The organism is Pseudomonas sp. NPDC090203 (assembly GCF_044746765.1).
Lineage (GTDB): Bacteria > Pseudomonadota > Gammaproteobacteria > Pseudomonadales > Pseudomonadaceae > Aquipseudomonas > Aquipseudomonas putida_AD.
Genome location: NZ_JBIVCV010000011.1, coordinates 1 through 56,645, shown reverse-complemented (window position 1 = coordinate 56,645; position 56,645 = coordinate 1). Strand labels below are relative to the sequence as shown.

52 protein-coding genes and 1 riboswitch (1 of these 53 running past the window's edge) are annotated in these 56,645 nt (G+C 62.4%); of the genes, 36 read left to right on the top strand and 16 right to left on the bottom strand.

Annotated features, from left to right (window positions below; genetic code table 11):
• The 5 genes from ACIPO9_RS19285 to ACIPO9_RS19265 form a co-directional block, all read left to right on the top strand.
• On the top strand, positions 1 to 958 hold the 3' portion of the coding sequence (locus tag ACIPO9_RS19285; RefSeq protein WP_274135358.1) for an AI-2E family transporter. 116 nt of this gene lie to the left of the window's left edge; the window shows 958 of its 1,074 coding nt (coding positions 117–1,074); its start codon lies beyond the left edge, outside the window; it ends in the stop codon at positions 956 to 958.
• Positions 959 to 1,221: 263 nt separating this feature from the next.
• Entirely contained in the window at positions 1,222 to 1,926 is a 705-nt protein-coding gene (gene hda / locus ACIPO9_RS19280; protein WP_274135360.1) for a DnaA regulatory inactivator Hda, read from the top strand.
• The gene (locus tag ACIPO9_RS19275) at positions 1,923 to 2,708 is read left to right on the top strand and encodes an NAD-dependent deacylase (protein WP_400604224.1); all 786 of its coding nucleotides are present in this window, start codon (positions 1,923 to 1,925) and stop codon (positions 2,706 to 2,708) included. Before hda ends, ACIPO9_RS19275 begins: the two co-directional genes overlap by 4 nt.
• Positions 2,709 to 2,775: 67 nt before the next feature.
• Complete coding sequence (locus ACIPO9_RS19270; RefSeq protein WP_274135362.1) at positions 2,776 to 3,465, top strand: C40 family peptidase; 690 nt, start codon at positions 2,776 to 2,778, stop codon at positions 3,463 to 3,465.
• A 91-nt stretch (positions 3,466 to 3,556) separates the two neighbouring features.
• Positions 3,557 to 4,093: a C40 family peptidase gene (locus tag ACIPO9_RS19265; protein WP_274135364.1), complete on the top strand. Its 537-nt coding sequence runs from the start codon at positions 3,557 to 3,559 to the stop codon at positions 4,091 to 4,093.
• 177 nt (positions 4,094 to 4,270) lie between these two features.
• Here the strand turns inward: ACIPO9_RS19265 and ACIPO9_RS19260 are convergent, their stop codons facing one another.
• Positions 4,271 to 5,617: a PQQ-dependent sugar dehydrogenase gene (locus tag ACIPO9_RS19260; protein WP_400782838.1), complete on the bottom strand. Its 1,347-nt coding sequence runs from the start codon at positions 5,615 to 5,617 to the stop codon at positions 4,271 to 4,273.
• A 122-nt stretch (positions 5,618 to 5,739) separates the two neighbouring features.
• Positions 5,740 to 5,958: riboswitch (cobalamin riboswitch) on the top strand.
• Between the two features lie 108 nt (positions 5,959 to 6,066).
• Here ACIPO9_RS19260 and cobO point away from each other — a divergent pair.
• From cobO to ACIPO9_RS19210, 10 genes are all read left to right on the top strand, one after another.
• Complete coding sequence (cobO, locus tag ACIPO9_RS19255) at positions 6,067 to 6,678, top strand: cob(I)yrinic acid a,c-diamide adenosyltransferase (protein ID WP_400782836.1); 612 nt, start codon at positions 6,067 to 6,069, stop codon at positions 6,676 to 6,678.
• Positions 6,675 to 7,970: a cobyrinate a,c-diamide synthase gene (locus tag ACIPO9_RS19250; RefSeq protein ID WP_400782835.1), complete on the top strand. Its 1,296-nt coding sequence runs from the start codon at positions 6,675 to 6,677 to the stop codon at positions 7,968 to 7,970. Before cobO ends, ACIPO9_RS19250 begins: the two co-directional genes overlap by 4 nt.
• Positions 7,971 to 8,130: 160 nt before the next feature.
• Positions 8,131 to 8,781: a 5,6-dimethylbenzimidazole synthase gene (gene bluB, locus ACIPO9_RS19245; RefSeq protein ID WP_400604213.1), complete on the top strand. Its 651-nt coding sequence runs from the start codon at positions 8,131 to 8,133 to the stop codon at positions 8,779 to 8,781.
• 10 nt (positions 8,782 to 8,791) lie between these two features.
• Positions 8,792 to 9,700, top strand: a complete 909-nt coding sequence (gene cbiB, locus ACIPO9_RS19240) for an adenosylcobinamide-phosphate synthase CbiB (RefSeq protein WP_400782833.1) — start codon at positions 8,792 to 8,794, stop codon at positions 9,698 to 9,700.
• Positions 9,693 to 10,685 (top strand): threonine-phosphate decarboxylase CobD, encoded by a 993-nt coding sequence (gene cobD / locus ACIPO9_RS19235; protein WP_400782830.1) that lies wholly within the window; start codon positions 9,693 to 9,695, stop codon positions 10,683 to 10,685. Before cbiB ends, cobD begins: the two co-directional genes overlap by 8 nt.
• A gap of 41 nt (positions 10,686 to 10,726) precedes the next feature.
• On the top strand, positions 10,727 to 12,196 hold the full coding sequence (locus ACIPO9_RS19230; RefSeq protein WP_400783024.1) for a cobyric acid synthase: 1,470 nt from the start codon (positions 10,727 to 10,729) through the stop codon (positions 12,194 to 12,196).
• Positions 12,196 to 12,717, top strand: coding sequence for a bifunctional adenosylcobinamide kinase/adenosylcobinamide-phosphate guanylyltransferase (cobU, locus tag ACIPO9_RS19225; protein WP_400782828.1), 522 nt, complete (start codon positions 12,196 to 12,198; stop codon positions 12,715 to 12,717). The genes ACIPO9_RS19230 and cobU overlap by 1 nt, the downstream gene beginning before the upstream one ends.
• Positions 12,714 to 13,766 (top strand): nicotinate-nucleotide--dimethylbenzimidazole phosphoribosyltransferase, encoded by a 1,053-nt coding sequence (cobT, locus tag ACIPO9_RS19220; protein WP_400782826.1) that lies wholly within the window; start codon positions 12,714 to 12,716, stop codon positions 13,764 to 13,766. Before cobU ends, cobT begins: the two co-directional genes overlap by 4 nt.
• The gene (cobC, locus tag ACIPO9_RS19215) at positions 13,763 to 14,344 is read left to right on the top strand and encodes an alpha-ribazole phosphatase family protein (RefSeq protein WP_400782824.1); all 582 of its coding nucleotides are present in this window, start codon (positions 13,763 to 13,765) and stop codon (positions 14,342 to 14,344) included. The genes cobT and cobC overlap by 4 nt, the downstream gene beginning before the upstream one ends.
• Entirely contained in the window at positions 14,345 to 15,082 is a 738-nt protein-coding gene (locus ACIPO9_RS19210; protein WP_400782822.1) for an adenosylcobinamide-GDP ribazoletransferase, read from the top strand. It abuts the gene before it with no gap.
• 129 nt (positions 15,083 to 15,211) lie between these two features.
• Here ACIPO9_RS19210 and ACIPO9_RS19205 read toward each other — a convergent pair whose 3' ends face one another.
• Positions 15,212 to 15,889 carry a type 1 glutamine amidotransferase domain-containing protein gene (locus ACIPO9_RS19205; RefSeq protein WP_400782820.1) on the bottom strand — a complete coding sequence of 226 codons (678 nt, stop codon included), beginning with the start codon at positions 15,887 to 15,889 and terminating at the stop codon, positions 15,212 to 15,214.
• 159 nt (positions 15,890 to 16,048) lie between these two features.
• On the opposite strand from ACIPO9_RS19205, the gene ACIPO9_RS19200 reads away from it, so the two are divergent.
• Positions 16,049 to 16,600, top strand: coding sequence for a glutathione peroxidase (locus tag ACIPO9_RS19200; protein ID WP_400782818.1), 552 nt, complete (start codon positions 16,049 to 16,051; stop codon positions 16,598 to 16,600).
• Positions 16,601 to 16,849: 249 nt separating this feature from the next.
• On the opposite strand, the gene ACIPO9_RS19195 is transcribed toward ACIPO9_RS19200, so the two are convergent.
• The 3 genes from ACIPO9_RS19195 to ACIPO9_RS19185 form a co-directional block, all read right to left on the bottom strand.
• A complete protein-coding gene (locus ACIPO9_RS19195) occupies positions 16,850 to 18,148 on the bottom strand; it encodes an OmpP1/FadL family transporter (protein WP_274135383.1) in 1,299 nt (432 codons plus the stop codon).
• Between the two features lie 139 nt (positions 18,149 to 18,287).
• Entirely contained in the window at positions 18,288 to 18,779 is a 492-nt protein-coding gene (locus ACIPO9_RS19190; RefSeq protein ID WP_400782816.1) for a hypothetical protein, read from the bottom strand.
• A gap of 278 nt (positions 18,780 to 19,057) precedes the next feature.
• Positions 19,058 to 19,282 (bottom strand): hypothetical protein, encoded by a 225-nt coding sequence (locus tag ACIPO9_RS19185; RefSeq protein WP_274135385.1) that lies wholly within the window; start codon positions 19,280 to 19,282, stop codon positions 19,058 to 19,060.
• Between the two features lie 1,102 nt (positions 19,283 to 20,384).
• Between ACIPO9_RS19185 and rmuC the strand changes: the two genes are divergently transcribed.
• The 3 genes from rmuC to ACIPO9_RS19170 all read left to right on the top strand — a co-directional run bounded on the left by rmuC (position 20,385) and on the right by ACIPO9_RS19170 (position 23,876).
• Positions 20,385 to 21,749 (top strand): DNA recombination protein RmuC, encoded by a 1,365-nt coding sequence (rmuC, locus tag ACIPO9_RS19180; protein WP_400783022.1) that lies wholly within the window; start codon positions 20,385 to 20,387, stop codon positions 21,747 to 21,749.
• 355 nt (positions 21,750 to 22,104) lie between these two features.
• Positions 22,105 to 23,556, top strand: coding sequence for an NCS1 family nucleobase:cation symporter-1 (locus ACIPO9_RS19175; RefSeq protein WP_400782814.1), 1,452 nt, complete (start codon positions 22,105 to 22,107; stop codon positions 23,554 to 23,556).
• A 194-nt stretch (positions 23,557 to 23,750) separates the two neighbouring features.
• Positions 23,751 to 23,876, top strand: a complete 126-nt coding sequence (locus ACIPO9_RS19170) for a PA1414 family protein (RefSeq protein ID WP_256601618.1) — start codon at positions 23,751 to 23,753, stop codon at positions 23,874 to 23,876.
• Between the two features lie 159 nt (positions 23,877 to 24,035).
• Here the strand turns inward: ACIPO9_RS19170 and ACIPO9_RS19165 are convergent, their stop codons facing one another.
• The 3 genes from ACIPO9_RS19165 to speB form a co-directional block, all read right to left on the bottom strand.
• Positions 24,036 to 24,320, bottom strand: a complete 285-nt coding sequence (locus tag ACIPO9_RS19165; protein ID WP_400604192.1) for a hypothetical protein — start codon at positions 24,318 to 24,320, stop codon at positions 24,036 to 24,038.
• A 255-nt stretch (positions 24,321 to 24,575) separates the two neighbouring features.
• Entirely contained in the window at positions 24,576 to 25,955 is a 1,380-nt protein-coding gene (locus tag ACIPO9_RS19160) for a sodium:solute symporter (protein WP_400782812.1), read from the bottom strand.
• Between the two features lie 251 nt (positions 25,956 to 26,206).
• Positions 26,207 to 27,157 (bottom strand): agmatinase, encoded by a 951-nt coding sequence (gene speB, locus ACIPO9_RS19155; protein WP_274135393.1) that lies wholly within the window; start codon positions 27,155 to 27,157, stop codon positions 26,207 to 26,209.
• A 164-nt stretch (positions 27,158 to 27,321) separates the two neighbouring features.
• Here speB and ACIPO9_RS19150 point away from each other — a divergent pair, with 164 nt between their 5' ends.
• Both ACIPO9_RS19150 and ACIPO9_RS19145 read left to right on the top strand, forming a co-directional pair.
• Positions 27,322 to 28,215: a LysR family transcriptional regulator gene (locus ACIPO9_RS19150; protein ID WP_274135395.1), complete on the top strand. Its 894-nt coding sequence runs from the start codon at positions 27,322 to 27,324 to the stop codon at positions 28,213 to 28,215.
• A gap of 13 nt (positions 28,216 to 28,228) precedes the next feature.
• A complete protein-coding gene (locus tag ACIPO9_RS19145) occupies positions 28,229 to 28,819 on the top strand; it encodes a tRNA-uridine aminocarboxypropyltransferase (protein WP_400782809.1) in 591 nt (196 codons plus the stop codon).
• A gap of 3 nt (positions 28,820 to 28,822) precedes the next feature.
• Here ACIPO9_RS19145 and ACIPO9_RS19140 read toward each other — a convergent pair whose 3' ends face one another.
• The 3 genes from ACIPO9_RS19140 to ACIPO9_RS19130 all read right to left on the bottom strand — a co-directional run bounded on the left by ACIPO9_RS19140 (position 28,823) and on the right by ACIPO9_RS19130 (position 31,335).
• The gene (locus tag ACIPO9_RS19140; RefSeq protein WP_274135398.1) at positions 28,823 to 29,041 is read right to left on the bottom strand and encodes a DUF6316 family protein; all 219 of its coding nucleotides are present in this window, start codon (positions 29,039 to 29,041) and stop codon (positions 28,823 to 28,825) included.
• Positions 29,042 to 29,333: 292 nt separating this feature from the next.
• On the bottom strand, positions 29,334 to 29,948 hold the full coding sequence (locus ACIPO9_RS19135; RefSeq protein ID WP_274135400.1) for an NAD(P)H-dependent oxidoreductase: 615 nt from the start codon (positions 29,946 to 29,948) through the stop codon (positions 29,334 to 29,336).
• Positions 29,941 to 31,335, bottom strand: coding sequence for a class II fumarate hydratase (locus ACIPO9_RS19130; RefSeq protein WP_400604186.1), 1,395 nt, complete (start codon positions 31,333 to 31,335; stop codon positions 29,941 to 29,943). The genes ACIPO9_RS19135 and ACIPO9_RS19130 overlap by 8 nt, the downstream gene beginning before the upstream one ends.
• Positions 31,336 to 31,596: 261 nt before the next feature.
• On the opposite strand from ACIPO9_RS19130, the gene ACIPO9_RS19125 reads away from it, so the two are divergent.
• The 7 genes from ACIPO9_RS19125 (at position 31,597) to ACIPO9_RS19095 (ending at position 39,773) form a co-directional block, all read left to right on the top strand.
• A complete protein-coding gene (locus ACIPO9_RS19125; protein ID WP_274135404.1) occupies positions 31,597 to 32,130 on the top strand; it encodes a DUF2059 domain-containing protein in 534 nt (177 codons plus the stop codon).
• 12 nt (positions 32,131 to 32,142) lie between these two features.
• Positions 32,143 to 32,439, top strand: coding sequence for a BolA family transcriptional regulator (locus ACIPO9_RS19120; RefSeq protein ID WP_274135406.1), 297 nt, complete (start codon positions 32,143 to 32,145; stop codon positions 32,437 to 32,439).
• A 303-nt stretch (positions 32,440 to 32,742) separates the two neighbouring features.
• Positions 32,743 to 33,729, top strand: a complete 987-nt coding sequence (locus tag ACIPO9_RS19115) for a rhodanese-related sulfurtransferase (RefSeq protein WP_274135407.1) — start codon at positions 32,743 to 32,745, stop codon at positions 33,727 to 33,729.
• Between the two features lie 36 nt (positions 33,730 to 33,765).
• Positions 33,766 to 34,368 carry a DsbA family protein gene (locus ACIPO9_RS19110; protein WP_400783021.1) on the top strand — a complete coding sequence of 201 codons (603 nt, stop codon included), beginning with the start codon at positions 33,766 to 33,768 and terminating at the stop codon, positions 34,366 to 34,368.
• Between the two features lie 10 nt (positions 34,369 to 34,378).
• The gene (locus tag ACIPO9_RS19105) at positions 34,379 to 36,202 is read left to right on the top strand and encodes an ABC transporter ATP-binding protein (protein WP_400783019.1); all 1,824 of its coding nucleotides are present in this window, start codon (positions 34,379 to 34,381) and stop codon (positions 36,200 to 36,202) included.
• A gap of 271 nt (positions 36,203 to 36,473) precedes the next feature.
• The gene (locus tag ACIPO9_RS19100) at positions 36,474 to 38,939 is read left to right on the top strand and encodes an EAL domain-containing protein (protein ID WP_400782807.1); all 2,466 of its coding nucleotides are present in this window, start codon (positions 36,474 to 36,476) and stop codon (positions 38,937 to 38,939) included.
• A 36-nt stretch (positions 38,940 to 38,975) separates the two neighbouring features.
• Entirely contained in the window at positions 38,976 to 39,773 is a 798-nt protein-coding gene (locus tag ACIPO9_RS19095; RefSeq protein ID WP_400782805.1) for a TenA family transcriptional regulator, read from the top strand.
• Between the two features lie 6 nt (positions 39,774 to 39,779).
• On the opposite strand, the gene ACIPO9_RS19090 is transcribed toward ACIPO9_RS19095, so the two are convergent.
• The 5 genes from ACIPO9_RS19090 to ACIPO9_RS19070 form a co-directional block, all read right to left on the bottom strand.
• Entirely contained in the window at positions 39,780 to 40,706 is a 927-nt protein-coding gene (locus ACIPO9_RS19090; RefSeq protein WP_400782803.1) for a GGDEF domain-containing protein, read from the bottom strand.
• A gap of 867 nt (positions 40,707 to 41,573) precedes the next feature.
• Positions 41,574 to 42,320 (bottom strand): YciK family oxidoreductase, encoded by a 747-nt coding sequence (locus ACIPO9_RS19085; RefSeq protein WP_274132328.1) that lies wholly within the window; start codon positions 42,318 to 42,320, stop codon positions 41,574 to 41,576.
• 129 nt (positions 42,321 to 42,449) lie between these two features.
• Positions 42,450 to 43,121: an N-acetylmuramic acid 6-phosphate phosphatase MupP gene (gene mupP / locus ACIPO9_RS19080; RefSeq protein WP_400782796.1), complete on the bottom strand. Its 672-nt coding sequence runs from the start codon at positions 43,119 to 43,121 to the stop codon at positions 42,450 to 42,452.
• Between the two features lie 3 nt (positions 43,122 to 43,124).
• Positions 43,125 to 43,823: a bifunctional 2-polyprenyl-6-hydroxyphenol methylase/3-demethylubiquinol 3-O-methyltransferase UbiG gene (ubiG, locus tag ACIPO9_RS19075; protein ID WP_274132325.1), complete on the bottom strand. Its 699-nt coding sequence runs from the start codon at positions 43,821 to 43,823 to the stop codon at positions 43,125 to 43,127.
• Between the two features lie 83 nt (positions 43,824 to 43,906).
• Complete coding sequence (locus ACIPO9_RS19070) at positions 43,907 to 45,235, bottom strand: TRZ/ATZ family hydrolase (RefSeq protein WP_400782794.1); 1,329 nt, start codon at positions 45,233 to 45,235, stop codon at positions 43,907 to 43,909.
• Between the two features lie 135 nt (positions 45,236 to 45,370).
• Between ACIPO9_RS19070 and mtnA the strand changes: the two genes are divergently transcribed.
• The 8 genes from mtnA to ACIPO9_RS19030 all read left to right on the top strand — a co-directional run.
• Positions 45,371 to 46,447 (top strand): S-methyl-5-thioribose-1-phosphate isomerase, encoded by a 1,077-nt coding sequence (gene mtnA, locus ACIPO9_RS19065; RefSeq protein WP_400782792.1) that lies wholly within the window; start codon positions 45,371 to 45,373, stop codon positions 46,445 to 46,447.
• Positions 46,448 to 46,751: 304 nt separating this feature from the next.
• The gene (gene gyrA, locus ACIPO9_RS19060; RefSeq protein WP_274132322.1) at positions 46,752 to 49,547 is read left to right on the top strand and encodes a DNA gyrase subunit A; all 2,796 of its coding nucleotides are present in this window, start codon (positions 46,752 to 46,754) and stop codon (positions 49,545 to 49,547) included.
• Positions 49,548 to 49,665: 118 nt separating this feature from the next.
• On the top strand, positions 49,666 to 50,751 hold the full coding sequence (serC, locus tag ACIPO9_RS19055) for a 3-phosphoserine/phosphohydroxythreonine transaminase (protein ID WP_274132321.1): 1,086 nt from the start codon (positions 49,666 to 49,668) through the stop codon (positions 50,749 to 50,751).
• On the top strand, positions 50,751 to 51,845 hold the full coding sequence (gene pheA, locus ACIPO9_RS19050) for a prephenate dehydratase (RefSeq protein ID WP_400604167.1): 1,095 nt from the start codon (positions 50,751 to 50,753) through the stop codon (positions 51,843 to 51,845). Before serC ends, pheA begins: the two co-directional genes overlap by 1 nt.
• A 143-nt stretch (positions 51,846 to 51,988) precedes the next feature.
• Positions 51,989 to 53,101 (top strand): histidinol-phosphate transaminase, encoded by a 1,113-nt coding sequence (gene hisC / locus ACIPO9_RS19045; RefSeq protein WP_400782789.1) that lies wholly within the window; start codon positions 51,989 to 51,991, stop codon positions 53,099 to 53,101.
• A 28-nt stretch (positions 53,102 to 53,129) separates the two neighbouring features.
• On the top strand, positions 53,130 to 55,337 hold the full coding sequence (locus tag ACIPO9_RS19040; protein WP_400783017.1) for a bifunctional prephenate dehydrogenase/3-phosphoshikimate 1-carboxyvinyltransferase: 2,208 nt from the start codon (positions 53,130 to 53,132) through the stop codon (positions 55,335 to 55,337).
• Complete coding sequence (gene cmk / locus ACIPO9_RS19035; RefSeq protein WP_274132318.1) at positions 55,334 to 56,023, top strand: (d)CMP kinase; 690 nt, start codon at positions 55,334 to 55,336, stop codon at positions 56,021 to 56,023. Before ACIPO9_RS19040 ends, cmk begins: the two co-directional genes overlap by 4 nt.
• A 123-nt stretch (positions 56,024 to 56,146) precedes the next feature.
• Positions 56,147 to 56,645, top strand: a 499-nt coding sequence (locus ACIPO9_RS19030) for a S1 RNA-binding domain-containing protein (protein ID WP_400783015.1), incomplete at its 3' end; no start/stop codon positions are given.

Here is a 56,645-nt window from a genome sequence, read left to right as displayed (position 1 = left end):
GGGCGATCCGCTGGCCGACCGGCTGGAAAAACTCAAGATGTCGCGCACCTGGGCCGTGGTCACGGTATTCGTGTTCTTCACCCTGATCTTCATGGGCCTGCTGCTGGTGCTGGTGCCGATGCTCGCCAAGCAGCTGTATCGCCTGTATGAACTGGCGCCGCAGATCCTCGACTGGCTGCAGCACACTGCGCTGCCGTGGACCCAGGCCAAGCTTGGGCTGGCGGACGGCTTCTGGAAGTTCGACAAGGTCAAGGCGGCGATTTCCGAGCACATGGGGCAGACCGGCGACATCGTCGGCATCGTGCTGGCCCAGGCCACCACTTCAACGCTTGCGCTGATTGGCTGGCTGACCAACCTGGTGCTGATCCCGGTGGTGTGCTTTTACCTGCTGCGGGACTGGGACGTGATGATGGCCAAGGTGCGCAGCCTGCTGCCACGCCATCGCGAGAAGAAAATCGTCGCGCTGGCCGATGAGTGCCACGAAGTATTGGGCGCATTCATTCGCGGGCAGTTGCTGGTGATGGTGGCGCTGGGCGTGATCTACGCCGCAGGCCTGATGCTGGTGGGCCTGGAACTGGGGCTGTTGATCGGTGTGATCGCGGGGCTGGCGGCCATCGTGCCATATATGGGCTTCGTGATCGGTATCGGTTCGGCGATTCTGGCGGGGTTCTTCCAGTTCGGCGGCGATCTGTATCCGATGCTGGCCATTGTCGGGGTGTTCATGGTCGGTCAGGCGCTGGAAGGCATGGTCCTGACGCCGCTGCTGGTGGGCGACCGGATCGGCCTGCACCCGGTGGCGGTGATCTTCGCGATCCTGGCCGGCGGCGAGCTGTTCGGCTTCACCGGCATCCTGCTGGCGTTGCCGGTGGCGGCGGTGATCATGGTCCTGGTGCGTCATGTGCACGATTTGTACAAGGATTCGGACATCTACGGCGGGATGGAAGATCCTGATCTTTGAGATCCCCCCTGTAGGAGCGCGCTTGCCCGCGACGGGGCCGTATCAGGCGGTATTTATTAACCTGACACGGCCCTATCGCGGGCAAGCGCGCTCCTACAATGCACCTGCGTTAGCCCTATAATCCACGGCCTGGCCCGAGACAGACGCAACCCTTTGATTTTGCAGGTCGTCTGGCGCATTGTGCGGTCCGCTTTGCGGGTATAAACTTTGCACACTTTACACAGAGGCCCCTTGGCGGTTTGTTTTCGAACCGTTTAGCCAGCATGAAACCAGTTCAGCTGCCCCTGAGTGTGCGTCTGCGTGACGACGCCACCTTCATCAATTACTACCCAGGCGCCAACGCCGCTGCACTCGGCTATGTGGAGCGCCTGTGCGAGGCCGACGCCGGCTGGACTGAAAGCCTGATCTACCTCTGGGGCAAGAACGGGGTGGGGCGCACCCATCTTCTGCAGGCCGCCTGCCTGCGCCTGACGCAACTGGGCGAACCTGCCGTCTACCTGCCCATGGCCGAACTGCTCGAAGAAGGCGTCGAACTGTTCGACCATCTCGAACAATACGAGCTGGTGTGCCTGGATGACCTGCAAGCGGTCGTCGGCAAGCCCGAGTGGGAAGAAGCGCTGTTCCACCTGTTCAACCGCCTGCGTGACAGCGGCCGCCGCCTGCTGATCGCCGCCTCCTGCTCGCCTCGCGAACTGCCGGTCAAGCTGGCCGACCTCAAGTCGCGTCTGACCATGGCCCTGGTGTTCCAGATGCGCCTGTTGTCCGACGAAGAAAAACTCCGCGCCCTGCAATTGCGCGCCTCGCGTCGCGGCTTGCACCTGACCGATGAAGTCGGCCATTTCATCCTGACCCGTGGCAAGCGCAGCATGAGCGCCTTGTTCGACCTGCTTGAACAACTCGACCAGGCCTCCTTGCAGGCCCAGCGCAAACTGACCATTCCCTTCCTCAAAGAGACGCTGGGCTGGTGAACACGCCTGCGGTCGATCCAGCCCTGGTGCTGCAGACGGCCGCTGCGCTGCGTCACGCCAAACGCATCTTGATCATTACCGGTGCCGGGCTTTCAGCCGATTCGGGGTTGCCGACCTATCGCGGGGTGGGTGGCCTGTACAACGGCCACACCGACGACGGCCTGCCGATCGAGATGGCCCTGTCCGGACCGATGCTGCGCCGTGATCCGGCACTGTGCTGGAAGTACATTGCACAATTAGGCAGCGCTTGCCTGGGCGGACAGCCCAATGCGGCGCATTATGCGATCGCTCAATTGCAGCGCCACAAGCCTGAGTGCTGGGTGCTGACGCAGAATGTCGACGGCTACCATCGCGCTGCGGGCAGCCCGCCCGAGCGTCTGATTGAAATTCACGGCAACCTCGCGCCGCTCTATTGCCAGTCCTGCGGCGCCGAGGACCCTCAATTGAGTGAACACCTGCAACGGCCACTGCCGCCGTTGTGCAGGCAATGCCAGGGCGTGTTGCGCCCGCCGGTGGTGTTGTTCGAGGAAATGTTGCCAGAACTGGCATTGAACGTGCTGTACGAAGAGATGGCGAAAGGCTTCGATGCAGTATTGAGCATTGGAACCACCGCCAGCTTCCCGTATATTCACGAGCCGATGCTGCGCACGCGGGTCGCGGGAGGCTTTACCGCCGAGATAAATCCCTCGTCGACCGACCACTCCATGCAGATGGACGCTTTTCTGAGGTGTAAAGCCTTAGATGTCATGGAGTCACTGGTAAGTCACATTTGTGTCGATTGAATTTGCAAATGATGACGATAGAGGGCATAGTCTCGCCTTCTTTACAAAATACGCCACGGTCGTGCCCATGCTGAATCGCTTCGCACCCCTCGTGCCTCTCGCACTCGTTACGCTGCTGTTCGGCTGCGCGGCCCAGATGCCAGCGTCGCAACAGTCGCAGAATCCTCAGATGAAGGATTCGGTCACTGCTCAAACTGCTGCCAAGCGTGCCGATTATTCGGGCTCCGTACTGGACGACGAAATCGCCACCGAAGACGAACTGGCCCAGTTCTCGGACAACAAGCCGTATCAGTTGCCAGTGCTGGCTGACAGCATCCTGGAACGTGGCAAATCGCTGATCGGTACGCGCTACCGTTTCGGCGGCACCTCGACCACTTCCGGTTTCGATTGCAGCGGTTTCATCGGCTACCTGTTCCGCGAAGAGGCTGGCATGAGCCTGCCGCGTTCCTCGCGTGAAATGATCAACATCGACGCCCCTCTGGTCAAACGCAACGACCTCAAGCCTGGCGACCTGCTGTTCTTCAGCACCGCTGGCCGTGGTCGCGTCAGCCATGCCGGTATCTACCTGGGCGATGACCAGTTCATCCACTCCAGCAGCCGCCGCAGCGGTGGTGTGCGTGTCGACAGCCTCGACGACGCCTACTGGGCCCGGACTTTCATCGAAGCCAAGCGCGCGTTGGCCATGGCACCTTCCAAGGATGCGGAAACGACGACTGCGATGACTTCGACTACAATCAAGCGCCAACACCGCAAATAACCGTTCTACCGGGCGTGCAGTCAGGGAAACCCTGATTGCACGCAGTCCCGGCTCCCGGCACAGTAAGCATCCTATAAAGGTTGTTGTGTTTATGTCGTTTACGGTTCGCCTGGCTGTTGCTTCACTGGCTGTATTGTTGGCCGCTTGTTCCAGCAATCCACCGCCAGCCCCTCCCAAGGTCGTTTCCAGGCCTGTGGTATCCGCTCCCTCGCAGTTTTCTTCGCCGCTGGCTGATGACGTGCTTTTGCGTGCCATCGGGCTGGTCGGTACGCCCTATCGTTGGGGCGGGAACACGCCTGACTCGGGTTTCGATTGCAGTGGATTGATCGGTTATGTCTACCAGGGCGCTGCCGGCATCAGCCTGCCGCGTTCGACCCGTGAGATGATCAATCTGCGCGGCCCGGACATTGATCGTAGCCAGTTGCAGACGGGTGATCTGGTGTTCTTCGCTACCAGTGGTGGCTCGAACGTCAGCCATGCCGGGATCTACGTGGGAGAAGGGCGTTTCGTGCATGCGCCGGCTACGGGTGGGACCGTCAAGCTAGACAGCCTGGACAAGCCGTATTGGCAGAAAGCCTGGCTCAACGCCAAACGGGTGATCCAGCCTTCGAATCTGGCGCAGCAGTAGCGCCACAATCCCTGTAGGAGCGCGCTTGCCCGCGACGGCGGCGTGCCTGCTACGAATCAATCGTCTGGTACACCGATGTCGCGGGCAAGCGCGCTCCTACAGGGGCGTGGGCGTTTCAGCAGACTCGTAGGTGGCAGGCACATCGCAATCGCGGGCAAGCGCGCTCCTACAGAGGTGTCAGGGATTGGTGTTGGATGCCTGCACCGTCCGCGCCGCCGTCACCCGCCAGATCTTGTTGCCGACGTCATCGGCCACCAACACCCCGCCTTTATTATCGTTGACCACACCCACAGGCCGCCCCTGGGCTTTTTCGTCGGCATTGAGGAAACCTGTCAGCAGGTCCACCGGGGTGCCGGTTGGCTTGCCGTCCTTGAATGGCACGAACAGCACTTTATAGCCGCTGTGGGGCTTGCGGTTCCACGAGCCGTGCTGGCCGATGAACAAGCCCTCGTTGAACGGCGCCGGCAATGATTTGCCATCGGCGAACGCCAGGCCCAGTGAGGCGGTGTGCGGTCCGACGGCAAAATCAGGGGCGATTGCCTTCTGCACCAGTTCGGGATTTTGCGGCGACACGCGAACGTCCACGTGCTGGCCGTAGTAGCTGAACGGCCAGCCGTAGAAGGCGCCGTCCTGCACCGAGGTGACGTAGTCGGGCACCAGGTCGCTGCCGATCTCGTCACGCTCGTTGACCGCCGTCCACAGTTTGCCGGTTACCGGGTCCCAGTCCATGCCGTTGGGGTTGCGCAGCCCGGAGGCGAAGATGCGGTGATTGCCCGTCGCGGCGTCCACTTCCCAGATCGCCGCGCGGCCCTTTTCGGCCTCAAGCCCGTTTTCGCCGACATTGCTGTTGGAGCCCACGGTCACGTAGAGCTTTTTGCCGTCCTTGCTGGCGATGACGTTCTTGGTCCAGTGGTGGTTGAGGGTGCCGCCGGGCAGGTCGGTGACTTTCAGCGGTTCGCCCTTGATCGAGGTTTCGCCCGCTACATAGTTAAAGCGCAGCAGGCGGTCGGTGTCGGCAACGTAGAAGTCATTGCCCACCAGCACCATGCCGAAAGGCGAATTCAGGTGATCGATGAACACCGTGCGGGTTTCGGCGACGCCGTCATGATCCTTGTCCCGCAGCAGAGTGATGCGGTTCGCGCTGGGCACACCGGCGCCTGCGCGGCCCATGACTTTCTCCATGACCCAGCCGCGAATGCCCTTGCTGTCGTCAGGTTTGGGCGGCGCATTGGTTTCGGCCACCAGCACATCGCCGTTGGGCAGCACGTACAGCCAGCGTGGATGGTCGAGGTTTTCGGCGAAGGCCGCGACTTGTGTGCCCGGCGCGGCTACCGGTCTGGCACCGGCAGGCCAGCCGACGGCCGGGGCGATGTTCACGGTGGGAAACAGGGTTTTGTTCGGTGCCGGCAACTGGGGCGAGGGGCCCGTGCCGTCCGACACCTGCAAGGTGGACGTCTCGCCGCAGGCGCTGAGCCCTGCGACCACCACCAGCACCATCACAACCTGGGGTTTGAGCGTGAACATTGTCTGTCTCCATTTGCGAACAGTCATGCAAGGGCATGTAATGAATAGAGGCGCTGTGCGGCGCGGGGTTCAACTGCACAACAAATGCCTGTTCGATTGACGCTCCGGGGTCAACCCTCTAACCTTCGCCGATTGTTTCAGGTGCCCGCGATCTTGATCGGTCGACCGGGTGAAACAGGGAAGCCGGTGCGAACGTTCTGCGATCAATTCCGGCACTGCCTCCGCAACGGTAAATGAGTCAAGGCTGCGCACGATGCCACTGTGTCCACGGGCATGGGAAGGCGCGTAGCCCCGGTTGTCGCTCATGAGTCCGGAGACCGGCCTGATCCATCCAAACAGCATCACGGAGGGCGATGCTCTGCGCAGGCCCGGACCATTCCGGTGCCTGCTGTCAGTCCTTGCCTGCGTCCTTCGTCTGTCCTATCTGCCCCTCAAAGCGGAGAGCCGAGATGAGCGAATCCCCCGAACGTGACGAACGCCACCTGGCGCGCATGCTGCGCAAGAAAGCGATCATCGATGAGCGCATCGCCAGCGCACCCAATGAATGCGGCCTGCTGGTGGTCCTGACCGGCAACGGCAAAGGCAAGAGCAGTTCGGCCTTTGGCATGCTGGCCCGGGCCATGGGCCACGGCATGCAGTGCGGTGTGGTGCAGTTCATCAAGGGGCGCAACGCCACGGGCGAAGAACTGTTCTTCCGCCGTTTCCCGGAACAGGTGCGTTACCACGTCATGGGCGAAGGTTTCACCTGGGAGACCCAGGACCGACAGCGCGACATCGCCGCAGCGGAAGCTGCCTGGGTGGTGACTCGGGAGTTGCTGCGCGACCCGGACGTCGGTCTGGTGATCCTCGACGAGCTGAACATCGCTCTCAAGCACGGCTATCTGGATCTGGACAGGGTGCTCAGCGACCTGCAAGCCCGTCCGCCCATGCAGCATGTGGTGGTCACCGGGCGTGGCGCCAAGCAGGAACTCATCGACCTGTCGGACACCGTTTCCGAGATCGCCGTGGTCAAGCATGCGTTCCAGGCCGGAATCAAGGCACAGAAGGGCATCGAGTTGTGAGTGAGCCGCGTCGCTGTCCTGCGGTACTGATCGCCGCACCTGCCTCCGGGCAGGGCAAGACCACCGTCACCGCCGCACTGGCCCGGTTGCATCGCAACCAGGGGCGCAAGGTGCGGGTGTTCAAGTGCGGGCCGGATTTCCTCGACCCGATGATTCTGGAGCGCGCCAGCGGCCACCCGGTCTACCAGCTGGACATGTGGATGGTCGGCGAGGACGAGAGCCGGCGCCTGCTGTGGGAAGCGGCGGGCGAGGCCGATCTGATTCTGATCGAAGGCGTGATGGGGTTGTTCGATGGCACTCCGTCCAGCGCCGACCTGGCGCGCCACTTCGGCGTGCCGGTGCTGGGTGTGATCGACGGCACGGCCATGGCCCAGACCTTCGGTGCCCTGGCGCTGGGCCTGGCGCGCTATCAGCCGGACCTGCCGTTTGCCGGTGTACTGGCCAACCGCGTGGGCACCGTGCGTCATGCGCAACTGCTAGAAGGCAGCCTGACCGAAGGTTTGCGCTGGTACGGCGCGCTCTCCCGGGAAACCGGGATCGAGCTGCCGAGCCGCCACCTGGGCCTGGTCCAGGCCAGCGAGCTGAACGATCTGGACGTGCGCCTGGATGCGGCCGCAGCCGCCTTGGCCAGCACCTGCGACGCGACCCTGCCGCCTGCCGTGACCTTTGCCGCCCCTGACGTCAAACCCGTTGAGCGTCTGCTCGACGGCGTGCGCATCGCCATCGCCCATGACGAAGCCTTCGCCTTTACCTACGGCGCCAGCCTGGATCTGTTGCGGGCGATGGGCGCCGAACTGTCATTCTTCTCGCCGATCCGCGACCGGCAATTGCCCGAGGCGGACAGCCTGTACCTGCCCGGTGGCTACCCTGAATTGCATCACCTGGCGCTGGGGCAGAACGTTTCGATGCTCAATGCCATTCGCGCGCACCACCGCGCCGGAAAACCCTTGCTGGCCGAGTGTGGCGGGATGCTCTACCTGCTCGACGCCCTGACCGATGTGGACGGCAAGCGCGCCGAGCTGGTGGGCCTGCTGGCGGGTGAAGCGGTGATGCAGAAGCGCCTGGCGGCACTGGCGCTGCAGTCGGTGGAGCTGCCGGAAGGCACATTGCGCGGGCACACCTATCATCATTCGCTGACCAGCACCGAACTGGCCCCGATTGCCCGCGGCGTGAGCCCCAACGGCGGGCGCGGCGCGGAGGCGGTGTACCGGGACGGACGGATGACAGCCTCCTATGTGCACTTCTATTTCCCGTCCAACCCCCAGGCGATGGCGGCGCTTTTGTTGCCATGAATAGCCCGGAATGCCAATCCGCCTTATCGCGATCCTGTGGGAGCGAGCTTGCTCGCGAAAGCGGCGCGTCAGGCGAAGTAGAGGGTTGGGTGTGCGGGCCTCTTCGCGGGCAAGCCCGCTCCCACAGGTTTAGCGTATGCCTGGATATGGAGAGCGTCCCATGACTGACCACGCCTTCAGCCCCGATGAGCGCGCCGCGGTTTACCGGGCCATCGCCGAGCGGCGGGACATGCGCCACTTCAGCGGCGGTTCGGTCTCCCCCGAATTGCTCGCCCGGCTGCTGGAGGCTGCCCATCAAGCGCCCAGCGTCGGCCTGATGCAGCCCTGGCGCTTCATCCGCATCAGCGACCGGGCCCTGCGCGGGCAGATTCAGGAGCAGGTGGAAGCCGAGCGCGTTCGCACGGCCGAGGCACTGGGTGAGCGTTCCGATGACTTCATGAAGCTCAAGGTCGAGGGCATCGGCGACTGCGCCGAGGTGCTGGTCGCCGCCTTGATGGACGATCGCGAGAAACACATCTTCGGGCGCAGGACCCTGCCGGAAATGGACATGGCGTCTTTGTCCTGCGCCATCCAGAATCTATGGCTGGCCGCCCGCGCCGAAGGGCTGGGCATGGGCTGGGTGTCGCTGTTCGAGCCGCAGGCACTGGCGGATCTGTTGAAAATGCCCGAAGGCTCCAAGCCGCTGGCGATTCTTTGCCTGGGCCCGGTGGAAGGATTTTACCCGGCACCGATGCTGGTGCTGGAGGGCTGGGCCCAGGCCCGCCCGCTGCAAGAGCTGGTATTCGAGAACACATGGGGAGTGGCTACATGAGTGTGGCGGTATGAGCGTGGCGTTGTTGAGCGTCGCCGGGGTTGCGCTGGATGCGCTGCTGGGCGAGCCAAAACGAAACCACCCGCTGGTGGCGTTCGGCCGGTTTGCCGAGCGCATCGAGCAACGTTTCAACGGCGCCGGTCGTGGCTGGCGCAGCCATGGCGTCACGGCCTGGTTCATCGCGGTGATTCCGCTGACGCTGTTGGCGACGCTTCTCAGTTGGCTGCCCTACATCGGCTGGCTGATCGAAGTGCTGGCGCTTTACTGCGCGCTGGGCCTGCGCAGCCTGGGCGAACACGTCGAGCCAGTGGCCCAGGCGCTGCGCGGCGACAATCTGGATGAGGCGCGCCGGCGCGTGGGTTATCTGGTCAGCCGCCAGACCTCTGAGCTGGACGCCACCGAAGTCGCCCGGGCGGCCACCGAGTCGGTGCTGGAAAACGGCAGCGATGCGGTGTTTGCCGCGATCTTCTGGTTTGCCGTGCTCGGCGCGCCGGGCGTGGTGCTGTATCGCCTGAGCAATACGCTGGACGCCATGTGGGGCTATCGCAACGAGCGCTTCGAGCGTTTTGGCTGGGCGGCGGCGAAGATCGACGATCTGCTGAATTACATTCCTGCACGCTTAGTGGCATTGACCTACGCGCTGCTGGGCAAAACCCGACTGGCCCTGCGCTGCTGGCGCACGCAGGCGCCGAAGTGGGACAGCCCCAATGCCGGTCCCGTGATGGCGGCCGGGGCCGGTGCGCTGGGCGTTGAGCTGGGTGGCGCGGCGATTTATCACGGTGAACTGCATCAGCGTCCGCAACTGGGCGAAGGCCAGCCTGCGGACGCCAATTCCATCGATCGCGGCTGGCAACTGGTGCAGCGCGGCGTGTGGCTGTGGCTGCTGATTCTGTGTCTGGGGGTTGAGTTCTATGCTTGAGCACGGCGGACGTTTGCGGGGTGCAATCGCGAAGTACGGAATCGACGAGGCCGACTGGCTGGACCTTTCCAGCGGCATCTCGCCGTGGCCGTGGCCGATTCCGCCGATCCCTGAATCGGCCTGGGCGCGGCTGCCGGAAACCGATGACGGCCTTGAGCAGTCCGCGCGCCTGTACTACGGCGCGCCCGACGTGCTGCCCGTGGCCGGCTCCCAGGCGGCGATTCAGGCGCTGCCGCGCTTGCGTCAGGCGGGCAAGGTCGGGGTGCTGTCACCTTGTTACGCCGAGCACGCCGAGGCCTGGCGCAGCAACGGGTTCTTGGTGCGTGAAGTGCTTGAGCATGAAGTCGAGCGGTTTATCGACGTGCTCGACGTGCTGGTCGTCGTCAACCCCAACAACCCCACCGGCTTGAGCCTGAAACCGACGCTGTTGCTGGAATGGCATGCCCGGCTGGCCGAGCGCGGCGGCTGGCTGGTGGTGGATGAGGCGTTCATGGACAACACTCCGGCGCTGAGCCTGGCGGCTGAAACCCAGCGGCCTGGGCTGATCGTGCTGCGCTCGTTCGGCAAGTTCTTCGGCCTTGCGGGTGTGCGCCTGGGGTTCGTGCTGGCCGAATCGCGGTTTTTGAAGGTGCTGGCGCGACAGATCGGCCCCTGGTCGGTCAGCGGCCCGACGCGCATCCTCGGCCAGGTGTGCCTTGACGATGCAGAGGGCCATCGCCTGCAACGCCAGCGCACTGGGCAGGCCAGCCAGCGACTGGTCGAACTGCTGACCCGCCATGGCCTGGCGCCCCAGGGTGGTTGCGCGTTGTTCCAGTGGCTGATCACGCCACGGGCGGCCGAGCTGCACGAGTTCTGCGCCCAGCGCGGTATTCTGCTGCGCATCTTCACCAGCAACAGCAGCCTGCGTTTCGGCCTGCCTCGCGACGAAGTCCATTGGCAACGCCTTGAGCAGGTGCTCGGCGAATTTCCACGGGAGGACGCATGACCGTGCAGGGCGAGACTCCCATGGCGCAGGGCGCGACGCTTATGGTGCAAGGCGCGACTCTTATGGTGCAAGGCACCACCTCCGACGCTGGCAAGAGCACGCTGGTGACGGCACTGTGCCGCTGGCTGACCCGCCAGGGCGTGCGCACGGTGCCGTTCAAGCCGCAGAACATGGCGCTCAACAGCGCCGTCACCGCCGACGGTGGCGAGATTGGCCGGGCCCAGGCGGTGCAGGCCCAGGCCTGCGGGCTGGAACCCCACACCGACATGAACCCGGTGCTGCTCAAACCCAACAGCGACACCGGCGCTCAAGTCATCATTCATGGCCGCGCGGTCACCACCATGAACGCAGTGGCCTATCACGACTACAAGGCCATCGCCATGCAGGCCGTGCTCGCCTCCCACAAGCGGCTCAGCGAAGCCTGGCCGGTGGTGATGGTCGAGGGTGCGGGATCGCCTGCGGAAATCAACCTGCGCGCTGGCGACATCGCCAACATGGGCTTTGCCGAAGCCGTGGACTGCCCGGTGCTGCTGGTGGCCGACATCAATCGCGGCGGTGTGTTTGCGCATCTGGTGGGTACGCTGGAGTTGTTGTCGCCCAGCGAACAGGCGCGGGTGAAGGGCTTCATCATCAACCGTTTCCGCGGCGACGTCGCCTTGCTGCAACCGGGCCTGGACTGGCTCGAGGCGCGCACCGGCAAACCGGTGGTGGGCGTGCTGCCCTACGTGATGGACCTGCATCTGGAGGCCGAAGACGGTCTCGATCAGCGCCAGACCGACAAGGCCGAGCAGGTGCTCAACGTGGTGGTGCCGGTGCTGCCGCGCATCAGCAACCACACCGATTTCGACCCGCTGCGCCTGCACCCGCAGGTGAACCTGCAATTCATCGGGCCGGGCCAGCCGATTCCGCCTGCTGATCTGATCATCCTGCCGGGCTCCAAGAGCGTGCGCAGCGACCTCGCCTATCTGCGCGCCAATGGCTGGGACAGCGCCATCCAGCGCCACCTGCGCTACGGCGGCAAGCTGCTGGGGATTTGCGGTGGCCTGCAGATGCTCGGCGAAAACCTGCACGACCCGCTGGGCCTCGAAGGCGCGGCAGGCTCGAGTGCCGGTTTGGGGCTGCTGGCCATGAGCACGGTGCTGGAGAAGGAAAAGCAGCTGCGCAATGTCAGCGGGTGCCTGACCCTGGAAGACGCTGACGTGGTTGGCTATGAAATTCACGCGGGCGTGACCACAGGTGCTGCGCTGGAAAATCCGCTGGTGCAGCTCAGCGATGGCCGATGCGACGGCGCGCGCAGTGCCGACGGCCAGGTGCTGGGCACCTATCTGCACGGGCTGTTCGAGAACCCGGCGTCGAGCAGCGCATTGCTGCGTTGGGCGGGCCTGGAAAACGTGCAGCAGGTGGATTACCACGCCCTGCGCGAACGGGATATCGAACGTTTGGCGGACCTGGTGGAGAAGCACCTGGACGGCAAACTGCTGCGTGAACTCTGCGGGCTGGAGAGCGCCTGATGCTGCAATTGATTCTGGGGGGCGCGCGCTCCGGCAAAAGCCGGCTGGCTGAAAAGCTGGCGAGCGAAAGCGCCCTTGATGTCATCTACATCGCCACCAGCCAGCCGCTGGATGGCGAAATGAACGAGCGGGTGGCGCTGCACCGAGAGCGTCGCCCGGACAGTTGGGGCCTGGTTGAGGAACCCCTGGAACTTGCTCGCGTATTGCAACAAAACGCTGCACAGGGCCGCTGCCTGTTGGTGGACTGCCTGACCCTGTGGCTGACCAATCTGCTGATGCTGGACGATCAGCCGCGACTTGCGCAGGAGCGCGACGCCTTACTCCAATGCCTGGCGACACTGCCGGGTGAAATCATTTTCGTCAGCAACGAAACCGGGCTGGGCGTGGTGCCCCTCGGCGAGCTGACCCGTCGGTATGTCGATGAAGCCGGCTGGCTGCATCAGGCGCTGGCCGAACGCTGCCAGCGCGTGGTGTTCACGGTCGCCGGACTGCCCATGACCCTCAAAGGATCCGCACTATGAGCAATGCCTGGTGGCTCGCGCCTGCCCGTGAAATCAACCCTGAGATCAGCGAGCAAGCGCTGGCCCGACAGCAGCAACTGACCAAGCCCGCCGGTTCTTTGGGCCAACTGGAAGCCGTTGCCGTGCAACTGGCGGCGCTGCAAGGGCGGGTCAAGCCTAAGGTAGATAAGGTCTGGATCGCGATCTTCGCCGGTGACCATGGCGTGGTCGCCGAAGGGGTTTCGGCCTATCCGCAGGCGGTCACCGGGCAGATGCTGCACAACTTCATCATGGGCGGCGCGGCGATCAGCGTGCTGGCGCGGCAACTGTCGGCGCAACTGGATGTGGTGGATCTGGGTACTGTGTCGCCGCTCAATCTGGCAGGGGTGCGCCACCTGAACCTGGGCGCAGGCACCGCCAACTTCGCCAAAGGCGAGGCGATGACCCCTGAGCAACTGGAAGGAGCGCTGGCCGGTGGGCGCGACAGCGTGCTGCGGGCCAAGGCTGCGGGCACCGAGCTGTTCATCGGTGGCGAGATGGGTATCGGCAATACCACGGCCGCCAGTGCGGTGGCCTGCTCGCTGCTGAACTGCCCGGCGCCGTTGCTGGTCGGGCCCGGTACCGGGCTGGATGCACAAGGGATCAATCACAAGGCTCAGGTCATCGAGCAGGCGCTGGCGCTGCACGCGCAGGTGTCCGGTGATGCGCTGGGCAGCCTGCGCGCCTTGGGCGGCTTCGAAATTGCGGCGCTGGCGGGGGCTTATCTGGCCTGTGCCCAGGAAGGCATCCCGGCGCTGGTCGACGGTTTCATCTGCACCGTCGCCGCGCTGGTGGCGGTGCGACTCAATCCATCGTGCCGCCCGTGGTTGTTCTTCGGTCATCGCGGTGCTGAACCGGGTCATCGCCACGTGCTGGAAACCCTGCAGGCCGAGCCGCTGCTGGAACTGGGCCTGCGCCTGGGCGAGGGCAGCGGGGCGGCGCTGGCGGTGCCACTGCTGCGCCTGGCGTGCGAGCTGCACAACGGCATGGCGACCTTTGCCGAAGCAGCCGTGGCGGATCGCCCGGCATGACCTTGCGTCTGGACTTGCTGCGCCATGGCGAAACCGAACTTGGCGGCGGCCTGCGCGGCAGTCTCGATGACGCACTGACCGACCTGGGCTGGCAGCAGATGCGCTCGTCGGTGGCCGAGCTTGCCCTTGAAGCACCCTGGGATCGCATCGTCAGCTCGCCTTTGCAGCGCTGTGCGCGGTTTGCCGAGGAGCTGGCCTTGAAACTTTCCCTGCCGTTGCAACTGGAGGCCGGGATTCAGGAACTGCACTTTGGTGACTGGGAAGGAATTGGCACCGCGCAATTGATGGAAACCGACGCCGAAGGCTTGGGGCGGTTCTGGGAAGACCCGTACAGCTTCACCCCGCCCAAGGGTGAGCCGGTGCTGGCGTTTGCCTCCCGCGTGCTTGGCGTGATTGAACGTTTGCAGCAGACGTGCGACGGCGAGCGAATCCTGCTGATCAGCCATGGCGGGGTGATGCGGCTGTTATCGGCCCAGGCCCGTGGGCTGCCCCGCGAGCAACTGCTGCAGGTGGTGGTCGGCCATGGCGGGCTGTTCGGTCTGGCGGTCGAAGCCGATGGCCGACTGACGGAGGTGTAGATGCTGCCGTTCTGGATCGCCTTGCAATTTCTCGGCAGCCTGCCGGTTCGTCTGCCCGGCATGCCGTCGCCTCAGGAGCTGGGGCGTTCGCTGCTGTTTTATCCGCTGGTGGGGGTGCTGTTCGGCTCGGTGCTGATGGCGTTGAACCTGCTGCTCGAAGGTACGCCGCAGTTCCTGCATGCCGCGCTGTTGCTGGCGGCCTGGGTGCTGCTCAGCGGCGGCTTGCACCTGGATGGCCTGGCTGACAGTGCCGACGCCTGGCTGGGCGGCTTTGGCGATCGCGAGCGCACGCTGACCATCATGAAAGACCCACGCAGCGGACCGATTGCGGTGGTGACCCTGGTCATCGTGCTGTTGCTCAAGTTCACGGCCTTGCTGGCGTTGGTCGAAACCCGGCACGGCATTGGGCTGCTGTTAGCGCCGGTGATTGGCCGCGCGGCGATGCTGGGGCTGTTCATCAACACGCCTTACGTACGCGCAGGCGGGCTGGGGCAGGCGCTGGCGGACCATTTGCCACGTACCCTGGGTGTTCAGGTGCTGGGCGTGACCGCACTGGGTTGCGTGCTGGTGTCGGGCTGGGCCGGGCTGTGGGCCGTACTGATGGCGACGGTAGGCTTTTTCTGGCTGCGGCAGGTGATGATCCGCCGCCTGGGCGGCTGCACCGGCGATACGGCCGGGGCGATGCTGGAGTTGCTCGAAGTGCTGGTGTTGGTGGGGTTGGCGCTGATCCAGCGTTGAATCCATATAGATGATTCGGTCTCGGTACGAACTGTGGGAGCGAGCTTGCTCGCGAAAGCGGACCATCAGTTATTGATGCTGTGTCTGACACGACGCTTTCGCGAGCAAGCTCGCTCCACAGAAGCTCCGTCACTTCAATCGGGCGATCAGTGCCTTGGCTGCTGCTTCCGACGAGGCCGGGTTCTGGCCGGTGATCAGCAGGCCGTCTTCGCGGACGTAGGAGGCCCAGTCAGGGCCTTTTGAATAGTTGGCGCCTTTTTCCTTGAGCATGTCTTCCACCAGAAACGGCACGACGTCTGTCAGGCCGACGGCATCTTCCTCGCCATTGGTAAAACCCGTGACGTCCTTGCCCGCCACCAGCGGCTTGCCATCGGCGCCCTTGACGTCACGCAGCACCCCCGGCGCGTGGCACACCAGGGTCACCGGTTTGCCAGCCGCATAGGTGGTTTCGATCAGGCGTATCGAGTGGGCATCGCTGGCCAGGTCCCACATCGGACCATGGCCGCCAGGATAGAAGATCGCGTCGAAGCCTTCGTGCGTCACCTCGCTCAGCTTGCGAGTCGCGGCCAGTTGCGAGGTAGCAGCGCTGTCCTTCTGGAAGCGGCGAGTGGCCTCGGTCTGGAAGTCAGGCTCGTTGCTCTTGGGGTCCAGCGGCGGCTGTCCGCCCTTGGGGGAAGCCAGTACCAGTTCGGCACCGGCGTCCTTGAACACGTAATAGGGCGCGGCCAGTTCTTCGAGCCAGAAACCGGTTTTCTTGCCGGTGTTGCCCAGTTGATCGTGAGATGTCAGCACTATCAGGATTTTCATCGCGTGGCCTCCTGTCGGTGGGGCGTTGCTTTGGGACGTTTGACTATAGTTGCCCCGCGTGGCCGCGACGGACTATCTGCTGTGCGGCTAGGCATCCGTCGTGGCAGGGAGTAGCGTGTGTGGCTATCAACCGATTTCCTGCATTGAATGGATGCCGCCATGAGAACTCGCTGGATCTGTCTTCCTCTGCTTCTGCTCGCCGCCAGTGGCGCGGCCATGGCGGCCGATTGCCCACCGTTGCTTGAGGGGCAACTGCCCAAGCTTCGCGCCAAACAGGATATCGACCTGTGCAAGCAGTTCGCGGGCAAGCCGATGCTGGTGGTCAACACGGCCAGCTTCTGTGGTTTCGCGCCGCAGTTCAAAGGGCTGGAAGCGCTAAACCAGCGGTTCAAGGGGCAGGGCCTGGAGGTGTTGGGCGTGCCTTCCGATGACTTCAAGCAGGAATCCAACGATGCGGCCGAGACGGCCAAGGTCTGTTATGTGAATTACGGCGTGACCTTCACCATGACCGAACCGCAGCCGGTGCGGGGATCGGATGCGATTCATCTGTTCCGGGTGCTGGCCGAGCAGAGCAATGCACCGCGCTGGAATTTCTATAAATATGTGGTGGATCGCAAGGGCAATGTGATCGCCAGTTTCAACAGCAGGACCACGCCGGACGATCCCGAGCTGATTTCGGCGGTAGAGAAGGCGATTGCGTCGAAGCCTTGATCACAAGTACACCAATCACCCGTAGCAGCACGGCTTGCCGGCGGGAGCGATCTCAAGGCCGCCGTCGCGGGCAAGCGCGCTCCTACAGAGCAGGCGCCACATTCCCGTAGCAGTCCGGCTTGCCGGCGTCGGCGATCTTGAGGCCGTGGCGATGCTGTATGCGATGCATAAACGAAAAACCCCGCATCCATCGCTGGCTGCGGGGTTTTCTGTCTGGCGAACCGGTGTTGGCCGGCTCCGCCAACTGCATCAGAAGCGGTAGGTCAGGCCCAGGCCGAAGCCGTTGGCGCTGTTTTCGTACTTGGCGTTGTACGTTTGACCCAGTGCACTTGCGTTGCGAACCTTGACGTCTTCTTCTTTCAGGTACGAGTACGCCACGTCGATGGTGATGTCTTCGGTCGGGCTGTAGCCGGCACCCAGGGAGAAGATGGTGCGGTCGCCAGTCGGGATGCGTGGCGAGCGGTTTTCGTTGTTGGTTGGCGACTGGTCGAAGGTCAGGCCGGTACGCAGTACCCACTGCTTGTTCAACTGGTACGAAGTACCCAGGGCGTAGGCCCAGGTGTCGTGCCAGTTCTGCTCTTCAGTGATGGTGCCGAACAGGCGAGGGGCCAGGGCACCGCCGCTGACGCCGGAGTTCTTCACGGTGATGTCTTCCAGACGGCTCCAGCGGGTCCAGGTAGCGCCTGCGTAGACTTTCCACGCATCGTTCATCGCCTGGGTGACCGAGAAGTCCACCGACTCAGGGGTGTCCAGGTTCAGCTTGGCGTCGTAGCGGCCGGCGCTCAGGAGGGCAGGTGGAACGCCCGAGCCTGGGTTGATCTCGGTGTGGCCCTCGAGCTTGTAGGTCACTTTGGAGTGGTAGGTCAGGCCGACGGAGGTGCTGTCGGTGGCCTGGACGAGGATACCGGCGTTGAAGCCGTAGCCTACGTCGTCGCCCTTGACCTGAACGCGGCCGTCACCGGCGCCACGGCCTGTGATCGGGGCGGTCACGCCGCTGAGGTTCAGGGTCGATTCCAGCGCACCGGAAATACGGTTGATGGTCGGACCGAAACCGATCGATACCTTGTCGTTGAAGGCATAGCTGACGGTCGGCTGGAAGGTCACGACCTTGACGATGCTCTTGCTGCCGAAGTTGCGGCCCTGGAAGCCGTTCTCGTAGTCGGTGACCAGGCCGTACGGCGCATAGACGCCCAGGCCGAATGCCCAGTGCTCATCGACCGGGTTGACGTAGAAACCCATAGGCACGGCGGTGAAAGGCACCATGTCGCCTTTGTTGGAACCGCTGCTCCGGCCGCTGGTGTCGGAGATGTCAGTCTTGGCGTCAATCGCAGCCACGCCCACAGTCACTTGCTGGCGTTTGAGGCGCGACATGCCCGCCGGGTTGCCATAGACCGTGCTTGCGTCGTCGGCGGCAGAAGAACGACCCGCATAACCGGTACCCATGCCGCTGATGCTTTGCTCGTTAAGGGCAAAACCGGAAGCGAAGATTTGGGTGGAGGCGAGAGTGATGGCGAGACTGAGGCTGGATTTGATCATTGTTTTTTTCATTGTTAGAACTCCTTGTTGATCACCGCGCGAAAATTACCAACATTTTTCATAACGCGCTATAGGCTGGATCACCCGAGATAGAGCAGTTTTTGTAGGACAATCCGGGAAAAGTGTTGCGATCTCCAGCGAAACCGCCGGGTCACAAAATGGCTGGTTCGGCCTGATACAAAGGGCGAACCGAGGTTTGCCAGGCGGTGGTGAATTGCTGCAAGTTGCCACCGGGTTGAAATATCCTGCGCCAAATGCGGGCCATGCCCAGCAGGTCGTCTTCAGCCGGCAGGGTGAGGTGGCTGGCTTCGACCATCAGCCAGGCGATTGCAGTGGAGTAACGCAGGTTCACGGTCAGTTCCAGATCAGGCCCGCTGAGGAACGCATGCTGGCTGGCGAGCCCGCGGACCAGGCTGGCCAGGTCGGGGTCTCGCGCCAGGTAGCTGTCCCAGAGTTTGTAATGGAGCGTGTCGGAGATGCTGTAGAGTCCGTGGCCGCGCTGGCTGTCGAGTTCGGCGCCCAGGGCAGACTGGCTGGCGGCCACGGCGAGCAGGAAGAGCTCCGCGCCTGGCGTATGGCGGCCGAGATAGACCAGCGTGGGGCGGATCACATATCGGCACAGTTCACTGGCAGCAATTCCCATGACACCCTCGGGAAGTAAATGAGCCGGCGGACCCTGGTGCTTGGCAGCGGTGATGGAATCGGGCCCACCGGAAGCGGCTCAGACCGCTTGACTTGAAGTGTAGTGTCATATTTGCGGTGTAAAGGGCTGTTTTTACAATATTTCCCGATTTCGACCTGTGCCCATATAGCGGACAGCGATTAGCCGTGACAGATTTTCATAAGGAAAACAGACACAAAAAAGCCCCACCGTTTGAGGGTGAGGCTGGGGGGCGTCTGGATTTTCGCCGACGAACGGTATCAGGCGGTCAGTGCCTGGCGCGTACGGTCAATCACGGCCTGCAGCGGTTCTGCGCTGGAGTACTGGTCCGGGTACAGGCGTTCGCTGTGCCGGGCGATGCCGTGTTCATTGACGATGGTGAAGCTGAAGCAGCCTTTGCGCGCGGCCATGATCAGGCAGTTCATTGGAGCAAAAGCGTTGGTGAGGGTGCGGATGGCATCCTGAGTCTGGATATGAGTAGTCATGTAAGTGTTCCTGAATCGACACGCAATAGAGGCGTGCAAAATGAAAACGTTCCAGTAAACGCGGGCCGATGCTCGAATGCGAGTCAGGGCAGGGCGCAGAACCTGTCTGGAACAAAAACAGCGAGTTCAGGCGCGCTTCTCATATGGCGCCGGGCTAGCTGGTAGGTACTTCGGAGGGCAGGCGACACAACAGGAGCAAAGGTTCGATGCTCGGGGTGAGGATCCTGATCAATTTGCAGGCTGGTTTGAGCAGGCCACGTTGAACTCGACGCCTGCAATCAGAAGGCAGTGCGTGAGTGAGTGTCTGGAAACCATCGAGGTGGTCGATCCCTTTTTTTGACCCGTTTGCTCAACCGGCAAAGCGTGATCGGGGATTTGTTCGACCAGAATTGACTTTCAGCTTGGTACTAACGGGGCGCACTTTATCCACCCACTGACACAATTGCAAGCTTTAATTGGAACCGTTTGTCAACCCGGGCATGGCAATTGTGTCGTTCAGTTGTGATTCAGCGCTCAGGTCGTACCTTCATTTTGAAGCGCCAGCGGCAGCTTGGGATGGCGTTTTGCCGGTTTTTCGCTGCACAAGAGCTGAAACGCACTTTTTTCCACAGGCTTTATAGCGATTGGAAATTGACTTGTGCACATTAACGCGATTAGCTGCCATCTCACTGTCACATTCCGTCCTAACAGCTTGATTTCAAGCGGCGAAATATTAAGTCAATGAAAATCATCGCTTTTTTTCGTTGGTGAAAAAATCGTCAGTTTGAACGCAGGCCCCATTCTGCCTGCGTTTGCGGGGGTTAAAGGGGCGTTGTCCACTGAGTTATCCACAGCTTCTGTGGATTGTCCCAAGCGCTTGCTCTAGTACGCACCTTTGCGCAGTTGTACTAAGCTTTTTTCCTTCCTCCCAAGATCATCAATCAGAATCTGACGCCAACGCAGCTTCTGCGCATAATGCCGCCAGCGTAATCGTGAGTTGGGGAATTTTATGGCTTTGGACCTCACCAGCCTGTTGCTGGGATTGGGGGCGGCGGCGTTGCCGTTGCTGGGGTTGGCGTGGCAACTGCAGCGCAGGGTAGCGCAACGCGAGGCAGAGGCTGCGCTGCTAGACGAGCGCTTGAGCAATGCGCAGATGGCCCAGGATGGGCTCAACGCCCAGCTGGACGCCTGCCGTGACGAGATCAGCGACCTGGGCCAGGCCAATGCGGTGAAGCAGGCCGATCTTGCGGCGCTGCGCCGGGAGGCCGAATTGCTGCGCCAGCAGCACGAACACGCGCGCCAGGCCCAGGAAGACTGGGGGCAGGAGCGCAGCCACAAGGAAGCGGAACTGCGGCGGCTGGACGCCCAATGCGCCTCTCTGGGTGCCGAGTTGCGCGAGCAGCAGGAAAGTCACCAACAGCGCCTCAATGACCTGCAGGGCTCTCGCGACGAGTTGCGCGCCCAGTTCGCGGAGCTTGCGGGAAAAATCTTTGACGAGCGCGAGCAGCGCTTCGCCGAAACCAGCCAGCAGCAATTGGGTCAGTTGCTCAATCCGTTGAAAGAACGCATCCAGTCTTTCGAAAAGCGCGTCGAGGAAAGCTATCAGCAGGAAGCCCGTGAACGCTTCTCGCTGGGCAAGGAGCTTGAGCGTCTGCAACAGCTCAACCAGCGCTTGAGCGATGAGGCGACCAACCTCACCCGCGCGCTGAAAGGCCAGAAGACACAAGGCAACTGGGGCGAGCTGATCCTTGAGCGTGTGCTCGAGCATGCAGGGCTGGAAAAAGGCCGCGAGTATCAAACTCAGGTCAGCCTCAAGGGGCCGGACGGCGAGCGTTTCCAGCCTGATGTGCTGATCATGCTGCCCGGCGACAAACAGGTGGTGGTGGACGCCAAGGTCAGCCTGACTGCCTACCAGCAGTACGTTTCGAGCGATGACACGCTGATCGCCCAGAATGCGCTCAAGCAGCATGTGCAGTCGTTGCGCAGCCATGTCAAAGGCTTGTCCGGGAAGGATTACAAACGCCTGGAAGGGCTGCACAGCCTGGATTTCGTGTTGTTGTTCGTGCCTATCGAGGCGGCGTTTTCGGCGGCGTTGCAGGCTGAGCCGACGCTGTTTCAGGAGGCCTTCGACCGCAACATCGTGATCGTCAGCCCGACTACCCTGCTGGCGACCCTGCGGGTGATCGACAGCCTGTGGAAGCAGGAGCGCCAGAGCCAGAACGCCCGGGAGATTGCCGAGCGGGCAGGGTGGCTGTACGACAAGTTCGTGCTGTTCATCCAGGACCTCGATGAGGTGGGCAACCGATTGCAGCAACTGGACAAGGCCTATGGCGCGGCGCGCAACAAGCTGGTCGAAGGGCGTGGCAATCTGGTGAGCCGCAGCGAACAGCTCAAGTTGCTGGGTGCGCGAGCGAGCAAGAACCTGCCCGCGGATCTGCTGGAGCGGGCGCTGACGGATGAGGAAGGGCTGGTTCAGTTGCCTGAGTGAACCCCCACCCCTGTAGCAGCACGGCTTGCCGGCGGGAGCGGTATGTCAGTCACTGATGAGGTGCCTGACACGACGCTCCCGCCGGCAAGCCGTGCTGCTACGGCTCACGGGTTTGTATACATTTCTGTAATGCACCTTGATCAGGCATTCATGCACTGTCAGTGAGCATTTGCCCTGTTATTCGCCGTGTTCTGATCCTCTTAAGTCCTTATCCGAGGCCGGTTTGCGGCTGATGAAATAACGATGGCACGCATTCTGCCTATTGGTTCGTATACAACCCATACCTGCTCCCGTACGCAGTGTGGTCAGCCAGTACGCTTCGGGAGCCGGTTTCGTCCGATCAGGGAGAAATGCGATGACCGAGCCATTGCCCAAGGGATACAGCCCGCGCCTCTATAACCGGGATCTGGGGCCGCTGCCGCAGAAGTGGAGCTGGTACAACATCTTTGCCTTCTGGATGAGCGACGTGCACAGCGTCGGCGGCTATGTGTTCGCCGCCAGCCTGTTCGCCCTGGGACTGGCGAGCTGGCAGGTGTTGATCGCCTTGCTGGTGGGCATCTGCATCATCCAGGTGATCGCCAACCTGCTGGCAAAACCGAGCCAGCAGGCCGCCGTTCCGTATCCGGTGATCTGCCGTCTGGCGTTCGGTGTGTTCGGAGCAAACATCCCTGCCGTCATTCGTGGGCTGATTGCTGTCGCCTGGTACGGGGTGCAGACCTACCTTGCCTCCAGTGCGTTGATTATCGTGGTACTGCGATTCTTCCCACAGATGTCGGTGTATGCCGAGCCGCATTTCGCGGGCTTATCCTACCTTGGCTGGTTCGGTTTCCTCGCATTGTGGCTGGTACAGGCGGCGGTGTTCTGGACCGGCATGGACTCGATCCGCCGTTTCATCGATTGGGCAGGGCCGGTTGTGTATGCGGTGATGTTCCTGCTGGCAGGCTGGATTGTCTGGAAAGCCGGTTGGGCCAATATCAGCTTCACCCTGTCGGAAAAGTCGCTGACAGGCTGGGAAGCGGTGTCCCAGGTCATCATGGCGACGGCTCTCGTGGTGTCGTATTTTTCCGGCCCTACGCTCAATTTCGGCGATTTCAGCCGTTATTGCCGCAGCATGTCCGAAGTGCGTCGCGGCAATTTCTGGGGGTTGCCGGTCAACTTTCTGGCCTTCTCCCTGGTCACGGTGGTCATCGTCTCGGGCACCTTGCCGGTGTTCGGCGAAATGCTGCACGACCCGATCGCCACCGTGGCCCGCATCGACAATGACGTCGCGGTGCTGCTGGGGGCATTCGCCTTCGTCACGGCCACCATTGGTATCAACATCGTCGCCAACTTCGTTTCCCCTGCCTTCGACTTCGCCAACGTGGCGCCGAGCAAGATCAGTTGGCGGGTGGGCGGAATGATCGCCGCCGTGGCCTCGATCTTCATCACGCCGTGGAACCTGTTCAACAACCCGGCCGTGATCCATTACACCCTCGATGTGCTGGCGGCTTTCATCGGCCCGCTGTTCGGGATTCTGCTGGTGGATTACTACCTCATCAAAAAGCAGCAGATCGACGTCGATGCGCTGTTCAACGACGGCCCCACCGGACGCTACTGGTACAGCGGCGGGATCAATTACACCGCCGTCAAGGCGCTGGTGCTGGCAACCCTGGCCGGAATCGCGATCACCTTCGTTCCGGCGTTGCAGTCCATGGCCAATTTTGCCTGGTTTACCGGGTGTTTCCTGGGTGGTGCGTTGTTCTATCTGTTTGCCCGTCGCAGCCAGGCCCATGAAGGCAGCGTGCTGACGCCTGCGGTTTCGGGATAAACAAAGCGTTACAAATGCACCGCCGTTGGTCGGGTAAAACCACGGTTAACGGCGGTTTGAAATGTCTGTTCATAAAGAAGGAGAAATTTTCTGCCGCGACACTCGGTAGCAGGCGTAAAGTGCGACTTAGCACTATGATCTGCCTTAAGCGGACCAGAAGTTGGCTGCCGGCATTTCCCTGAAGGGGGCGTTATATGAACAGCAAACTGCAAGAATGGCTTCACGATGTGGGCGTTGCATTGGGTCTGATCGAGCGGCCGAAGCTGCAACCCATTCCCGTGCGAACCGATGATGACGAGCGTCGTCGCCCTCGCCGCTAACGCTGGACGGCTTTCGCCCTGAACCGGATGAAAGTCCAGTCGTAAAAATAGCGGTGCTATCGCCCGATAGCCCGCTTTGTCGTTTACCGCCTCGATGCCCGACCGGCAACGAGACATCCGCGCAACCACGTCCCGGACAGTAATCGAACGCATCTGCGTTCAATGTTGCTTGCGTCCTTTCATCTGCACCAGAATCAGGTCGACCAGGCCTTGCAAGGTCAGTTGCTGATAGGGCGATGGGCCCGGCAGGTGGGAAATCTGACTTTTGATCTTGCCCGGCACCACGATGCCGAATTCCGATTGCAGGTGGCTGAAGAACTCGCTGAAGTCTTCTTCGTCCAGTTCAAGATCGGTGAGCAGGGCATCATCCTGGATCGGATCCTTGTCTACCAGAATGATCCCGAGTGTATCGAAAACGTGCTGCTGGATTTCATGACGGTCCATGACAAGCCTCGGCTGTGACGTGTTCGAAAATCACCCCGACGGCATGAAACCAGAGGATTGTCGTAAGACAGCCGGCTGCAACTCACTCCCTGAAATACATCGCCATTGCGGCCTCTTGGCGCGGTGCTGTCCTGATTAAGGCTAGCCCAACTTTGTCCTGGGCGATTGCTTCCCCGCTGGCGATTATTTGTAACCGGACACAAAAAAGAGCGCCCGAAGGCGCCCTTGATCTGTTGCGACAGCGTTACAGCCGGATCAGGCGGCGCTGGTGGCGACCGCGCGCTGTGGCGACACCAGGCTGACCACCACGAAGCTGACGAGGCCAACGGCCAGGCTGTAGTAGATCGGCGTGTTGGCGTCCAGGCCGTCCTTGAACATGAACACCAGGGCAGTGATGAAACCCACTGCCATGCTGCTGATGGCGCCAGCGGTGGTCGCGCGTTTCCAGTAGATCGCACCGATCAGCGGAATCAGCATGCCGCCGACCAACAGGTTGTACGCCAGGGTCAGGGCGCTGATCACGTCGTTGACCACCAGGGCGATGGCCAGCACCACGATGCCGGTCAGGGCAGTGAACAGGCGGTTGATGCCCAGGCTCGACTGCTTGCCGCCGCGCAGCTTGGGCAGCAGGTCTTCGGTCAGGGTGGTGGAGGCGGCCAGCAGACCGGCGCTGGCGGTGGACATCATGGCGGCCAGGGCGGCGGCGATGACCAGCCCACGAATGCCGTCTGGCAGCGACGCTTTGACGATTGCGGCGAAGGCGGTGTTGGGGTTCGCCAGGTCAGGCAGCAACACGTGAGCGGCCATGCCGATCAGCGCACAGGCCAGGCCATAGATGATGCAGTAGATGCCGGCGACGGAGCCTGCCACCTGGGCAACTTTCTCGGTGCGGGCGGTGAAGACGCGCTGCCAGATGTCCTGACCGATCAGGATGCCGAAGAAGTAGATCAGGAAGTAGGTGATGATGGTGTCCCAGCCGATGGTGGTCCAGCTGAAGCTCGTCGCTGGCAGCTTGGCGACCAGTTCGTCCCAGCCACCGACGCGGTACAGGCAGATCGGCAACAGGATGAACATCAGGCCGACAGTCTTGATGATGAACTGCACGATGTCGGTCAGGGTCAGCGACCACATGCCGCCGATGGCCGAATACACCACCACGACACCACCGCCCAGCAGCACCGACACCCAGAACGGCAGGTCGAACAGTACTTGCATGACGGTGCCAATGGCCAGGATCGAGGTCACGCCGATCATCAGCGCATAGGCGAGCATGATCACTGCGCTGGCCTGGCGGGCCATCGGGTTGTAACGGCGTTCGAGGATCTGGGTGACGGTGAAGATGCGCAGCTTGAGCAGCGGTTTGGCGAGGAACAGGTTCAGGGCAATGATGCCCAGGCCCAGCGCGGCGCAGAGCCAGAAGCCCGAGATGCCGTGCACATAGCCCAGGCGCACGGTGCCTACGGTCGAGGCGCCGCCCAGTACGGTGGCAGCCATGGTGCCCATGTACAGGCTCGGGCCCAGGTTGCGGCCGGCGACCAGGTAGTCTTCGTGGGTCTTGGCCTTGCGCATGCCGTACCAGCCCAGCACCAGCATGCCGGCTGCGTAGATCAGCACGACGAAAATATCTAAAGCCATGGAGTGTCTCCAATCATTGTTTTTATAGTGAGTCGCGAATCATCCGGCTGAAATCACGCAGGCGGTCAGCGGTGATGGCTGTTTCTTGTGTTGTGTGCAGATCTGTAGGAGCGCGCTTGCCCGCGACGGCCATCTACCTGTGACATCTCTGGTAGCTGACACATCGCGATCGCGGGCAAGCGCGCTCCTACAGGGTCGGGGGTTGCCAGCGAGCCCCGGTTGATCCCGGAGCGGGCGGCGGGTTTCTGTGTTTAGCGGTGGGTAACCCCCGGCAGTACGCAGAGCATCTCGTACAGAAGGTTGGCGCCCAGCAGCGAGGTGTTGCCGGTGGTGTCGTAAGGCGGGGAGACTTCCACCAGGTCGCAGCCGATCAGGTCCAGGCCCTGGCAGCCACGGATGATTTCGATCGCCTGAATGGTGGTCAGGCCGCCGATTTCCGGGGTGCCGGTGCCAGGTGCCCATGCCGGGTCAATGCCGTCGATGTCGAAGCTCAGGTACACCGGGCCGCCACCAACTTTCTCGCGCACTTCAGCCATCAGCGGCGCCAGCGACTGGTGCCAGCACTCTTCGGCCTGGACCACACGGAAGCCCTGCTTGCGGCTCCAGTTGAAGTCTTCGGCGGTGTAGCCCTGGGCGCGCAGGCCGATCTGCACCACGCGGTCGCAGTCCAGCAGGCCTTCTTCGACGGCGCGGCGGAAGGTGGTGCCGTGGGCGATTTTCTCGCCGAACATGTGATCGTTGACGTCAGCGTGGGCGTCGATGTGGATCAGCCCGACCTTGCCGTGCTTCTTCTTGATCGCCCGCAGGATCGGCAGGGTGATGGTGTGATCGCCCCCCAGGGTCAGTGGGATGATGCCGTGCTCGAGAAAGCCGTCGTAGGCCTCTTCGATGATGCGCACGGCGTCCAGCAGGTTGAAGGTGTTGATGGCGACGTCGCCGATGTCGGCAACCGACAGCGAGTCGAAGGGCGCGGCGCCCGTGGCCATGTTGTAAGGACGGATCATCACCGACTCGGCGCGGATTTCACGTGGGCCGAAACGGGTGCCAGCCCGCAGCGAAGTGCCGATGTCCAGTGGCACGCCAATGAAGGCGGCATCAAGGCCCGCGGCCGATTGCAGGTGTGGCAGACGCATCATGGTTGCGATGCCGGCGAAGCGCGGCATTTCGTTGCCGCCCAGTGGTTGGTGGAAAATCTTGTCCACGGGATTGCCTCATCGGTTGATTATTAATATGAGTAGACCTGTGGCGATTCTGCGAACCGGGCGGCCTGCAAAGAATCGCTGGGGCAAAATACTTAGTTCAGAGATTTCTGAACTATCGTGAAAATCAGGTTAAGCTTTCGCCGATCCCGTTTTCCGGATGCACCATGGCCAACGCACTGCCCGATCTGAAACTGCTGAGAATCTTCGTCTGTGTGGTCCGCCACCAGGGGTTTGCCAGCGCCCAGCAGGAGCTGAACCTCTCGACCTCGGCGATCAGCACCTACATGAGCCAGCTGGAGGCGGCGCTCGGCATCGTGCTGTGCCACCGTGGCCGTGGCGGTTTCAGCCTGACCAGCAAAGGCGAGCTGTTTCATCAGGAAACCCTGCGCTTGCTCGGCGAGCTGGAAGGCTTCGAATTATACGCAGCAGCGCTCAAAGGCGAACTGCGCGGCACCCTGAACCTGGGTGTGCTCGACTCGACGGTCAGCGACCGGGCGCTGCCGTTCGCCGAAGTGATTGGCGCCTACAGCGAAGAGCACCCGGCGGTGCATCTGCATCTGTCGGTCATGAGCCCTTACGAATTGCAGTTGGGCGTGCTGGACAACCGCCTGGACCTGGCCATCGGCTCGTTCTCCACGCGCATGAACGGCCTGCTCTACCAGCCGCTGTACCGCGAACAGCACTGGCTGTATTGCAGCAGCCGGCACCCACTGTTCGCCGAGCGGCGCATTCCGGAACCGGTGATTACCCAGCAGCGCATGGTCGGCCGCGGCTACTGGAGTCAGGCGGAACTGGCGCGCCATGGCTTCAAGCACAGCGCGGCAACGGTGGAAAGTATGGAGGCGCAGCTGATTCTGGTGCTGTCCGGTGCCTACATCGGCTACCTGCCAGAGCACTACGCGCAGTCCTGGGTGGACTCCGGGCACCTGAGGGTGCTGTTGCCGGCCACCTTCGGCTATCAGGCGCCGTTTTCGATGATCCTGCGCCGGGGTCGCAGTCGCGAGCCGCTGATTCAGACCTTCCGCGACCTGCTCAAAGCCCAGTTGAACCCGCTCTAGGAGGGCGCTCGCCATGTCCCGTGCCCGCTGCGAACGCTGCCATCGCCCGGAAAACCATTGCCTGTGCGGCCTGATTCCGCAACTGGACAGCCGCACCCGCGTGCTGATTCTGCAGCACCCCAGTGAAGTCAATCATGCGCTGAACACTGCTCGCCTTGCCGCGCTGGGGCTGACCAACGCACAGCTGGTGGTAGGCGAGGTGTTCGAGGATCTGGCCGATCTGCTTGAGGTGCCTGGCTATCAGCCAAGGCTGTTGTTTCCGGGTGAAGAGGCCCAGTCGCTGGTCAGCCAGGGCGCTGATGAGCGTCCGATTCTGCTGGTGGTGCCTGACGGAACATGGCGCAAGGCGCGCAAGCTGCTGCACCTTAACCCGCTGCTGGCGGCGTTGCCCCGGGTGAAGCTGGATAACGCCCCAGGCTCGCGCTATCGGCTGCGCAAGGCGCCGGGGCCGGATGCGTTATCCACCCTTGAGGCCATCGTCCATGCGCTGCACACCCTTGAACCGCAGCACTCATTCGACGCACTGTTGCGTCCCTTCGATGCCCTGATCGATGGGCAGATCAAGGCCATGGGCGAGGAAACATTTCGCCGCAATCATTCCTGAAGGTCAGCCGTTGTGGGAGGAGGGGGTGTGCGCTGCGAACTTGCCCGCCTGCATGCGGCGAATGTACGCCTCGGTTTCCCGCTCGGCGTCTTCCTTGGTGAAGAAGGGGCCTTCGAGGGTGTTTTCCCGGGTGCTGAAGAAATACATGCCATTGACGCGGGAGACGCGGTCACTGCGAAAGTGCACGGCGGTCTCGGGATCTTTCTCACGCTTGCTCAACATAGCCTGCTCCGGACGGGGGAGTCGGGTGGGACGATTCAGGACGGCTAAACCTGGTTGGGGCCAGCGCGGTCGGCTTTCCACAGCGTGAGACGGAAAGACGGGCTGGCTGATTGATACTGTACCGCAAAAGAGCGCGCCAGACAGGGGGATTTCGCAGCTGCGCGCGGCCATACAAAACCCGTAGCAGCACGGCTTGCCGGCGGGAGCGTCGTGTCAGGCAACGCAAGGTCAACTGATCCACCGCTCCCGCCGGCAAGCCGTGCTGCTACGGGGAAATAGTTGCGTTAGCCTGTCAGCGCTTGCCCAGATCCTGCGCCTGGTGAATCCACTGCTGACGCTGCTCTTCGGTCGAACCACGCACCGGCGAGAACTCCGTCAGGCGGCTCACTTTGATCCCGCAAAACTCCAGGATGGTGTGGGTCATCTGCCGATGCGCCGGTGCCTTGAATACCCAGCGGAAATACCGCGAAGGCGTGTCCATGGTCACCAGCAGCTCGGCGGTACGGCCCTTGAGCAGTTCGTTGGAGGGATGATGCCGACCGTGGGCCTTGAAGGCGAAACCGGGCATGAACACCCGGTCGAAGAAGCCACCGAGCAGGCTCGGCAGCCCGCCCCACCAGACCGGGTACACGAACACCAGATGCTGCGCCCAGTGGATTTCCCGCTGGGCCTGCAACAGGTCGTGTTCCAGGGTTTGGCTTGATTCATAACCGCCGCGCAGCACCGGGTCGAAGTCCAGTTCTTCAAGCTTGAGCACACGCACCACATGGCCCTGGCTGCGCGCGCCCTGGGCGTACGCATCGCCCAGTGCGTGGCAGAAGCTGATGGTCTTGGGCGAGCCGATGACCATCAGGATGCGTTTGCCATACCCTTCCAGTGGGGTGGCGCCGCTGATCGGCTCAGCCATTGCTGCCGGCCTCGAGCATTTTTTCCGGCCGTACCCAGGCGTCGAACTCGGCATCGGTCAAAAAGCCCAGTTGCAACGCCGCTTCGCGCAAGGTCAGGCCTTCGCTGTAGGCCTTCTTGGCGATCTGCGCGGATTTGTCGTAGCCAATATGCGGGTTCAGCGCGGTCACCAGCATCAGGCCGCGTTCCAGGTGCTCGGCCATCTTGCCGGCATCCGGTTCCATGCCCGCGATACAGTGCTCGTTGAAGTTGCGGCAGCCATCGCCCAGCAAGCGGATCGATTGCAACAGGTTATGAATGATCACCGGCTTGAACACGTTCAGTTGCAGATGACCCTGGCTTGCCGCGAAGGAGATGGTGGTGTCGTTGCCCATGACCTGGCACGCCAGCATCGACAACGCCTCGCACTGGGTCGGGTTGACCTTGCCCGGCATGATCGAACTGCCCGGCTCGTTGGCGGGCAGCTTGACCTCGGCCAGGCCTGCGCGGGGGCCGGAGCCCAGCAGGCGCAGGTCGTTGGCGATCTTCATCAGGGTCACGGCCAGCGTCTTCAGCCCGCCAGACAGCGCCGTCAACGGCTCATGCCCGGCCAGTGCGGCGAATTTGTTGTGGGCCGTGACGAAGGGCAGGCCAGACAGCGCGGCCAGTTCCGCAGCCACAGCTTCCGCGAAACCGTGGGGCGAATTGAGGCCGGTGCCGACCGCGGTGCCGCCCTGGGCCAGCTCACACACCGCAGGCAGGGCTGCGCGGATGCTCTTCTCGGCGTAATCGAGCTGGGCAACGTAGGCCGAGAGTTCCTGGCCGAAAGTTATAGGCGTGGCATCCATCATGTGGGTGCGCCCGGTTTTCACCAGCTTCATGTGACGCGAAGACTGCTCGGCAATGCCGGCGGACAGCTCGGCGATGGCCGGCAGCAGGTGCTCCTTGACCGCCTGGGCCGCGGCGATGTGCATGGCCGTGGGGAAGCAGTCGTTGGAGCTTTGCGAGCGGTTGACGTGATCGTTGGGGTGCACCGGCGTCTTGCCGCCGCGGCCCTTGCCGGACAGCTCGTTGGCGCGGCCTGCAATCACTTCGTTGACGTTCATGTTGCTCTGGGTGCCGCTGCCGGTCTGCCACACCACCAGCGGGAACTGGTCGTCGAGCTTGCCGCTGAGCACTTCATCGGCGGACTGTTCGATCAGGCGGGCGATCTCCGCTGGCAAATCGCCGTTACGGTCGTTGACCCGCGCCGCGGCCTTCTTGATCAGCGCCAGGGCATGCAGCACCGGCAGCGGCATGTGTTCCTGGCCGATGGCGAAGTTGATGAGCGAACGCTGGGTCTGCGCTCCCCAGTAAGCGTCTTCGGGGACTTCGATCGGACCAATGCTATCGGTTTCGGTACGGCTCACTGGACTCACTCCTTAAACGTCGTTTAGCGCAGTTTAGTACCCAGAGAACCGATCCGGTTCCCGGGAACCGCTGCCAGGGATGAACATGTCCCCACAGTGTGCGACAAAATGTACGAGCCGGTCGTGCGAAACATTCAAGACAGCCCGTCAAACAGCCTCCCTTGTAACCGCTCGTAGGGTCGGGGGTTGAGCGCGAGGTGAAAAGGAGCGCAGAATGTTCGGCCTTGGGGTTCAGCCTCGCTTGCTAGATAAGGAAACTCGATGACCCGTCTTCGCGCCATCTGTGCTGCGGTCGCTCTGGTATGCGCCAGCGGCCAGGCTCTCGCCGCCACCCCCAGCCATGAGGCCAGTGCCGTAGCCTTCCTCAAACTGGCTCACGCCGATCAATTGGGCGCACCGATCTACATGCAGGCGCAGCAGATGTTTGCCCAGCGTTTTGCCGAAACCAAAGCCCCGGATTCCAAGAAAGCCGTTCTGGAAAAGTACCAGGCCCAGGCCAACGCCGCGCTGGACAAGGCCATCGGCTGGGACAAGCTGCAGCCTGACATGGTCAAGCTGTACACCGACAACTTCAGCGAGCAGGAGCTCAAGGACCTGGTCGCGTTCTACCAGTCGCCGCTGGGCAAGAAAGTCCAGTCCAAGATGCCGCAGATCAGCCAGCAATCGTTCCAGATGACTCAGGAAAAACTGCAACCTGCAGTGCCTGTGGTCACCAAGCTGCTGGCCGACATGACCGACGAGCTGGCCCCGGCCGCCAAGAAAGGCGCGGCGCCTGCCCCGGCCAAGAAGCCATAAGCGAAGCCTGACATGAGCATGCAACAGCGTATCGAATCCGCGTTGGCGGTCTTTCAGCCCGAGTACCTGCAGGTGCTCAATGAAAGCCACATGCACAGTCGCGGCACGGATACTCACTACAAGGCCGTGGTGGTCAGCGAGCAATTCGCCGGCCTCAACGCCGTCAAGCGCCACCAGAAGGTCTATGGCCTGCTCGGTGGCCTGATGGGTGAGTTCCATGCCCTGGCGCTGCACACCTATACCCCGGACGAGTGGGCGAAACTGGGCGCAGCGCCTGCTTCGCCGACCTGCGCCGGGGGGCATGACTGAATTCCCGCCCGGGAATGATGTTGCCCTGATCGCGAGCAAGCTCACTCCTACAGGATCGCGTAACCCCTGTAGGAGCGCGCTTGCCCGCGACGCGATCTGCCTGCGCCATCGTTGTTGACTGACACCCCGCCATCGCGGGCAAGCGCGCTCCTACAGGCCGATGCCGTAGCGAATTCGACACCGGCCCGCCTGCACCCCGCCGATTTTTGCTAGAATCCGCGCCGCGTTGCCTGGTCGGCACGCTTTTACCTGAAATTTTCATCCGGTAGGCCCTTTGCGAGGGTCACCACCTGGAGACGCAACATGACCCAAACCGCACCCATCGTTGTCGCGGCGCTGTACAAATTCGTCACCCTTTCGGACTACGTCGAGCTGCGCGAGCCGCTGCTTGAGGCCATGGTCGAAAACGGCATCAAGGGCACGCTGCTGATCGCCGAAGAGGGCATCAACGGTACCGTTTCAGGCACTCGCGAGGGCATCGACGGCCTGCTGGCGTGGCTGCGCAACGACCCGCGCATGATCGACATCGATCACAAGGAATCGTACTGCGACGAGCAGCCGTTCTACCGCACCAAGGTCAAGCTCAAGAAAGAGATCGTCACCCTGGGCGTGCCGGGCGTGGACCCGAACAAAAAGGTCGGCACCTACGTCGAGCCTCAGGACTGGAACGCCCTGATCACTGACCCCGAAGTGCTGCTGATCGACACCCGCAACGACTACGAAGTGTCCATCGGCACCTTCGAAGGCGCCATCGACCCGAAGACCACGACCTTCCGCGAGTTCCCTGACTACATCAAGGCCAACTTCGACCCGTCGAAACACAAGAAAGTGGCGATGTTCTGCACCGGCGGGATTCGCTGCGAAAAAGCCTCGAGCTACATGCTCGGCGAGGGTTTCGAGGAGGTGTATCACCTCAAGGGCGGCATTCTCAAATACCTCGAAGAAGTCCCCCAGGAAGAAAGCCAGTGGCGTGGCGACTGCTTCGTGTTCGACAATCGCGTGACCGTGCGCCACGACCTCACCGAAGGCGACTACGATCAATGTCATGCATGCCGCACGCCGATCAGCGTTGAAGACCGCGCCAGCGAGCACTACTCGCCGGGTGTCAGCTGCCCGCATTGCTGGGAGACGCTGAGCGAGAAGACCCGCCGCAGCGCCATCGATCGCCAGAAGCAGATCGAACTGGCCAGGGAGCGCAACCAGCCGCATCCGATCGGGCGCAACTACCGTCTGCTCGATGGCCAGAAGAACGAGCAGGCTGACACCGACACGCACACCCACGAGGCCTGAACCATGAACGCCCGCCTGCTTTATGTAATGGACCCGATGTGTTCCTGGTGCTGGGGATTCGCCCCGGTGGCGGATGCACTGGTCGAGCAGGCGAGGGCGGCGGGCGTCGAGCTGCACCTGGTGGTGGGCGGTTTGCGCACCGGCAGTGGCGCGGCGCTCGAGCCTTCCACCAAACGCTACATTCTCGAACACTGGCACGCGGTGCAGGACACCACAGGCCAGGCGTTCAAGTTCGAAGATGCTTTGCCGGACGGTTTCGTCTACGACACCGAGCCTGCCTGCCGTGCCATCGTGGCCGCGCGCAGCCTGGCGCCGGACATCGCCTGGAAGCTGGTCCGGGAAATCCAGCAGGCGTTCTACCTGCATGGCCGCGACGTGACCCAGGCCCAGGTGCTGGCCGAACTGGCCGAGCGCGCAGGCTTGCCGCGCATCGAGTTCGCCGAGGCGTTCGACAGCCCCGAGCAGCACGCGGCCACTGCTTCGGACTTCTCCTGGGTCCAGGACCTGGGCATCGCCGGCTTTCCGACCTTGCTTGCCGAGCGCAACGGCCAACTGGCCCTGCTGACCAACGGCTATCAGCCTCTGGAAGAACTCGCGCCGTTGCTCAGCCGCTGGCTGGAGCGCGCGGCCTGTGCGTGATTCCGTCGACATCGAAACCCCGGGCAAACGCGCTGCCGACGACCACCTTGCCCATGTCGATCGCCTGGACTGGACGCAAATCCGCCGTCTGGCCCTGACCCACAAGAAAGCCCTGTGGATCGCCAATGGCGTCGCGTTCCTCGCGGTGCTGTGTTCGGTGCCGATCCCGTTGCTGCTGCCGTTGCTGGTCGACGAAGTGCTGCTGGGCAAGGGCGATGCGGCATTGCTGTTCATGAACCACTTTCTGCCCGAAAGCCTGCACAAGCCGGTGGGCTACATCGCCCTGATGCTGATGGCCACCTTGTGCCTGCGCCTGGGCGCCTTGCTCTTCAACGTGATTCAGGCGCGGCTGTTCGCCGGGCTGTCCAAGGACATCGTCTATCGCATCCGTGTCCGGCTCATCGAACGGCTCAAGCGCATCTCGCTGGGTGAATACGAAAGCCTGGGCAGCGGCACGGTGACCGCCCACCTGGTCACCGACCTGGACACGCTGGACAAGTTTGTCGGCGAGACCCTGAGCAAATTCCTGGTCGCCATGCTTACGCTGACCGGCACCGCCGCGATCCTGGTGTGGATGCACTGGCAACTGGCGCTGCTGATCCTGCTGTTCAACCCGCTGGTGATCTACGCCACGGTCAAGCTGGGCAAGCGAGTCAAACACCTGAAGAAGCTGGAAAACGACAGCACTTCGCGTTTTACCCAGGCGCTGACCGAAACCCTGGACGCCATTCAGGAAATCCGCGCGGGCAATCGTCAGGGTTACTTTCTGGGGCTGCTCGGCGGGCGTGCCAAAGAGGTGCGCGACTACGCCGTGGCTTCGCAGTGGAAGAGTGACGCGTCGGGCCGTGCCAGCGGGCTGCTGTTCCAGTTCGGCATCGATATCTTCCGCGCGGCGGCGATGCTCACGGTGCTGTTCTCCGACCTGTCCATCGGCCACATGCTCGCAGTGTTCAGCTACCTGTGGTTCATGATCGGCCCGGTGGAGCAGCTGTTGAACCTGCAATACGCCTTCTATGCGGCCGGCGGCGCGCTGACCCGTATCAATGAGCTGCTGGCCCGCGCCGACGAGCCGCAATATGAAGGCCGTCTCAACCCGTTTCTGGGCCGCGAAACCGTCGGCATCGATGTACGCGGCCTGTGCTTCGGCTACAACGAAGAGCCGGTGCTCGATCACCTTGACCTGTCGATCACGCCGGGCGAGAAAGTCGCCATCGTCGGCGCCAGCGGCGGCGGCAAGAGCACCCTCGTGCAACTGCTGCTCGGGCTGTACAGCCCCAAGGCGGGCAGCATCCGCTTCGGCGGCGCGACCCTCGAAGAGATCGGCCTGGAAACGGTTCGTGAAAATGTCGCGGTGGTGCTGCAACACCCGGCATTGTTCAACGATACGGTGCGCGCCAACCTGTCGATGGGCCGCGAGCGCAGTGACGAGGCCTGCTGGCAGGCACTGGAAATCGCGCAACTGGACGCCACCATCCGCGCCTTGCCGCAAGGGCTGGACAGTGTGGTGGGGCGTTCTGGCGTGCGCCTGTCAGGAGGCCAGCGCCAGCGGCTGGCAATCGCGCGCATGGTCCTGGCCGATCCTCGGGTGGTGATTCTCGACGAGGCCACCTCGGCGCTGGACGCCGCCACCGAGTACAACCTGCACCAGGCCCTGAACCGGTTTCTCACGGGCCGGACCACACTCATCATCGCCCACCGTCTGTCGGCGGTGAAGCAGGCTGACCGGGTGCTGGTGTTCGACGGCGGCAGCATTGCCGAGGATGGCGATCACCAGCAACTGATTGCTGACGGTGGCCTGTACGCGCGCCTCTACGGGCATCTGCAACAACTCTGATACAGCTTGTCGGTTTTTTTCGCGACAACCCCTAAATGGCGTTTCGCCAGTGGAACACGTCAATTCTTGGGCTATGCTTGAGCCGTGAAATACCGGATTCTGTGAAAAGCGTCATATTTACGTCTCGACTTTCCCGTATTAACACTCAAGGTCGTGTACAAGGTGTGAGAAGCAACCCGCTGCATCGTGGAAATTAGCCGAGTCCCTATAGGCCAGGAAGGTCGCCTGCGCTTGGGGAGCGAGTACTGGCAGTGCTGATGAAAGGGACACCATGAAGCAAAAGCGGATTCTCGAGAAGCCTCGTCTTCTCGGCATCGTCTGGCCGTTTATCGCGGTGGTGCTGTTACAGGCACTGCTGGGTTGCATCAGCCTTTATATGATGTCGGCCGTGCGCAGTTACGTAGGCGGGGAAAGCCTCTGGTCCAAAGGCCAGAAAGACGCTATTTATTATCTGAATCTGTACGCCAACAGCCGCGACGAGATCGACTACCTGAAGTACCAGCAGGCGATTGCCATCCCTCAGGGTGGCCATGACCTGCGCATCGCCATGGATCAGCAGGTCCCGGACATTCCACGCGCCACTGCGGGCATCCTGCAGGGTGGTAACCATCCCGACGATGCGCGGGGCATCATCTGGCTCTACCTCAATTTCCGTCATTTCAGCTACCTGGAAAAGGCCATCGACCTGTGGAAGATCGGTGACAACTACCTGGTGCAGCTCGACGAAGTCGCCCGGGACATGCACAAGCGGATCCTCGACGGCAGCGCCACCAATGGCGACGTGCTGGGCTGGCGGCAGCGAATCAACGCCATCAACGAAGGGGTGACGCCGGCGGCCATGGCGTTCAGCGATGCATTGGGCGAAGGCTCGCGCGTCATTCTGCGGATTCTGTTGGTGGTCAACCTGACCACCGCCGTGCTGCTGATCATCCTGGCGCTGCTGCGTACCCATAAATTACTGGAGCAGCGTCACGCCTTCGCTACCGCCCTGCAAATGGAGAAGGAGCGGGCGCAGATCACCCTGGAATCCATCGGGGACGGCGTGATCACCACCGATGTCGACGGCTCGATTGCCTACATGAACCCGGCCGCCGAGCAGATGACCCACTGGAAGAACGAGCAGGCGTCCGGCCTGCCGCTGGCGGCGCTGTTCAATCTGCTGGACGAGAACGACCAGCGCGACAGCTCGACCCTGATCGAACATGTGCTGAGCGGCAAGCTGGGTGGCGGCAGCGAGAATTCCAAGCTGATCCAGCGCCTGGACGGCAGTACGGTGTCGGTGGCCCTGGTGGGATCGCCGATCCGCACCGAAGGCAAGGTCAGTGGCGCGGTGCTGGTGTTGCACGATATGACCCAGGAGCGCCAGTACATCGCCAACCTGTCATGGCAGGCGACCCATGATGCGCTGACAGGTCTGGCCAACCGCCGGGAATTCGAGTATCGGCTGGAGCTGGCGCTCAACGGCCTTGGCCATCAGCCAGGACGCCATGCGGTGATGTTCCTGGATCTGGACCAGTTCAAGCTGGTCAACGACACCAGTGGGCATGCCGCAGGCGATGAGCTGCTGCGGCACATCTGCGCCCTGTTGCAGCAGGGTATTCGCGAGGGCGACACCCTGGCGCGGCTGGGGGGCGACGAGTTCGGCATCCTGCTGGAGCACTGCTCGCCCGAGGCTGCGGAGAAGATCGCCGAAGGCTTGCGCCAGACCGTCGAAACCCTGCATTTCGTCTGGAAGGGAAGGCCGTTCGTGACCACCGTCAGTATCGGCCTGGTGCACGTTTCCACATCGCCCACCACCCTGGAGGCCTCGCTGCGGGCCGCCGACATGGCCTGCTACATGGCCAAGGAGAAGGGCCGCAACCGGGTGCAGGTCTATCACGACAACGACTCGGAACTGTCCACCCGCTTCGGCGAAATGGCCTGGATCCAGCGCCTGCACATGGCCCTGGAAGACAACCGCTTCTGCCTGTACTCCCAGGAAATCGCCTCGCTGGGCCGCGATCCGGAGAAACACCATGGGCATGTGGAAATCCTGCTGCGCCTGCGCGACGAGTCCGGCCGGCTGATCCTGCCCGACAGTTTCATCCCCGCCGCCGAGCGCTACGGGATGATGACGACCCTGGACCGCTGGGTGGTGCAGAACGTCTTCAAGATCATTGCCGACTGCCTGAACGACAACCACGCACCAGGGCCGCTGGCGGTCTGTGCGATCAATCTGTCGGGCAGCAGCATCGGCGACGATGCTTTTCTCGAATATTTGCGACAGCAGTTCCAAATCTACGCAATACCTCCTGAACTTATCTGTTTCGAGATCACCGAAACCAGTGCGATCGCCAATTTGGGCAGCGCCATTCGTTTCATCAACGAACTCAAAAGTCTGGGATGCCGCTTTTCACTGGATGACTTCTGTGCAGGCATGTCGTCATTCGCTTACTTGAAACACTTGCCTGTGGATTTCCTCAAGATTGACGGCAGTTTCGTCAAAGACATGCTCGACGACCCGGTCAACCGGGCAATGGTGGAAGTGATCAACCATATCGGGCACGTCATGGGCAAACAGACGATCGCCGAGTTCGTCGAAAGCCCCCAGATAGAGCAGGCGTTATTGGAAATCGGTGTGGACTACGCTCAGGGGTACGTTATCGAGCGACCGCAATTATTCACCTGTGAATGTCTGCACGCACGGCCCGCGAGGCAGACCCCAATGCTGTTCAGCGCACCTGGGACTTTTCGCTGAACGGCCCCATGGCAACACAACTTAAGGAGCTACACAGTGATCGATATGTTCATAAGAACCGGTCCGCTGATGGATGCCAGCAGTTACCCCGCTTGGGCACAGCAATTGATCAAGGATTGCAGTGAGGCCAAAGCACGCGTGGTAGGGCATGAACTGTATCAACGTATGCGTGATGGGCGACTCAGTTCCAAAACCATGCGCCAGTATCTGATTGGCGGATGGCCTGTGGTCGAACAGTTTGCAGTCTATATGGCGCATAACCTGACCAAGACCCGTTTCGCCCGTCATCCGGGTGAAGACATGGCGCGTCGCTGGCTGATGCGCAACATTCGGGTAGAACTCAATCATGCCGATTACTGGGTAAACTGGAGCGCGGCCCATGGGGTCACGCTGGAAGACCTGCAGGCGCAGCGGGTACCGTCAGAGTTGCACGCACTGAATCACTGGTGCTGGCACAGTTGTTCGTCGGAGCCTCTGGTCGTCGCCATCGCAGCCACCAACTACGCCATTGAAGGGGCGACCGGCGAATGGTCGGCAGTCGTGTGCTCGCAAGAGACATACGCGGACATGTTCCCGCCGGATATCCGCAAGCGCGCCATGAAGTGGCTCAAGATGCATGCGCAGTACGATGACTCGCACCCCTGGGAAGCCCTGGAAATCATCTGCACGCTGGCGGGCAACAACCCCAGCGAGCAGCTGCAGGCTGACCTGCGAATGGCGGTGTGCAAGAGTTACGAGTACATGTATCTGTTTCTGGAACGCTGCATGGTTCTGGAGCGGCCTCAGGAAGCCAACGCACCGCTGCGCGAGCATCGGTTCGCGGCTCGCGCCTGAGTTCGCTCAGCCGGCCATTTCCAGACGGTTGCGGCCCTGGCGCTTGGCGGCGTACAGGGCCGAATCGGCACGACGCAACAGGCTGTCGGGGGATTCCCCCGGCAGCAGCGTCGAGCAACCGAGGCTGACGGTCAGTTCCACCGCCCGTCCGTTGACCGGATAGGTGAGCTGCAGTGCCGCATTGCGCAGGCGCTCGCCGACGAGTGCGGCCGAGTCCCGTGCCGTGTTGGTCAGCACGATCAGAAATTCCTCACCGCCAAACCTGAACACCTGGTCGATGTTGCGCAAACGATCCTTGATCGAATCGGCCACCATCCGCAGTACTTCATCGCCCGTGGCATGGCCGTGGGTGTCATTGATGCTTTTGAAATGATCGATGTCGAGCATCAGCACCGATAGCGGCTGCTGCTGGCGTCGGGCAATTTCGATTTCCCGGGTCAGGGACTGTTCCATCGCGATGCGATTGCCCGCGCCGGTCAGGGGATCGCGCAGTGCGCTGAGGTTCGCCTGACGGTAAAGCAGGGCGTTGCGAAGCGGGTACAGCAGGCTGACCAGCAGGGATTCGAGCTGTGAAAGCTCTTCTTCGCTGAAGCGTCGGTCACGCTGGAACTCCAGTTCGCCGACTTGCACGCCTTCGTGGGTCATCGAGTAGCTGGCGTGGTGGCGCGAGCGCTCGCCCAGTTCCAGTTTCAGGTCGGTGCCGGCGTGCTGGTAGTGCAGGGCTCTGAGCGGGATCAGGTGTTGTACGTAGTTGAAGAACATCCCCAGGATCTTTTCGGCTTCCAGGCTGGTCTGCAGGTGCAGGCCGAGTCTGCGCTGCAGTTGCTCGAAGTCCATGGGTTGTTGCGCGCAGCTGTCAGCCTTGGCGAAGCCAAAGCGCTGCAGTCGTGCGGTGTCGAATTCAAAGGCATTGGCCCGTGTCGGAAAACTCATGTTTTCGCTCCTTCGCCTCTCATCGGGCTTGTGTAGGACAAAGCGAAAGATGTGCCAACTTGGTCATTTGAATGGATGGTCATAAGAATCAAGCAGTTAGCGCACGCAGGTGAGTGATCGGTGGCGGGTGGTGCCTTGGAATTGACTAACGTACCGTTTTGCAGGCCAAGGGGCTACAAAGAAGCGACGGAAAACCGCCGAGGGGACGGGAGGCTTGGTTCTGTGCACGGCCTGGTTGATCGTTGGTTGATCGTTCCCACGCTCCGCGTGGTGACGGCTGTCTTGACGCTCCGCGTCTTTGGGTGACGCCGTTGTTGTGTGTATATCCGTTTTCGCGGTGGTTGGGGGTTAGGGTTTCGCCCCTTACGGGCGACCTACTTTCCTTACGGGGAAAGTAGGCAAAGCCATTGCGACAGGCTGGGGTCCTTCGGACTTCCCTCGACTCCGGCGCCGTTCCGGGGGCACGCCATGATGGGCCGTCCCTGGCCCGCACGGCTTTCGCGGCTTCCTGCCGCTCATCCCCCTCCACGACACCTGCGCTCGGCCTGGCGCCTTGACGTCGCGCTCTGCGGCGCCTGTGCCATCGCGCACGAAGATCAAAAGCTCACCACCGAACCGTAGCAGCACGGCTTGCCGGCGGGGGCGATCTTGAGAACGCCATCGCGAGCAAGCTCACTCCTACAGGGTTGAGGTCAGCCACACCCGTAGCAGTCCGGCTTGCCGGCGTCGGCGATCTTGAGTACGCCATCGCGGGCAAGCGCGCTCCTACAGGGTTGAGGTCAGCCACACCCGTAGCAGCACGGCTTGCCGGCGTCGGCGATCTTGAAGACGCCCCCGCCGGCAAGCCGTGCTGCTACGGGGTTGTGGTCATTTTTTCTGGGCGTCGAATGCCTGGCCGTTGATGCCGCTGCTGTCGGGGCCCATCAGGTAGAGGTAGACCGGCATGATTTCTTCGGGTGTCGGGTTGTTCAGCGGGTTTTCCGCCGGGTACGCCTGGGCGCGCATGTCGGTTCGGGTGGCGCCGGGGTTGATGCTGTTGGCGCGTACCGAGGCGACGTCTTCGAGTTCGTCGGCCAGGGTCTGCATCAGGCCTTCGGTGGCGAATTTCGACACGCCGTAGGCGCCCCAGTAGGCCCGGCCCTTGCGGCCGACGCTGCTGGAGGTGAACACCACCGAGGCGTCCGCCGACAGCTTGAGCAGTGGCAGAAGGGTTGCGGTGAGCATGAAGGTCGCGTTGACGTTGATGTGCATCACGCGCATGAAGTTCTCGCCCGACAACTGTTCGATCGGGGTGCGCGGGCCGATGATCGAGGCGTTGTGCAGCAGCCCGTCCAGGCGGCCGAACTCGGCTTCGATCATCGCTGCCAGTTCATCGTACTGGTGGGGCAGGGCGGTTTCCAGGTTGAACGGAATCACCACCGGTTGCGGGTGCCCGGCGGCTTCGATCTCATCGTAGAGCGCGGACAGGCTGGCTTCGGTCTTGCCGAGCAGCAGCACGGTTGCGCCGTGGGCGGCGTAGGTTCTGGCGGCTGCGGCGCCAATGCCGCGGCCTGCGCCGGTCACCAGGATGACGCGATCCTTGAGCAGTTCGGGGCGGGCGGAGTAGTTGAACATTGTGAGCCTCTTCAGTTCTTGAACAGTCTCTGTAGGAGCGCGCTTGCCCGCGATGGCGTGGGGTCAGCCACCACCGATGTCACAGGGATACCGTCATCGCGGGCAAGCGCGCTCCTACAGGCGTTGCATTCAGCAACTGCACAGCGCGTTATCGAGCACCCGGCGCAATTCCAGCGGGTGATCCACCACCACGTCGGCGCCCCAGTGATTGGGGTTGTCGTGGGGATGAATATAGCCGTAGCGCACGGCGGCGGTGCGAGTGCCGGCATCGCGGCCGGATTCGATATCCCGCAGGTCATCGCCGACGAACAGCACGCTGGCCGGGTCCAGGTCGAGCATCTTGCAGGCCAGCAGCAGTGGCTCGGGGTCCGGCTTGCTTTTGGTCACGTGGTCCGGGCAGATCAGCACGGCTGAGCGCGTGTCCAGCCCAAGCTGCTCCATGATGGGCTGGGCGTAACGCACCGGCTTGTTGGTCACCACCCCCCAGACCAGCTTCGCCTTCTCGATGTCCTCCAGCAGCGCTTCCATGCCCTCGAAGAGCTTGCTGTGAACGGCGCAGTCCTGCTGATAACGCTCCAGGAACTCCTGGCGCAGGGCCTCGAATTCCGCCTCGTTTGGCGACATGGCAAATGCCGCCGAGACCATGGCCTTGGCGCCGCCGGAAATCTCGTCACGGATCAGTTTGTCATCGATGGGCGGGAAGCCACGCTCGGCCAGCATGGCCTGGCAGATGGCGATGAAATCCGGCGCGGTGTCGAGCAGCGTGCCGTCCATGTCGAAAAGAACTGCCCTCAAGCGCATGACTCAGGCCCCCTTGAGCGTCTGGATCATGTAGTTGACGTCGACGTCGGAGGCCAGCTTGTAGTGCTTGGTCAACGGGTTGTAGGTCAGGCCGATGATGTCCTTGACCTCGAGCCCGGCCTGGCGGCTCCACGCCCCCAGCTCGGACGGGCGGATGAATTTCTTGAAGTCATGGGTGCCGCGCGGCAGCAGGTTCATGATGTATTCGGCGCCGATGATGGCGAACAGGTACGCCTTCGGGTTGCGGTTGATGGTGGAGAAAAACACCTGGCCGCCCGGCTTGACCATGCGGTAGCAGGCGCGGATCACCGAGGACGGGTCAGGCACGTGCTCAAGCATCTCCAGGCAAGTGACCACGTCGAACTGCTCGGGCATTTCTTCGGCCAGAGCCTCGGCGGTGATCTGCCGGTATTCCACACTCACCCCGGATTCGAGCTGGTGCAGCTGGGCCACGGCCAGCGGCGCCTCGCCCATGTCGATGCCGGTCACCGTCGCGCCGCGCAAGGCCATGGCCTCGCTGAGGATGCCGCCGCCGCAGCCGACGTCCAGCACCTTCTTGCCGGCCAGGCTGACGCGCTCGTCAATCCAGTTCACCCGCAGCGGGTTGATGTCGTGCAGCGGCTTGAACTCGCTGTTGCGATCCCACCAGCGATGGGCCAGGGCTTCGAATTTGGCGATTTCGGCGTGGTCGACGTTGCTCATGTGTGATCCCTCTAAACTTGAATTTCGGTGGCCGGTCATGGGGCTGGCCATGATCGCGCGGCAATGTGACGATGCTGTTCGGTTCAGGTGCTGGCGGCGATGCGATTGCCCCAGGCCCGGGCGGTTCGGGTCAGGGCCTGTTCATCCATGCGCGTCAGGCGCTTGTCCTGCAGGAGTTGCTTGCCCGCGACCCAGACGTGACTGACACAGTCCCGGCCGCTGGCGTAAATGAGTTGTGACACCGGGTCGTAGATCGGCTGCCGCGCCAGGCCCGACAGGTCGAACGCGACCATGTCGGCAGCCTTGCCCAGTTGCAGGGACCCTGTGACGGCTTCGATGCCCAGCGCCCGGGCGCCATTGAGCGTGGCCATGCGCAGGGCGCGATGGGCGTCCAGGGCAGTGGCCGAGCCTGCGACGGCCTTGGCCAGCAAGGCTGCGGTGCGTGTTTCGCCCAGCAGGTCCAGGTCATTGTTGCTGGCGGCGCCGTCGGTGCCCACCGCCACGTTGACCCCGGCCTGCCACAGGCGCTCCACGGGGCAGAAACCGCTGGCCAGCTTGAGGTTCGACTCGGGACAGTGAATCACGCTGGAGTTGCTTTCCACCAGTATCGCCAGGTCTTCGTCGCTGATCTGGGTCATGTGCACGGCCTGGAAACGCGGCCCCAGCAAGCCCAGGCGCTGAAGGCGGGCGAGGGGGCGTTCCTGGCACTGTTGCACGGCGTCGTGCACTTCAAAGGCGGTTTCATGGACATGCATGTGAATCATCGCGTCCAGCTCGTCGGCAATCACCCGGATCTTCTCCAGGTTCTCGTCACTGACGGTGTACGGCGCGTGCGGGCCCATGGCGATGGAAATGCGCTCGTGGTGCGCCAGATCGTTGAACAGTTCGACGCCGATGTGCAGCGATTCATCGGCGTTGCGCGCGCCGGGAATCGGGAAGTCCAGTACCGGAACGGTGATCTGGGCGCGCATTCCACTGTTATGCACGCGTTCGGCGGCGACCTTTGGGAAGAAATACATGTCAGAGAAACAGGTGATGCCGCCCTTGAGCTGTTCGGCAATGGCGATGTCGGTGCCGTCGCGAACGAAATCCTCATCCACCCACCTGGCCTCGGCGGGCCAGATATGATCCTTGAGCCAGGTCATCAGCGGCAGATCGTCCGCAAGCCCCCGGAACAGGGTCATCGCGGCGTGGCCGTGGGCGTTGATCAGGCCCGGGGCGAGCAACATGCCGGGCAGTTCGCGCACTTCTATGGCATTTTGCCGTAAGGCTTCGGCTTTCGGGCCGATGTAGACAATCATGCCGTCACGGATGCCGATACCGTGCTGCTTCAGGACCACGCCGGCGGGTTCGACCGGCACCAGCCAGTCTGGCAGCAGCAACAGGTCGAGCGGTGCAGCGGAGTGGGGCATGGGGCGGCATCCATTGGCTTATTACGGGGAGGGCGAAGTATACCCGAGCGTCCGGACGGACGGCTCGCTATAATCCGCGGCTTTTTTCATCTGCTGGCTTGTGTTTCGATTTCAAAATCATATGTGGGGTGTGCAATGCGCGATCGATTACTGGCTGCGGAAAAAGTGAAGGCCATCGATTGGCGGGACGGCACGCTGTACCTTCTGGATCAGCGGGTCCTGCCGCACGAGCAGACCTGGCAAGCCTGTGACACGGCCCTCGGTGTGGCCCAGGCTATCAGCAACATGGTCGTGCGCGGCGCGCCGGCCATCGGCATCGCGGCAGCCTATGGCCTGGTGCTGGCGGTCATCGAGCGTTACGCCGCAGGCGGCGACTGGCAGATGGCGCTGGAAGAAGACTTCGACCTGCTGGTCAACGCCCGGCCTACCGGCGTCAACCTCTTTTGGGCGCTGAACCGCATGCGCGAGCGCCTCTATCGCCTCAAGGATCACGAAGATCCGCGCGCCGTCATGGAAGCCGAGGCGCTGGCGATCCACGAAAGCGACCGCGAAGCCAACCTGACCATGGCCCAGTTGGGCGCCGAGCTGATCCGCAAGCATCAGGGCAACCTGCAGACCGTGTTCACCCATTGCAACACCGGCGCGCTGGCCACCGGCGGTTTCGGCACGGCCCTGGGCGTGATCCGCGCAGCTTATATAGAAGGCATGATCGAGCGCGTGTATGCCGGGGAAACCCGCCCGTGGCTGCAGGGCTCGCGCCTGACGGCCTGGGAGCTGGTAAACGAAGACATTCCGGTCACGGTGACGGCGGATTCGGCGGCTGCGCACCTGATGAAGACCAAGGGCATCACCTGGGTCATCGTCGGCGCGGATCGCATCACCGCCAATGGCGACATCGCCAACAAGATCGGCACCTATCACCTGGCGGTGGCGGCTATGCACCACGGCGTGCGTTTCATGGTGGTTGCGCCCAGCTCGACCATCGACATGAACCTGGCCAGCGGCGAGGACATCCTGCTCGAGGAGCGCGACGGTCGCGAATTGCTGGAGCTCAACGGCCACCCGGTCGGTGCGCAGGTCGATGCCTTCAACCCGGTGTTCGATGTGACGCCTGCGGACCTGATCGATGCCATCGTGACCGAGAAAGGCATCGTCGAGCGTCCCGATACGGCCAAAATGGCGCAACTGATGTGCCGTAAGCGCCTGCATTGAGCCCATTGTCGTCAGTGCTACCGACGTTCCGGGGGAGGGCTGTCGGGCCCTGTAAGCCCTTCTCAGGCGCCTAATGGCGAAATGGCTCACTTTCAAGGGCTTCAAACACTTCGTGCCTGACGGCGTTTGTGGTAATATCCGGCGGTTTCCAGGAGGGCGCACTGCGGCCCTCTTCATTGCGCAAATCCATGGCTTAACTCGCTGATTTGTCGTAAGTCGCCCCAGGCACAGGCCTGCGGCGGCGAGCTTCGTTTATCCCGGATGGATGCGCGAAGTTTCACCAGAAAAAGGAATCAGGCTTCTCATGGGCGAACTGGCCAAAGAAATCCTCCCGGTCAATATCGAAGACGAGCTGAAACAGTCCTACCTCGACTACGCGATGAGCGTCATCGTCGGACGTGCTCTGCCCGATGCGCGCGACGGCTTGAAGCCCGTGCACCGGCGTGTTCTGTACGCGATGAGCGAACTGGGTAACGACTGGAACAAGCCGTACAAGAAATCCGCCCGTGTGGTCGGTGACGTCATCGGTAAGTACCACCCCCATGGCGACACCGCTGTCTACGACACCATCGTGCGTATGGCACAACCTTTCTCCCTGCGCTACCTGCTGGTAGACGGCCAGGGCAACTTCGGTTCGGTCGACGGCGACAACGCCGCGGCCATGCGATACACCGAAGTGCGCATGACCAAGCTGGCCCACGAGCTGCTGGCGGACCTGCACAAGGAAACCGTCGACTGGGTGCCCAACTACGACGGCACCGAGCAGATCCCGGCGGTCATGCCGACCCGTATCCCCAACCTGCTGGTCAACGGTTCCAGCGGTATCGCCGTGGGCATGGCGACCAACATCCCGCCGCACAACCTGGGCGAAATCATTGATGGCTGCCTGGCGCTGATCGACAACGGCGACCTGACCGTCGACGAGCTGATGCAGTACATCCCCGGCCCCGATTTCCCGACTGCGGGCATCATCAACGGCCGCGCCGGCATCGTCGAAGCCTACAAGACCGGTCGTGGCCGCATCTACATGCGCGCCCGTTCCACTGTCGAAGACATCGACAAGGTCGGCGGCCGCCAGCAGATCGTCATCACCGAGCTGCCGTACCAGCTGAACAAGGCGCGCCTGATCGAGAAGATCGCCGAGCTGGTCAAGGAGAAGAAGCTCGAAGGCATCACCGAGCTGCGCGACGAGTCCGACAAGGACGGCATGCGCGTGGTCATCGAGCTGCGTCGTGGCGAAGTGCCTGAGGTCATCCTCAACAACCTCTACGCCCAGACCCAGCTGCAAAGCGTGTTCGGCATCAACATCGTTGCGCTGATCGACGGCCGTCCGCGGATCCTCAACCTCAAGGACCTGCTGGAAGCCTTCATCCGTCACCGTCGCGAAGTGGTCACCCGTCGCACCGTGTTCGAACTGCGCAAGGCTCGCGAGCGTGGCCACATCCTCGAAGGCCAGGCGGTTGCCCTGTCCAACATCGACCCGGTCATTGAGCTGATCAAGGCTTCGCCGACCCCGGCCGAAGCGAAGGAAGGCCTCATCAGCACACCGTGGGAATCGAGCGCCGTGGTGGAGATGGTCGAGCGCGCAGGCGCCGAGTCGTCCCGTCCGGAAAACCTCGATCCACAGTACGGCCTGCGTGACGGCAAGTACTTCCTGTCGCCGGAACAGGCCCAGGCCATCCTGGAACTGCGTCTGCACCGCCTGACCGGTCTGGAACACGAAAAACTGCTGACCGAGTACCAGGAAATCCTGACTCAGATCGGCGAGCTGATCCGCATCCTCAACAGCTCCACGCGCCTGATGGAAGTCATCCGCGAAGAGCTGGAACTGATCCGTGCCGAATACGGCGACGTGCGCCGCACCGAGATTCTCGATGCGCGCCTGGACCTGACCCTGGGCGACATGATCCCGGAAGAAGAGCGCGTCGTGACCATCTCCCACGGTGGCTACGCCAAGACTCAACCGCTGGCCGTGTACCAGGCCCAGCGTCGCGGCGGCAAGGGCAAGTCGGCCACCGGCATCAAGGATGAGGACTACATCGCTCACCTGCTGGTCGCCAACAGCCACACCACGCTGTTGATGTTCTCCAGCAAAGGCAAGGTCTACTGGCTCAAGACCTATGAGATTCCGGAAGCGTCCCGCGCTGCCCGTGGTCGTCCGCTGGTCAACCTGTTGCCGCTCAGCGAAGGTGAGTACATCACCACCATGCTGCCGGTCGATCTGGAAGCCATGCGCAAGCAGGCTGACGAAGAAGAGGCCGAAGGCGTCGAGTCCGATGTCGACGACATCGAGAACAGCAACGAGACCGAAGAAGAGCGCCGCGCGCGCATCAAGGCCGCCGACAAGAAGAAGGCTCCGTTCATCTTCATGTCCACCGCCAACGGTACGGTCAAGAAGACCCCGCTGGTGGCCTTCAGCCGTCAGCGTAGCGTCGGTCTGATCGCGCTGGAGCTGGACGAAGGCGACATCCTGATTTCCGCCGCCATCACCGACGGCGAGCAGGAAATCATGCTGTTCTCCGATGGCGGCAAGGTCACCCGCTTCAAGGAATCCGACGTCCGCGCCATGGGCCGTACGGCTCGCGGTGTGCGTGGCATGCGCCTGGCCGAGGGCCAGAAGCTGATCTCCATGCTGATTCCGGAAGAGGGCAGCCAGATCCTCACTGCGTCCGAGCGCGGTTATGGCAAACGTACCGCCATCACCGAATTCCCTGAGTACAAGCGTGGCGGCCAGGGCGTGATCGCCATGGTCAGCAACGAGCGTAACGGTCGTCTGGTCGGTGCGGTTCAGGTGCAGGACGGTGAAGAGATCATGCTGATCTCCGATCAGGGCACCCTGGTTCGTACCCGCGTCGACGAAGTGTCGAGCCTGGGCCGCAACACTCAGGGCGTGACCCTGATCAAGCTGGCCAAGGACGAGAAGCTGGTGGGCCTGGAGCGTGTCCAGGAGCCTTCCGAAGTCGAGGGCGATGAGCTCGAGGGAGAAGGTTTCGACGGCGAAGTGCTGGAAGGCGAGGTCACTCACCTCCCTGACGCCGACGACGCTGCCGGCGACCTGCAAGCCGATGCCGGAGCCGACGAAGAAGAGTCGCAGGACTGATAGACGTTGTATTTGAGGGCCCATTCGTGGGCCCTCTTGGCTTTGGCCAGAACTGCAGCTTCGTCGCCGGGCGCGTGGTTGCGGATGTTTCGAATTCAACGATTTGACGAGAGTGGATATGAGCAAGCGAGCCTTTAACTTCTGCGCTGGTCCCGCCGCGCTTCCTGAAGCAGTCCTGCAGCGTGCCCAGGCCGAAATGCTGGACTGGCGTGGCAAGGGCTTGTCGGTGATGGAGATGAGCCATCGCAGCGACGATTACGTGGCCATTGCCGAAAAGGCCGAGCAGGACCTGCGTGACTTGCTGTCCGTCCCCTCCAACTACAAGGTGCTGTTCCTGCAGGGCGGCGCCAGCCAGCAGTTCGCCGAGATCCCGCTGAACCTGCTGCCGGAAACCGGCACCGCAGACTACATCGAGACCGGTATCTGGTCGAAAAAGGCCATCGAGGAAGGGCGCCACTTCGGTAACATCAACGTTGCTGCCAGCGCCAAGCCTTACGATTACCTGGCGATTCCGGGCCAGAACGAGTGGCAGCTGACCAAGAACGCCGCCTACGTGCACTACGCCTCCAACGAAACCATTGGCGGCCTGCAGTTCGACTGGGTTCCAGAGACCGGCGACGTGCCGCTGGTGGTCGACATGTCTTCGGACATCCTCTCGCGCCCGATCGACGTTTCGCAGTACGGCCTGATCTACGCCGGTGCGCAGAAGAACATCGGCCCGAGCGGCCTGGTGGTGGTCATCGTGCGTGAAGACCTGCTGGGCCGTGCCCGCAGCAGCTGCCCGACCATGCTCAACTACAAGGTCTCGGCCGACAACGGCTCGATGTACAACACCCCGGCGACCTACTCCTGGTACCTCTCGGGCCTGGTGTTCGAATGGCTCAAGGAGCAGGGCGGTGTCGAGGCCATGGAACAGCGCAACCGCGCCAAGAAAGACCGCCTGTACGGCTTCATCGACAGCAGCGATTTCTACACCAACCCGATCAGCCACAACGCCCGTTCGTGGATGAACGTACCGTTCCGCCTGGCTGACGAGCGCCTGGACAAGTCGTTCCTGGCCGGCGCCGACGCCCGTGGCCTGCTCAACCTCAAGGGTCACCGTTCGGTGGGTGGCATGCGCGCCTCGATCTACAACGCCCTGGGCCTGGACGCGGTCGAAGCCCTGGTGGCCTACATGGCTGAATTCGAGAAGGAACACGGCTGATGTCTGAACAAGAGCTCAAGGCGCTGCGGGTTCGCATCGACAGCCTGGACGAAAAGGTCCTGGAGCTGATCAGCGAGCGTGCACGCTGCGCGCAGGAAGTGGCGCGGGTCAAGATGGCCAACCTGGCCGAGGGCGAGGAGCCGGTGTTCTACCGTCCCGAGCGTGAAGCCGCCGTGCTCAAGCGCGTCATGGAACGCAACCGTGGCCCGCTGAGCAACGAAGAGATGGCGCGTCTGTTCCGCGAAATCATGTCGTCGTGCCTGGCGCTGGAGCAGCCGCTCAAGGTCGCTTACCTGGGCCCTGAAGGCACCTTCACCCAGGCTGCGGCACTCAAGCATTTCGGCCATGCCGTCATCAGCAAGCCGATGGCTGCCATCGACGAAGTGTTCCGCGAAGTGGCCGCCGGTGCGGTCAATTTCGGCGTGGTGCCGGTGGAAAACTCCACCGAGGGTGCGGTCAACCACACCCTGGACAGCTTCCTCGAGCATGACATGGTCATCTGCGGCGAGGTCGAGCTGCGCATTCACCACCACCTGCTGGTGGGTGAAAACACCAAGACCGACAGCATCAGCCGCATCTACTCCCACGCCCAGTCGCTGGCCCAGTGCCGCAAGTGGCTGGACGCCCATTACCCGAATGTCGAGCGCGTGGCGGTGTCCAGCAACGCCGAGGCGGCCAAGCGGGTCAAGGGTGAGTGGAACTCGGCGGCCATCGCCGGTGACATGGCCGCAAGCCTGTATGGCCTGACGCGCATTGCCGAAAAGATCGAAGACCGTCCGGACAACTCGACGCGTTTCCTGATGATCGGCAACCAGGAAGTGCCACCGACCGGCGACGACAAGACGTCGATCATCGTGTCGATGAGCAACAAGCCTGGCGCGCTGCATGAATTGCTGGTGCCTTTCCATGAAAACGGCATCGACCTGACCCGTATCGAGACCCGGCCTTCGCGCAGCGGTAAATGGACCTACGTGTTCTTCATCGATTTCGTCGGCCACCACCGTGATCCTCTGATCAAGGCGGTGCTGGAGCGGATCAGTGGCGAAGCCGTGGCCCTCAAGGTGCTGGGTTCCTATCCAAAGGCCGTGCTCTAAACGGTTTTGATCTTGTAGCAGCACGGCTTGCCGGCGGGGGGCGTCCTCAAGATCGCCCCCGCCGGCAAGCGGAGCGCCGCCCGGCCGAGCTGCTACGGTCCGGGTAACCATCGATCTGCGTTTTAGAAGAGGTAAAGCGGTAAATGAGCGGCGACTTCCTCGCGCTGGCACAGCCTGGCGTGCAAAAACTTTCGCCATACGTTCCCGGCAAGCCGGTGGACGAGTTGGCCCGTGAGCTGGATATCGATCCGGCGCGCATCATCAAGCTGGCCAGCAACGAAAACCCCATGGGCGCCAGCCCCAAGGCGTTGCAGGCCATCCAGGACGCGCTGGTCGAGCTGACCCGCTACCCTGACGGCAACGGCTTCGACCTCAAGCAGGCGCTGTCCGTGCGTTGCGGCGTCACGCCCGCTCAAGTGACGCTGGGCAACGGTTCCAACGACATTCTTGAAATCGTCGCGCGGGCCTATCTGGCGCCGGGCTTGAATGCGGTGTTCAGCGAACACGCCTTTGCGATCTATCCAATCGTCACTCAGGCCGTGGGCGCCAGCGCGCGCGTGGCCAAGGCCAGGGACTGGGGGCATGACCTGCCTGCCATGCTGGCGGCCATCGACGGCAATACTCGGGTGGTGTTCATCGCCAACCCGAACAACCCTACCGGCACCTGGTTCGGTCCGCAGGCCCTGGCTGACTTCCTCGCCGACGTGCCCAAGGATGTTCTGGTGGTGCTGGACGAGGCCTACATCGAGTACGCCGAAGGCGCCGAGTTGCCCGATGGCCTGAACTTCCTGGCCGATTACCCGAACCTGCTGGTGTCGCGGACCTTCTCCAAGGCCTACGGCCTGGCCTCGCTGCGGGTCGGCTATGCGCTGTCTTCGCCGGCGGTGGCCGACGTGCTCAACCGCGTCCGCCAGCCATTCAACGTCAACAGCCTCGCGCTGGCCGCTGCCTGTGCCGCGCTGGACGACGCCGATTACGTGACCCGCAGCCGTCTCCTGAACGAAGCGGGCATGCAGCAACTGGAAAATGGCCTGCGTCAGTTGGGGCTGGGCTGGATCCCGTCCAAGGCCAACTTCATTGCCGTGGACCTGGGCCGTGAGGCGGCGTCAGTCTATGACGGCCTGCTGCGTGAAGGCGTGATCGTGCGCCCGGTTGCTGGGTACGGCATGCCGAACCATCTGCGGGTCAGCATCGGCCTTGCGGATGAGAACACCCGTTTTCTCGAAGCATTGAGCAAGGTTCTGGCGCGTGGTTGATGTCATTGCAGTGCAATCCGCTGCACCTATGATCGGCCGCCTGGTGGTGGTCGGTCTCGGTCTGATCGGGGGCTCGTTCGCCAAAGGCTTGAAGGAAAGCGGCCTGTGTCGCGAAGTGGTCGGCGTCGATCTCGACCCGCAGTCGCGCAAACTGGCCGTCGAACTGGGTGTGGTCGACCGTTGTGAAGACAATCTTGCTACAGCCTGCGTCGGGGCCGATGTCATTCAGTTGGCCGTGCCGATCCTGGCCATGGAAAAACTGCTGGGCGTTCTGGCCAAGCTCGACCTGGGCGATGCCGTGCTGACCGACGTGGGCAGTGCCAAGGGCAACGTCGTGCGTGCTGCAAGGGAAGCCTTCGGCGAAATGCCTGCGCGTTTCGTGCCCGGCCACCCGATTGCCGGTTCCGAGCAGAGCGGGGTGGAGGCCTCCAACGCCCAGCTGTTCCGTCGGCACAAGGTCATTCTTACGCCGCTGCCGCAAACCGATGCTGATGCGCTGGCGCTGGTGGACCGCATGTGGTCGTCGCTGGGTGCCGATGTCGAGCATATGCAGGTCGAGCGTCACGACGAAGTGCTGGCCGCGACCAGTCACTTGCCGCACCTGCTGGCGTTTGGTCTGGTGGATTCGCTGGCCAAACGCAACGAAAATCTGGACATCTTCCGTTACGCAGCCGGCGGTTTCCGCGATTTCACCCGCATCGCCGGCAGTGATCCTGTGATGTGGCACGACATCTTCCTCGCCAACCGCGAGGCGGTGCTGCGTACCCTGGACACCTTCCGCACCGATCTGGACGCCCTGCGCGACGCTGTGGACGCTGGCGACGGTCACCAACTGTTGGGCGTGTTCACCCGCGCCCGGGTGGCCCGCGAGCATTTTGGCAAGATTCTGGCCCGTCGCGCCTACGTTGAAAAAGCCTCTGCCCAAGAGCAAGTCTTTGTCGCGCAGCCCGGCGGCAGCGTCAGCGGGCAGATTCGCGTGCCGGGCGACAAGTCGATTTCCCATCGCTCGATCATGCTCGGCTCGCTGGCCGAAGGCACGACCGAAGTCGAAGGTTTCCTCGAAAGCGAAGATGCCCTGGCGACCTTGCAGGCCTTCCGCGACATGGGCGTGGTCATCGAAGGTCCACACCATGGGCGCCTGACGATTCACGGCGTCGGCCTCAATGGTCTGAAGCCTGCGCCGGGTCCAATTTATCTGGGGAATTCCGGTACCTCGATGCGCTTGCTGGCCGGCCTGTTGGCGGCGCAACGCTTCGACAGCGTGCTCACTGGCGATGCCTCATTGTCCAAGCGTCCGATGGAACGCGTGGCCGAGCCGCTGCGCCAGATGGGTGCGGTCATCGAAACCGCAGCCGACGGGCGCCCGCCGCTGACCATTCGTGGCGGCAAGCCTCTGTCGGGCATCAGTTACGTCATGCCGATGGCCAGCGCCCAGGTCAAATCCTGCCTGTTGCTGGCCGGTCTTTATGCAGATGGCGCCACCACCGTGACCGAGCCTGCGCCGACCCGCGACCATACCGAGCGCATGCTGCGCGGTTTCGGTTATGCGGTGGCGGGCAACGGCGCGACGGCTTCGGTGAAGGCGGGGGGCGCGCTCGTGGCATCGCGCATCGAGGTCCCGGCGGATATTTCCTCGGCGGCGTTCTTCCTGGTTGCGGCGTCCATCGCCCAGGGTTCGGAATTGTTGCTTGAGCATGTCGGCGTCAATCCGACTCGTACCGGGGTGATCGACATTTTGCGTTTGATGGGGGCGGACATCGCCGTGCAGAATCTGCGCGAAGTCGGTGGCGAGCCTGTGGCGGACCTGCGTGTTCGTCATGCCAGACTCAAGGGCATCGAGATTCCAGAGGCCCTGGTGCCACTGGCCATCGACGAGTTCCCGGTGCTGTTCGTCGCCGCAGCCTGCGCCGAAGGGCGTACCGTGTTGCGAGGCGCCCAGGAGTTGCGCGTCAAGGAGTCCGACCGCATCCAGGCGATGGCCGACGGTCTGACCGTGCTGGGCATCAAGGTTGAACCCACCGCCGATGGCCTCATCATTGAAGGTGGCACGCTCGGTGGTGGCGAAGTCGATGGGCACGGCGATCATCGCATTGCCATGGCATTCAGTATCGCGTCGTTGCGCGCAGCGGCCCCGATCCGTATTCGGGACTGCGCCAACGTCGCGACTTCATTCCCCAATTTCCTGGCCCTGTGTGGCCAGGTGGGTATTCGTGTAGCGCAAGAGGGGCAATCGTGAAAGTTCAAGCTCCGGTCATTACGATCGACGGACCAAGCGGTTCCGGGAAAGGGACGGTAGCGGGCCTGTTGGCCAAGCGCCTTGGGTGGTGCCTGCTGGATTCGGGCGCGCTGTATCGTCTGCTGGCGTTCGCTGCCCGCAATCACGGCGTAGACCTGACCAACGAGGAAGCGCTCAAGCTTCTGGCCGCGCATCTGGATGTGCAGTTCGAGGCGGCGACCGACGATCATGGTCAGCGCATCATTCTCGAAGGTGAAGACGTCACCCTGGCGATCCGCAACGAACAGATCGGCAGCGGCGCCTCGCAAGTGGCTTCGCTGCCTGCTGTGCGTGAAGCCTTGCTGCAGCGCCAGCGGGCATTCCAGGAGTTCCCGGGCCTGATCGCCGACGGCCGCGACATGGGCACCGTGGTGTTCCCGGCCGCGCCGCTGAAGGTTTTCCTGACCGCCAGCGCCGAGGAGCGTGCTCGTCGGCGATATTTGCAGTTGAAGGCCAAGGGCGACGATGTTAGTCTGTCGAGTCTGCTAGATGAGATACGTGTCCGTGATGAACGCGACACCCAGCGAGCGGTAGCCCCGCTCAAGCCGGCGCAAGACGCCATTCAGCTGGATTCCACCGAATTGTCCATCGAGCAGGTGCTGGAACGCATCCTGAGTGAAGTCGCCCTTCGCGATCTCGCTGGATGACCAGAAAGCCATACGGGAAGACCAGTCATAGTCCCGTAGGCTTTCTTTCATATGAACGAAACCCACGTGGTCTGGAACGTGGCAGATGGGCGGCTACTTCGCCCTTATCCAACAGGAATTAAAATGAGCGAAAGCTTTGCAGAACTTTTTGAAGAAAGCCTGAAGACCCTCAACCTTCAGCCAGGTGCCATCATCACCGGTCTGGTTGTCGATATCGACGGCGACTGGGTTACCGTACACGCTGGCCTGAAGTCCGAGGGCGTCATCCCGCTCGAGCAGTTCTACAACGAAGCTGGCGAGCTGACCATCAAGGTCGGTGACGAAGTTCACGTTGCGCTGGACGCGGTCGAAGACGGCTTTGGCGAAACCAAACTGTCCCGCGAAAAAGCCAAGCGTGCTGAGTGCTGGATCGTTCTGGAAGCGGCTTTCGCAGCTGAAGAAGTGGTCAAGGGCGTTATCAACGGTAAGGTTAAAGGCGGCTTCACTGTCGACGTTAACGGCATCCGTGCGTTCCTGCCAGGTTCTCTGGTTGACGTCCGACCAGTGCGCGACACCACGCACCGGGAAGGCCAAGAGCTGGAATGCAAGGTCAGCACGCGGGACCAGAAGCGCACCACCGTTG

Coding starts and splice junctions, on each gene's coding strand:
- ACIPO9_RS19265 (WP_274135364.1), top strand. CDS start 3,557: ATGTCGTTTACGGTTCGCCTGGCTGTTGCTTCACTGGCTGTATTGTTG.
- ACIPO9_RS19205 (WP_400782820.1), bottom strand. CDS start 15,889: ATGAAAATCCTGATAGTGCTGACATCTCACGATCAACTGGGCAACACC.
- ACIPO9_RS19260 (WP_400782838.1), bottom strand. CDS start 5,617: ATGTTCACGCTCAAACCCCAGGTTGTGATGGTGCTGGTGGTGGTCGCA.
- ACIPO9_RS19145 (WP_400782809.1), top strand. CDS start 28,229: ATGTCCCGTGCCCGCTGCGAACGCTGCCATCGCCCGGAAAACCATTGC.
- hisC (WP_400782789.1), top strand. CDS start 51,989: ATGAGCGGCGACTTCCTCGCGCTGGCACAGCCTGGCGTGCAAAAACTT.
- mupP (WP_400782796.1), bottom strand. CDS start 43,121: ATGCGCTTGAGGGCAGTTCTTTTCGACATGGACGGCACGCTGCTCGAC.
- cobU (WP_400782828.1), top strand. CDS start 12,196: ATGCTGCAATTGATTCTGGGGGGCGCGCGCTCCGGCAAAAGCCGGCTG.
- ACIPO9_RS19230 (WP_400783024.1), top strand. CDS start 10,727: ATGGTGCAAGGCGCGACTCTTATGGTGCAAGGCACCACCTCCGACGCT.
- ACIPO9_RS19110 (WP_400783021.1), top strand. CDS start 33,766: ATGTGTTCCTGGTGCTGGGGATTCGCCCCGGTGGCGGATGCACTGGTC.
- cobO (WP_400782836.1), top strand. CDS start 6,067: ATGAGCGAATCCCCCGAACGTGACGAACGCCACCTGGCGCGCATGCTG.
- ACIPO9_RS19190 (WP_400782816.1), bottom strand. CDS start 18,779: ATGGGAATTGCTGCCAGTGAACTGTGCCGATATGTGATCCGCCCCACG.
- ACIPO9_RS19160 (WP_400782812.1), bottom strand. CDS start 25,955: ATGGCTTTAGATATTTTCGTCGTGCTGATCTACGCAGCCGGCATGCTG.
- ACIPO9_RS19140 (WP_274135398.1), bottom strand. CDS start 29,041: ATGTTGAGCAAGCGTGAGAAAGATCCCGAGACCGCCGTGCACTTTCGC.
- hda (WP_274135360.1), top strand. CDS start 1,222: ATGAAACCAGTTCAGCTGCCCCTGAGTGTGCGTCTGCGTGACGACGCC.
- gyrA (WP_274132322.1), top strand. CDS start 46,752: ATGGGCGAACTGGCCAAAGAAATCCTCCCGGTCAATATCGAAGACGAG.
- cbiB (WP_400782833.1), top strand. CDS start 8,792: ATGAGCGTGGCGTTGTTGAGCGTCGCCGGGGTTGCGCTGGATGCGCTG.
- cobD (WP_400782830.1), top strand. CDS start 9,693: ATGCTTGAGCACGGCGGACGTTTGCGGGGTGCAATCGCGAAGTACGGA.
- ubiG (WP_274132325.1), bottom strand. CDS start 43,823: ATGAGCAACGTCGACCACGCCGAAATCGCCAAATTCGAAGCCCTGGCC.
- ACIPO9_RS19040 (WP_400783017.1), top strand. CDS start 53,130: ATGATCGGCCGCCTGGTGGTGGTCGGTCTCGGTCTGATCGGGGGCTCG.
- ACIPO9_RS19070 (WP_400782794.1), bottom strand. CDS start 45,235: ATGCCCCACTCCGCTGCACCGCTCGACCTGTTGCTGCTGCCAGACTGG.
- ACIPO9_RS19195 (WP_274135383.1), bottom strand. CDS start 18,148: ATGAAAAAAACAATGATCAAATCCAGCCTCAGTCTCGCCATCACTCTC.
- serC (WP_274132321.1), top strand. CDS start 49,666: ATGAGCAAGCGAGCCTTTAACTTCTGCGCTGGTCCCGCCGCGCTTCCT.
- ACIPO9_RS19185 (WP_274135385.1), bottom strand. CDS start 19,282: ATGACTACTCATATCCAGACTCAGGATGCCATCCGCACCCTCACCAAC.
- ACIPO9_RS19170 (WP_256601618.1), top strand. CDS start 23,751: ATGAACAGCAAACTGCAAGAATGGCTTCACGATGTGGGCGTTGCATTG.
- ACIPO9_RS19200 (WP_400782818.1), top strand. CDS start 16,049: ATGAGAACTCGCTGGATCTGTCTTCCTCTGCTTCTGCTCGCCGCCAGT.
- ACIPO9_RS19120 (WP_274135406.1), top strand. CDS start 32,143: ATGAGCATGCAACAGCGTATCGAATCCGCGTTGGCGGTCTTTCAGCCC.
- pheA (WP_400604167.1), top strand. CDS start 50,751: ATGTCTGAACAAGAGCTCAAGGCGCTGCGGGTTCGCATCGACAGCCTG.
- ACIPO9_RS19150 (WP_274135395.1), top strand. CDS start 27,322: ATGGCCAACGCACTGCCCGATCTGAAACTGCTGAGAATCTTCGTCTGT.
- ACIPO9_RS19115 (WP_274135407.1), top strand. CDS start 32,743: ATGACCCAAACCGCACCCATCGTTGTCGCGGCGCTGTACAAATTCGTC.
- ACIPO9_RS19135 (WP_274135400.1), bottom strand. CDS start 29,948: ATGGCTGAGCCGATCAGCGGCGCCACCCCACTGGAAGGGTATGGCAAA.
- cobT (WP_400782826.1), top strand. CDS start 12,714: ATGAGCAATGCCTGGTGGCTCGCGCCTGCCCGTGAAATCAACCCTGAG.
- ACIPO9_RS19210 (WP_400782822.1), top strand. CDS start 14,345: ATGCTGCCGTTCTGGATCGCCTTGCAATTTCTCGGCAGCCTGCCGGTT.
- ACIPO9_RS19125 (WP_274135404.1), top strand. CDS start 31,597: ATGACCCGTCTTCGCGCCATCTGTGCTGCGGTCGCTCTGGTATGCGCC.
- ACIPO9_RS19100 (WP_400782807.1), top strand. CDS start 36,474: ATGAAGCAAAAGCGGATTCTCGAGAAGCCTCGTCTTCTCGGCATCGTC.
- ACIPO9_RS19090 (WP_400782803.1), bottom strand. CDS start 40,706: ATGAGTTTTCCGACACGGGCCAATGCCTTTGAATTCGACACCGCACGA.
- ACIPO9_RS19165 (WP_400604192.1), bottom strand. CDS start 24,320: ATGGACCGTCATGAAATCCAGCAGCACGTTTTCGATACACTCGGGATC.
- ACIPO9_RS19085 (WP_274132328.1), bottom strand. CDS start 42,320: ATGTTCAACTACTCCGCCCGCCCCGAACTGCTCAAGGATCGCGTCATC.
- ACIPO9_RS19175 (WP_400782814.1), top strand. CDS start 22,105: ATGACCGAGCCATTGCCCAAGGGATACAGCCCGCGCCTCTATAACCGG.
- cobC (WP_400782824.1), top strand. CDS start 13,763: ATGACCTTGCGTCTGGACTTGCTGCGCCATGGCGAAACCGAACTTGGC.
- mtnA (WP_400782792.1), top strand. CDS start 45,371: ATGCGCGATCGATTACTGGCTGCGGAAAAAGTGAAGGCCATCGATTGG.
- ACIPO9_RS19270 (WP_274135362.1), top strand. CDS start 2,776: ATGCTGAATCGCTTCGCACCCCTCGTGCCTCTCGCACTCGTTACGCTG.
- bluB (WP_400604213.1), top strand. CDS start 8,131: ATGACTGACCACGCCTTCAGCCCCGATGAGCGCGCCGCGGTTTACCGG.